The following is a 57,054-nucleotide window of genomic DNA, read 5'->3' as shown; positions in this document are numbered from 1 at the left end:
CCGGTCACGCTGCTCTCCGCGATCGCGGCCAGCGCGGTGACCACGGCCAGCGCCGCGTACTGGATGACCGAGCCGCAGCAGACCATCAGCCCGGAGAGGATCCAGGTGAGGACCCTGGAGGCCTGCTTGCCGCGGAGGTTGAAGAAGCCCACCGCGACCAGCCCGGCCGCCACGATGCCGTAGAAGACCAGGACGCCGACACCGTAGCCGAGGATCTCGCCGCGGCTGGTCTCCTGGTAGGAGTCCGTATAGACGTCGGCCGCCCGGCTGATCGAGATGAACGTGATGATCGCGCTGACGATCTGGATGACGGCGACGCCGAAGAGCAGGTACGTCGAGATCGTCACGACGGTCGGCCGGCCCGGTGGCGGGGGCTGCACCGGGTACGCGGCCGGATATGTGGGAACGGTCACTTCGCCCTCCTTGAGATCGTCTAACGCTATCGGCTGCGCACCATCCCGCTCGACCGGCCACCACGCTCCGCAGTCCCGTGGCAGCATGGGGCGACTCGCTCGTTCGAGGGGCGACACACCCGGAGGCCGGCACTTAGAATTCCATGGCGTGGCGTCCCTCTGGCAGCAGAGACCTCCAGCGACGCCCCCTGCCCGCACGAGTCGCCCGCCCCGCTCACTGATCGCCGGGGCCGAGGCAGACCGCAGCCGGGCGACCTTCCGATTGCGCCGGCCGCGTGACCACACCGCGGCCGCCCCAGACCTGACAAGGACCGGTGAGTCCCATGCCCCACGCCGACACCCTGACCGTCGTTCACCATGACGACAGCCGGACGCGGTTCAAAGACGTCCGCTATCAACTCCATCGGGACGGGATCAGGATCTGGTCCGCGGACGGCGAGCACGCCATCACGGACGTTCTGATGACCCACGCATACCGACATCGGGAAACCGGCGTCTGAGCATTCGAAAAGGCCCCGGGATCTCTCCCGGGGCCTTTCGCCGTTCCCGACCCGGTCAGCCGCGCTGGACCGTCAGCCCGTCCTTCGCCGCGGCGAGGTCGACCACCACGGTGTCGCCGTCCTGCACCTCACCGGCGAGCAACGCCTTGGCGAGCAGGTCGCCGATGGTGGCCTGGACCAGCCGGCGCAGCGGCCGGGCACCGTAGATCGGGTCGTACCCGTGCTCGCCGAGCCAGTCGATCGCCGGGCGGGTCACCCGCAGGAGCAGGCGGCGCTCGGCGAGCCGGTCGCGCAGCCGGGCCAGCTGGATGTCGACGATCGCGGTGAGGTCCTCCTTCGTCAGCGCGTGGAAGACCACGATGTCGTCCAACCGGTTCAGGAACTCCGGCTTGAAGTGCGCGCGGACCGCGGCGAGCACCTCGTCGTGGCGCTCCTCCTCGGTCATCGTGAAGTCGCCCGAGGTGGAGCCGAGGTTCGAGGTGAGCACCAGGATGGCGTTGCGGAAGTCGACCGTACGGCCCTGGCCGTCGGTGAGCCGCCCGTCGTCGAGCACCTGGAGCAGCAGGTCGAAGACGTCCGGGTGCGCCTTCTCCACCTCGTCCAGCAGCACCACGCTGTACGGCCGGCGACGCACCGCCTCGGTGAGCTGGCCGCCCTCCTCGTACCCGACGTAGCCGGGCGGGGCGCCGACCAGGCGGGCCACCGAGTGCTTCTCGCCGTACTCGCTCATGTCGATGCGGATCATCGCCCGCTCGTCGTCGAAGAGGAACCCCGCGAGGGCCTTGGCCAGCTCGGTCTTGCCGACGCCGGTCGGGCCGAGGAAGAGGAAGCTGCCGGTGGGGCGGTCCGGGTCGGCGATACCGGCCCGGGCCCGGCGGACCGCACCGGAGACCGCGGCCACCGCCTCGCTCTGGCCGATCACCTTGGCCTGGAGCGTCTCCTCCATCCGGAGCAGCTTGGCGGTCTCGCCCTCCATCATCCGGCCGGCCGGGATGCCGGTCCACGAGGAGACGACCTCGGCGATGTCGTCGGCGCCGACCTCCTCCTTGACCATCGGAGGCTCGGCCTTCTCGTCCTCGGGCTCCTCGGCAGCGCCGGCCAGCTCCCGCTCCAGCGCCGGGATCTCCTGATACTGCAGGCGGGAGGCCTTCTCCCATTCCGCGTCCCGCTGCGCCCGCTCCAGGTCGGCCTTCACCTCGTCGAGCCGCTTCTTCAGCTCGCCGACCCGGTTCAGACCGCCGCGCTCCCGCTCCCAGCGCGCGTTCAGCGCGGTGAGCTGCTCCTCGCGGTCGGCGAGGTCGCGGTCGAGGCGGGCCAGGCGGTCGCGGGAGGCCGGGTCGGTCTCCTTCTCCAGGGCCAGCTTCTCCACCCGCATCCGGTCCACCTGCCGCTGCAGCTGGTCCAGCTCGACCGGGCGGGAGTCGATCTCCATGCGCAGCCGGGACGCGGCCTCGTCGATCAGGTCGATCGCCTTGTCCGGCAGGAAGCGGTCGCTGATGTAGCGGTCGGAGAGCGAGGCCGCGGCGACCAGCGCGCCGTCGGTGATCTGCACCCGGTGATGCGCTTCGTACCGCCCCTTGAGCCCGCGGAGGATGCCGATGGTGTCCTCGACGGTCGGCTCACCGACCACGACCGGCTGGAACCGGCGCTCCAGGGCCGGGTCCTTCTCGATGTGCTCGCGGTACTCGTCCAGCGTGGTGGCGCCGACCATCCGCAGCTCACCGCGGGCCAGCATCGGCTTGAGCATGTTGCCGGCGTCCATCGAGCCCTCGCCCTTGCCGGCACCGACCACCGTGTGCAGCTCGTCGAGGAACGTCACCACCTGGCCGTTGGAGCCGCGGATCTCCTCCAGCACGCTCTTGAGCCGCTCCTCGAACTGACCGCGGTACTGCGCGCCGGCCACCATCGCACCGAGGTCGAGCGAGACCAGCTTCTTGTCCCGCAGCGTCTCGGGCACGTCGCCGGCCACGATCCGCTGGGCCAGGCCCTCGACGATCGCGGTCTTGCCGACGCCGGGCTCACCGATCAGCACCGGGTTGTTCTTGGTACGCCGGGAGAGCACCTGCACCACGCGGCGAATCTCGGCGTCCCGCCCGATCACCGGGTCGATCTTGCCGTCCCGGGCCAGCGCGGTGAGGTCGACGCTGTACTTCTCCAGCGACTTGTAGGTCTGCTCCGGGTTCGCGTTGGTGACCCGGCGCTCACCGCCCCGGACCTGCGGGAACGCGGCGACCAGCGCCTCCTCGGTCGCGCCGGCGTCCTTGAGCGCCTGACTCACCGCGCCGCCGACCCGGGCCAGGCCGGCCAGCAGGTGCTCGGTGGAGACGTACTCGTCGCCGAGCGGCTGGGCGATCAGCTCGGCCTCACCGATCGCGTTGACGAATTCACGGGTCAGGCTCGGCTCGGCGGTGCTGGCGCCGCGCGCGGAGGGCAGTTGCTCGACGGCCCGGGCCGCGGCCCGGCGGATGTCCGCGGGATTGGCGCCGACCGCGCGCAGCAGGGCGGGCGCCACGGAATCACCCGTGTCCAGCAGTGACAACAGCATGTGCCACGGTTCGACGGTGGCGTGTCCGCGGCGGGCGGCGTCGGCGACCGCACCGGTGATCACGTCGCGACTCTTGGTGGTCAAACGTTCGGCGTTCATGAGCTCCCCTGGATCGGATTCCCACCCGAGCTAACCCAACAGACTTGAGCGTATTCCACTCAACTTTAACTCGCCCGCCAAAGAGGTGCGTGACGGTGGCCACGCGGGAAGCGCTCTCCCCCGCGAACAGCCGTAACGTGAGTCCTGTGACGCGCCACCTGTCGCGACGGTTGCTCCCGCTCGGCTTCGTCGTTCTCGCCTCCGGGGTCGCGACCGCGGTGGTCGGCCCCTTCCTCGGCATGTTCCTCAGCACCGCGGTGCACGCGAGCCCGGTCCAGGTCTCCGCGTTCCTGATCATCGCGTCGCTCTCCGGCGTGCTCACCTCGCTCGCCATCGGCCGTCTCTCCGACCGCCTCCCGATCCGCCGCACCCTGCTCATCGCGGCCACGGTCGCCGGCGCCGCCGGCTGCGGGCTCACCTCGGTGATCCGCAACTACTGGGTTCTGCTCGTTCTCACCATGACGCTCACGGCCTTCGCCGGGTCGCTCTATCCGCAGAGTTTCGCGTACGCCCGCCAGGTGCTGACCAACGAGGACGCCGGTCGTGCCGCGATGGGCACCAGCACGCTGCGCACCGTGTTCTCGATCGCCTGGGTCGGCGGCCCGCCGCTGGCCGCGATGCTGCTCGACGTCGGCGACTTCCGCTACGTCTACGGCACCGCCGCGGTGATGTATGCGCTCGCCGCCCTGCTGGCGACCCGCCTCCCGGCAGTCCCGGCGCCCACACCGGTGACCCGGGCGGCGGCCGACGCGGCCCCGATCCCGCGGGCGCTCTTCCCGATCATCGTCGGCTTCTGCTGCCTGCAGACCACGATGGTGCTCGGCGTCCAGGCGATGTCCCTCTACGTCAGCACCGACCTGGGCGGCACGGTCGGCGACGCGGGCCTGGTGCTCGGCCTCTGCGCGGCGCTGGAGATCCCGCTGATGCTCGGCTTCGGCCTGCTCTCCACCCGGGTGCCGATCCGGCGGCTGATCCTGGCCGGGGTCGCGTGCGGCGCGGTCTACCAGGCGCTGGCCGCGGTCTCCGGCACGACGTGGATGCTGGCCGCGGCCCAGGTGCTCAACGCGATCTTCATCGCGGCCAACTCCGGGCTCGGGATCTCGTACGTCCAGGACATGATGCCGGACCAGCCGGGACGTGCCACCACGCTCTTCACCAACACGTTCCCGATCGGGCAGATCCTGGCCGCACCGCTCTTCGGCTTCGCCCAGCAGTACGACTACCGCCTCGCGTACGTGATGAACCTGGTCCTCGCCGTCGTCGGCCTGACCCTGCTCACGGTCTTCCGCCCGCAGCTCACGACCGGTGTCCAGGCCGAGCCGTTGCCCCAAAAGAGGTCGACTGCGGGCTAACGTTGAGATCGTGCGTGTACGGGTGGAACAGACTCCGCTGCCGGGTATAGGTGTCCGGCACGACCTCATCACCTCCTCGGGTCGTACGGTCGGAGTGGTCTCGCACCGCAACGGCCGCCGGGACCTGGTGCTCTACGACGTCGACGACCCGGACTCCTGTCTGGCCTCGATCCCGCTCACCGACGACGAGGCGGAGGCGCTCGCCGACGTCCTGGGCGCGTCGCTGATGCTGGGCCAGCTCGCCGGGCTCCGCCAGCAGGCCGCCGGTCTCCTCACCGAGCAGATCGCACTGCCCGCCGGCTCCCCGTTCGTGGGCCGCAAGCTGGGCGACACCCGGGCACGGACCAGGACCAGCGCCTCGATCGTGGCGGTACTCCGCGACCGGGAGGTGATCCCGTCACCCGGCCCGTCGTTCGTCTTCGAGGCGAACGACGTGGTGGTCGCGGTCGGCACACGCGACGGCCTGGACGGCGTCACCGCCATCCTGGCCGGGGACACCGACGGTTAGCCGGCCCGTGCAGCACACGACGGTCCTCCTCATCGAGATCGGCGCGCTGCTCTTCGGGCTGGGCATGCTGGGACGGGCGGGCCGCCGTTTCGGGCTCTCCCCGATCCCGCTCTACCTCCTCGCCGGCCTGGCCTTCGGTCAGGGAGGACTGATCCCGCTCTCGGCGAGCGAGGAGTTCATCGGGATCGGCGCCCAGATCGGGGTGATCCTGCTCCTGGTCATGCTGGGCCTGGAGTACTCCGCCGACGAGCTGGTCGGCAACCTGCGCTCGGCGGCACCGGCCGGGCTGATCGACATGCTGCTGAACGCGGTGCCCGGCGCGATCTTCGCGCTGCTGCTCGGCTGGGGCTTCAAGGCCGCGCTGGTGCTGGCCGGGATCACCTGGGTCTCCTCGTCCGGGGTGATCGCCAAGGTCCTCGGCGATCTGGGCCGGGTGGGCAACCGGGAGACCCCGGTGATCCTCTCGGTGCTGGTGATCGAGGACCTGGCGATGGCCTTCTACCTGCCGATCGCCACCGCGGTGCTGGCCGGGCTCGGGCTGGTCAGCGGACTCAGCACGCTCGCCGTCGCGGTGGTCACCGTGGTCGCGGTGCTGGTCGTGGCGATCCGGTACGGCGGCGAGATCAGCCGGTTCATCTCGGTGAAGGACCCGGAGGCCCTGCTGCTCAGCGTCTTCGGGCTGACCCTCTTCGTGTCCGGGGTGGCCGCAGAGCTCAAGGTCTCCGAGGCGGTCGGCGCGTTCCTGGTCGGCATCGCGCTCTCCGGCCCGGTCGCGCACCACGCCACCGAGATGCTCTCCCCGCTGCGTGACCTCTTCGCCGCGGTCTTCTTCGTCTTCTTCGGGCTCTCCACCAACCCGTCCGCCATGCCACCGGTGATCCTGCCCGCGCTAGGGCTGGCCGTGCTGACCATGCTGACCAAGGTGGCGACCGGCTATCTCGCGGCCAAGCGCGCCGGGATCGCGCTGCCCGGCCGGTTGCGCTCCGGATTGGCGCTGACACCGCGTGGCGAGTTCTCCGTCGTGATCGCCGGCCTCGCGGTGGCCTCCGGCGTCGATCCCCGGCTGGCACCGCTCGCCACGGCGTACGTATTGATCACGGTGATCACCGGTCCGATGCTCGCCCGGATGCCGGATTACGCCTGGTTCAAATCCCTGGTCAGGCGCCGGATGGCGGCCCAGCGGGCGAGCACACGCCCGCTGCCCAGCGCCGATTGACGATCGGGGCCGTTCACACCCTGCCCAAAGTTACTATCCAGTATCTGAATGTGAGCACTTGACACTTCCGTTAACCCGATGATCGCGCTACCGTTGCGCGGCGACGACTCTGTGTATTGGGACGTTCGACACATGCGACCGCGGGAGTGACCCCGGTCGCACTCGAACGGGTGAATAAGGCGGCGGCGTTGAGCGTGCGAGAAGCGGCATTCCTCGGATTCGACAAGCCGGTCGACCCCCGGCCGGACGAGATGCGGGCATGGGCGTACCACCCGGAGTCGGTTCCCCTGCACACCATGCCACGTGACTGGGATCTGCTGATCTCCGGAGACGTGCTGGGACCGACCCTGTTCGAACTGGCCATGGACCGGCAGTGCCCGGCCCGCCGGTTCGCACAGCACTGCATGTACATCTATGCGGCGGACGGCCTGCGGCAGAACGCGAGCAACCAGCGCAAGCGGCGGCTCAAGAAGTTCGTGGAGCGGGCCGAGGAGATCGGCGACGAGCCGATGCAGATGTGGGCGCACAACTGCCGGGTCCTGATGACCCGGCCCGAGTTGTTCGACCACCACGAGTGGATGGAGGGCGGGCTGGTCCGCCACCCGCGCCGGCTGGGCCTCTTCAACCGAAGGTGATCAGCCGGTCAGCAGACGTTTGAGGTGACGGCGGCCCCTGTCCTCAGGGGCCGCCGTTCACTTGTCCGGGGATCGGCGGGGGCGCCAGACCACCAGGGCGGTGGATTGCGTCTCGCGATGCACCATCTCGCGTCCCGCGTACGGGTTCATCGTCTCCAACTGGGCGACACGCGTGTACGCGTCCGCCAGCTGCTGCTCCAGCTCGGCGACCCGGTGCTGCAGGTCCCCGACCAGCTGCTCCAGGCCGATGATGCGCTTGATGCCGGCCAGGTTGACGCCGTCCTCCTGGCTCAGCCGCTGCACCTCGCGGAGCAGCGCGACGTCCCGCTCGCTGTACCGCCGGCCGCCGCCACCGGTCCGGCCGGGTTGCACCAGGCCGAGCCGGTCGTACTGCCGGAGGGTCTGCGGATGCATCCCGGCGAGCCTCGCGGCCACCGAGATGATCAGGACCTTGGCGTCGGAGGATTGTTCGGCGGAGATGCTGATCTCTTCATACATGTGCCACCTCCCGTACTGGCCCTAGGCGCCCTTGCGGAGACGCTCTTCGAGCCGGTCTCGCCCCGGGGGCGGGGTGAGCTTGGCGAACTTCTCCAGCGCGTCCCGGGCCTCCCCGGTGACGCCGGACGGGATCTGAACCTCGACGGTGACGATCAGATCGCCGGACTGCCCCTCCTTGCGGACCACGCCCTTGCCCCGGGCCCGCAGCTTGCGGCCGCTCGGTGTGCCCGGCGGCACCCGCAGCGTGACCGGCGCGTCCAGGGTCGGCACCCGCAGGTCGGCACCGAGGACGGCCTCCGCGACGCTGATCGGCACGGTCAGCGTCAGGTCGTCGCCGCTGCGCCCGAAGAGCTCGTCGGGACGTACCTTGACCTGCACGTACAGGTCCCCGGCCGGACCATTGCGGTCACCCGGTTCGCCCCGGCCACTGAGCCGGATCCGCTGCCCGTCGGCCACACCGGCGGGGAAGCGGACGTTGATGGTCCGGGTCTTGGTGACCCCGCCGGTGCCACGGCACTCCGGGCACTTCTCCTCCACGATGCTGCCGGAGCCCTGGCAGTCCCGGCACGGCTCGGAGAAGCTGAACGAACCCTGGTTGCTGGAGATCAGCCCGGTGCCCTGACACTTGGTGCAGGATCGCGGCGTGGTGCCCGGCTTCGCACCACTGCCCCGGCAGGTGTCGCAGGCGCCGGGCGTACGCAGCGTCAACGGCAGCGTCGTACCCCGCACGGCCTGCGCGAAGTCCAGCGTCACCTCGGTCTCGACGTCCCGGCCGCGCTGCGGGCCACGCCGGCCGGCCGGACCGGCCGGACCGCCCGCGCCACCGGAGAAGATCGAGCTGAAGATGTCGGAGAACCCGGTGCCACCGAACCGGCGGTCCGCCGCGGGACCGCCGCCGGCCCCGCCACCGGCCGCGCCGCTGAACCCGCCGAACAGGTCGGACGGGTCGAACTGGCCGCCACCGGGACCGCCGGGACGCGCACCACGGCGAAACGCGCCCGACCCGAAGAGCGAGCGCATCTCGTCGTACTCTTTGCGCTTCTTGTCGTCGGAGAGGACGTCGTACGCCTCGGAAGCGGCTTTGAACTTCTCTTCCGCTTCCTTGTTGTCCGGATTCCGGTCCGGGTGCAGGTCGCGGGCGAGCTTCCGGTACGCCTTCTTGATCTCGTCGGTTGAGGCGGACTTGTTCACGCCGAGAACGGCATAGAAGTCCTTCTCGAGCCAGTCCTTCGAACTCATCGGGTCCACCTCCTCGACGTGCGGGTGAAGCCCCGCCCACCGACGAACCGGCGGACGGGGCAGAGCCGGAGGCTCACTCCGGATCGGCGACGGCGACCATTGCCGGGCGGAGCAGCCGCTCGCCCAGGGTGTAGCCGCGGCGCATCACCTCGACACAGGTCGGCTCCGTGACGTCGGCGGACGTCTGGTGTGCGACCGCCTCGTGACGATTCGGGTCGAACGGGTCACCCTTCTCGCCGAACGCGACCAGGCCGAGCTTGCCGGTCACCGCGGTGAGCTGCTCCGCCACCGAGGCGAACGGCCCGACCAGGTCGCCGTGCTCGCGGGCCCGGTCGATGTCGTCCAGCACCGGCAGCAGTGCGGTGAGCACCGCACCGGTGGTCTGCTCGGCCGCCACGCCCTTGTCACGGTCGACCCGCTTGCGGTAGTTCGAGTACTCCGCCGTGACGCGCTGCAGGTCGTGCGTGCGCTCGTCGAGCTCGCTCCGCAGCGCCTCGACCTCGGCACCGAGACCGGGCTTGCCGGTCTCCGGGGTAACCTTCTCGGCCACCGGGGCCTCGTCCTCCTCCTCGGGCGCGCGATGCGCGCCGACCGGCTTCTGCTTCTCCGGCTGCTGCTCGGCGGGGGTCTCCTCGGTGGGGTCGATCTCGCCCTGGATGACTTCCCGCTCGGTCACCGGACCGTCGTTCTCGTCGTCCTTGGCACTCACTTCTTGTCGTCCTCCACGATCTCGGCGTCGACCACGTCGTCGCCGCCGGCGGTGCCGGTCGTGCCGGCCGCGCCACCCGGGGTGCCCGGACCGGCCGCGCCGGGACCGGCCTGCGGGGCCTCACTCTGCGAGTAGAGCAGCGAGCCGGCCTCCTGGGAGACCTGCGACAGCCGCTCGTGCGCCGACTTGATCTTCTCGATGTCGGTGCCGCCGAGCGCACCGCGGAGCTCGCCGAGCGCCTCGTTGATCTTGGTCTTGTTCTCCTCGGGGAGCTTGTCGCCGCTCTCCGCCAGGAACTTCTCGGTCTGCCACTGCAGCTGCTCGGCCAGGTTGCGGGCCTCGGCGTCGTCGCGGCGCTTCTTGTCGTCGTCCGCGTGGTCCTGAGCGTCGCGCATCATGCGCTCGATGTCTTCCTTCGGCAGCGCGGAGCCGCCGGTGATCGTCATCTTCTGCTCCTTGCCCGTGCCCAGGTCCTTGGCGGACACGTGCACGATGCCGTTCGCGTCGATGTCGAAGGAGACCTCGATCTGCGGCACGCCGCGCGGGGCGGGCGCGATGCCGGAGAGCTCGAAGGTGCCGAGCTTCTTGTTGTACGCCGCCATCTCGCGCTCGCCCTGGTACACCTGGATCAGCACGGAGGGCTGGTTGTCGTCCGCCGTGGTGTAGACCTCGGAGCGGTGCGCCGGGATGGTGGTGTTGCGCTCCACCAGCTTGTGCATGATGCCGCCCTTGGTCTCGATGCCCAGGGACAGCGGGGTCACGTCGAGGAGCAGGACGTCCTTGACCTCACCCTTGAGCACACCGGCCTGCAGCGCGGCGCCGACGGCGACGACCTCGTCCGGGTTGACGCCCTTGTTCGGCTCGCGGCCGATCAGGCTCTGCACCAGCTCGGTCACGGCCGGCATACGCGTCGAGCCGCCGACCAGAATGACGTGGTCGATGTCGGAGAGCTTGACGTCGGCGTCCTTGATCGCGGACTCGAACGGGCCCTTGCAGCGGTCCAGCAGGTCCTGCGTCATCCGCTGGAACTCCGCCCGGGAGAGCGAGGTGTCCAGGTGCAGCGGCCCGTTCGCACCGGCCGTGATGTAGGGCAGGTTGATGCTGGTGGTGGACGCGGCGGAGAGCTCGATCTTCGCCTTCTCGGCCGCCTCGCGCAGACGCTGCAGGGCCATCTTGTCCTGGGACAGGTCGATGCCGTGCTCGCCGCGGAAGGTCTTCACCAGGTGGTCGATGACCCGCTGGTCCCAGTCGTCGCCGCCCAGGTGGTTGTCGCCGGAGGTCGACTTGACCTCGATGACACCGTCACCCAGCTCCAGCAGCGAGACGTCGAAGGTGCCGCCACCGAGGTCGAAGACGAGAACCGTCTGCTCCTTGGAGCCCTTGTCCAGGCCGTACGCCAGGGCGGCGGCGGTGGGCTCGTTGACGATCCGCAGGACGTTCAGGCCCGCGATCTCGCCGGCCTCCTTGGTCGCCTGACGCTGCGCGTCGTTGAAGTACGCCGGGACGGTGATCACCGCATCGGTGATCGTCTCGCCCAGGTACGCCTCGGAGTCGCGCTTGAGCTTCATCAGCACCCGCGCGGAGATCTCCTGCGGGGTGTACTGCTTGCCGTCGATGTCGATCGACCAGTTGGTACCGATCTCACGCTTGACCGAGCGGATGGTCCGGTCCGGGTTGGTCACCGCCTGACGCTTGGCGACCTCGCCGACCAGCACCTCCCCGTTACGGGCGAAGGCCACGATCGACGGCGTCGTCCGGGAGCCCTCCGCGTTGGCGATGACGGTGGGCTCGCCTCCTTCCAGAACGCTGACGCAGGAGTTCGTGGTGCCGAGGTCGATGCCGACCGCACGTGCCATGGTGTTCCTCGCTTCTTACCGGGTTGAGCTTCATACAGGGTTGAGTGGAACAGACTCAATGATGCCACGGGCCCGCGACTCGTCAAATCGAAGTTGAGCCGGAGGGGCGCAAGTAGGGGGAGCGACACTCTCTCCGTAATCACCTAGATACCTGTCCGGTCACGGCATACCGGTACCCGTTGCCCGCCCTGCATAGATCGTGCACGCTTTATCCGTGACGACGCACGGAGACGCGGTCGGTCCGTCGGCCCTATCCGCCGTCCCCGCCGAATCTGATGAGAAAGACCAGGTCAGCATGGACGCGGGCCCGGCGCGGACAGACCCGTTCGATGGTACGGGGAGTGGCCGCGCCAGTTCGGCGAACCCGGGAAACGCTCTCGTCCCGTATAGGGCACCCGTCCCTCCTGACCGGCTTTCATCCGCTCTGACCCGATTACGGACGGCACTCGGCGCGGTTTCGTATCCGTTACAGGTGCCCTCCGCCGACGAGGCCCGGCGTGTCGCGGGCGCACTGCAGTCGCAGCTGGACGATTACCTGGTGCCGCGGCTCTCCCGGCTCGACGCGCCGATGCTGGTGGTCGTCGGCGGTTCCACCGGCTCCGGCAAGTCGACCCTGGTCAACAGCCTGGTCCGGGACACCGTGACGACCGCCGGGGTGCTCCGGCCGACCACCCGGTCCCCGGTGCTGGTCACCAACCCCGACGACGTCGCCTGGTTCGAGTCCGGTCACCTGCTGCCCGGGCTGATCCGTACGGTCAAGCTCAGCAACGACCCGAACCTCCTCCAGGTGGTCGCCACACCCGGCATCGGGACCGGGGTGGCCCTGCTCGACGCGCCGGACATCGACTCGGTGGTCGAGGAGAACCGCAAGCTCGCGGCCCAGCTGCTGGCCGCCGCCGACCTGTGGCTCTTCGTCACCACCGCGGCCCGGTACGCGGACGCGGTCCCGTGGGAGCTGCTCAAGACCGCCCGGCTACGCGGCACGGTGATCGCGCTGGTGCTGGACCGGGTGCCGGTCGACGCCGCCGCCGAGATCTCCGCGCACCTGGGCGAGATGCTGATCGCCCACGACCTCGGCGCCGCCCCGCTCTTCGTGTTGCCGGAGACCGAACTTGATCACCACGGACGGCTGCCCGACCCGGTGATCGGCCCGATGCGGCAGTGGTTCGTCCAGCTCTCCGCGGACGCCGACGCGCGCGCCGTGGTGGTCCGGCAGACCCTGAACGGCGCGCTGGCCGCGCTCCACCCGGCCGTCGCCGGGCTCGCCGAGGCCGCCGAGGACCAGACCCGGACGGCGAACGCGCTGGACGAGCGGGTGCTCTCGGCCTACCGGACGGCCAAGCAGACGGTTCGCGACGGGCTCCAGGACGGTCGCCTGCTCCGCGGCGAGGTGCTGGCCCGCTGGCAGGAGTTCGTCGGCACCGGCGACTTCCTGCGTACGCTCGAGAGCCGCGTCGGGCAGCTGCGCGACCGGCTCGTCGCCGCGGTGACCGGCCGGCCCGGACCCGGGCGCAATCTTCAGGTCGCCCTGGAATCCCAGCTGGTCACGCTCCTGCGCGGGGTGGCGTCGGACGCCGCCGAGCAGGCGTACGCGGCCTGGCAGGCGCACCCGGCCGGCGTCGGCCTGCTCGACGCCGATCTGCAGCACGTGGCGCTCGGCCTGGCCGACCGCGCCGACCGGCTGGTCCGCGACTGGCAGCACTGGGTGCTCGACCTGGTCCGGCGGGAGGCCGCGGACAAGCGGGGCGTGGCACGCGGTGCGGCGTACGCGGTGAACGGCGCCGGGCTGGCCGTGATGATCGCCGTCTTCACCTCCACCGCCTTCCTCCCCACCGGGCTGGAGGTCGCGGTCGGTGCGGGCACCACGGTCGCCGCGCAGAAGGTGCTCGAGGCGGTCTTCGGCGACCAGGCGATCCGCACACTCGCCGCCCGGGCCCGCAACGAGCTGGTCGCCCGGATCGACGAACTGCTGGACGCCGAGACGGCCCGGTACACCGAGCTGACCGCGGCCGTGCGCCGAGAGGCCGAGCCGGGCACACTGTTGCGCCAGACCGCCGCAGAGGTGGAGAGCGCCAGGGAGGAACTCGCGTTGACCGGATCGGGGCAATGAGTCTGGTGGAGAAGGTGGACGACGGCGTCGACGCCGAGGACCTGACGCGTCGCCTCGAGGCGCTGTCCCGGTTCCTGCGGCTGGTCGACCCGTACCTCCCGGACGGGGAACTGGTCACCGCGCACACGCTGGTCGAGCGGGCCGGCAGCCGGCTCTCGCTCTCCCTCGACCACACCGTGGTCGCGCTCGCCGGCAGTACCGGCAGCGGCAAGTCCAGCCTGTTCAACGCGCTGGCCCGGTTCAAGCTCTCCCCGGTGGGCGTACGCCGTCCGACCACCGGCACCGCGCACGCCGTGGTCTGGGGCCCCCTGGAACCGGCGAACCGGCTACTCGACTGGGTCGGCGTACTCCCCCGGCAGCGATTCGTCCGGGAGAGCGCGCTGGACGGCGACGACGAGGCGTCCCTGCGCGGCCTGGTCCTGCTCGACCTGCCCGACTTCGACTCGGTGGAGCGTGCACACCAGCTCGAGGTGGACCGGCTGCTCGGCCTGGTCGACCAGATCGTCTGGGTGGTCGACCCGCAGAAGTACGGCGACCGGATCCTGCACCGGGCGTACCTCTCCCAGTTCGCCACGCACGCCGGCGTCACCATCGTGGTGCTGAACCAGGCCGACCGGCTCACCCCCGGCGACACCGAGCTGGTCCTCGCCGACCTGACCCGGCTGCTGGAGGAGGACGGACTGACCGGCGCGCCGGTGCTGGCCAGCTCGGCCAAGCAGCCCGGCATGCTCGGCGACCTGCGCGGGGCGCTGGAGGGTACGGTCGCCGAACGGCAGGCCGCCCTGCGCCGCCTCTCCGCCGACCTGGACGCCGTCGGCCAGGAGCTGGGCTCGATGATCGGCCCGCCGGCCGCCGAGGACGAAGTGGACCGGGCCACCGTGCGCCAGCTGACCGAGACGCTCGCCGCCTCGGCCGGGGTGCCCGCGGTGGCCGACGCGGCCGCGGCGTCGTACCGGCACCGCGCGTCCGCGACGACCAGCTGGCCGCCCACCCGGATCCTCCGCAAGCTGCGGACCGACCCGCTGCGCCGGCTGCACCTGGCCGAGACGGCGCCCCCGGACGCGGTCTCCACCGACGTCGTGCCGCACACCTCGGTGCCGGAGGCGGACGCCGCGCAGAAGTCAGCGGTCGGCCTCTGCGTCCGGGCCGTCGCGGCCCGCGCCGCCGCGCCGCTGCCGGAGGCGTGGGGGCCCGCGCTGACCGCCGCCGCCCGTTCGAAGTCCGACGACCTGCCGGACGCGCTGGACCGGGCGATCGCCAAGGCCGAGCTCGGCGCCGGGCACACACCGGTGTGGTGGCGCGCTGTCGGATTCCTGCAGTGGCTCTTCCTCGCCACCGCCGGCATCGGCTTCCTCTGGCTCGTCGCCGGGTACGCCCTCCGCGCCCTCGGCCTCCCCGAACTCGACAACCCGAAGATCGGCATGGTGCCCCTGCCGACCGTGCTGATGCTCGGCGGGCTCCTCGCCGGCCTGCTGCTTTGGCTGCTCCTGAAGCCGATCGTGGACGCCGGGGCCCGCCGCGCCCGGCGCCGTGCCGAGCAGGGGCTGCGCGCCTCGATCACCGAGGTCGGCCGGGGATACGTGGTGGCTCCGGTACGGGAAGTGCTGAACGCGTACGCCCAGGCGCGGGAGGCGCTCGCCGTCGTCCGCTCGGAGTGATTCCGGTGGCTGCCGCGAGCGGTAGGCTCGCGGCATGCCGGGACCCCAGACCAAATACGAAGCGGTGCTCCACGCGGCCCGCGACGTCATCAAGCTGGGCTGCGCCCTCGACGCCGAGATGCTCGGCACCGCGCTGCTCGGCAGCGTCTACGCGGTCGCACCCGGCGATCGCGCGGCCGCGGTCCGCGAGTTCGTCGGACAATTCCTGACCGAAACCGATCAGCGCGTCGAGCCGGCCACCACGACCATCCGGGACGTCTTCGCAACGCTCGTCCCGGATGCCCCCGGCGCCGCCGGAGTCGGCCACGACGCGTTAGCCCCGTCCTGGGTCACCCAGCTGGGCAGGGTCCGGCCCACCGGCTGTTTCGCGTACGGCGACGTCTACGGCGACCAGACGTCCTACCTGGTCACGTACGCATACGAGGAGCAGTCCGACGGCGGCCCCGAGCACGCCGTGGTCGCGTTGGTCGACCACAACGTCGGCATCGTCAAGGACGTCTTCGTCGCCGCCTCGGCCGAGCGGATCCTCAGCCAGGTCCGCGGCATGTGCGCCAACGACGAGCTGACCTGGTTCCGCGACGAGGACCCGGGCCGCCTGCGCGACGAGGTCGACCGCCACCTGCAGATCACCGACGATCTCGGCGACCTGCCCGCCGACGGCTCCCTCGCCACCGACCGCGCCCTCGCCACCGCCCGGCTGGCGCTGCTCCCCCGGCCCAGCACCCCACCGCTGACCGAGCCCGCCGGCCCCAGCGAGACCAGCCTGACCCGCGACTTCCTGGCCTCACCCGAGGCGATCGGCAACGGCCTGGCCGACCCGGACACCGACACCGCGTCCCTGCAGTTCTGCATCAGCCTGCTCCTCGACCACGCCGAGACGCTCCCCGGCGGCGATCCGCTGCGCTGGAGCCCCACGGTGGCCGGCTTCTTCCTGCTCGACTGGGTCCACCGCCGCGCGGTCCTGGACATGGACGACGCCGCGATGCTCCCCCGGGTGGTCCGCGCCTGGTCCGCGTACGCGACCCGCCGCCGCGGCCTCCCCGAGGCCGCCATCACCGAGACCGACGAGGTGATCGAGGACTTGATCCCGGAGTTCGCCCGCCTCTACACCACCGGCGAACGCCGCAGCCCCGCCACGGCCGCCGTCGCCCAGCTGATCGCCGAGGGCGTCGACCCGAACGACACCGACGCCATCGACGCGTGGATCGAGGCCCACCGCGACACCCCCGACACCGACTGACCCTCTTCCCCGCCGCCCCTGCGGTCCGCCTCGCCCCACCCCAGTCGGCCCACGAGCCCGAACACCGGTCGTGGGGCCGCACGCATGAAGCCGGCCCGTGGGGCGCCCCACGACCCAAAACCTGCCGACGGGGCCGCACGCGCACACGAAACCGGTCGGCGGGACGGTGCGCGGACACGGTGGTGGCTGAGTGGGGCGCTGAAAGTCTCGTTCAGCAACCGTGTAGTTCTGCAGCCCTCTGGAGGGCTTCAGGAGCACACGCACGCTGATCAAATACTCCTACCGCCCCAAAATCGCGTCACCGTGCACAGCGGCCGCCCCGCACCCGACCAACGTGCGCGGCGGCCGCCCTCAAAGCGACCGACGTGCGCGGCGGGCGCCCCAACCCGGGCGACGTGTGCGGTCCCCGGCGCAGGTGAGTGATCGTGGCGGGGAGGACTGAGTCGTCAGCGGTGGTTGACGTGGTGGTCGTCGGAAGGGTCGGCGTGGTGGCGGCCTACCCGGGAGCGGCGTTGTTCGGCCGCGTAGTCGTCGTGGTTGGTGTGCTCGGCGCGGTGGATTCCCCGGTACGGGCGATTGGTCACCCGGTCGTCGTCGGTGCGGAGCTCGTTGAGCAGGCGGCGGGCGTTGCGCCCATCGGTGTAGCTCTGCTCGAGAACACGGTTCGGGCGGATGTTGTACGGACGATCGGTCACCGGTGACCTCCGGCTGAGTCAGGACCGGACGTGTCACCGGTCTCGGATGGGGCTTCGTCGTCGTGGCACTCGTCCCAGGACGAGTCACCGTCCGGAGAGGAGTCGTCTTCCCAGGACGCGTCCTCGTCCCACGAGGAGTCCGAGTCGTCATCGGTCGTCCAGTCCCCGTTGGACCCTTCGTCGGCCTCATCCGATTCGCTGTCCGAGGACGACGAGGAAGGGGACGACAGAGAAGGGGACGACAGAGAAGGGGACGACAAGGAAGGCGACGGCAGAGAAGGGGACGACGGGGAAGGGGACGGCATGGGAGAGGACGGCGGGGAAGAGGACGGCGGGGAAGAGGCGGGCGCGGGGAACGGCGCGGAATCGAAATAGTCGTCATCTGAAGAATTCGGGGCCCGGCGACCGGCGGGAACGTCCTCGAATCCGAGCCCGTCCTCCGGCACCTCCGGCAACCCCGGCACGGTCGGCAACCCCGCCGGCGGTCGCGCCACCCCCCGATCCTCACGCGGCGTCACCGGCACGACCGGCAACCCCGGCACCTTCGGCAACGCCCGCACGACATCCCCGCCCGCCGAAGACCCGGACGAAGTGCCCGCCGAAGACCCTGGTGAAGACCCGAAAGACGAGGACGACGTCGCCGATGAGGAGTCGGTGGGACGTGGCACGGACGGCAGGAAGGAGGGAGACCACCCCAACGGCGAAGACGGCGACACGCCCGGCGCCCGGCCCGGGGATTCGCCCCGAGGCGGCTCGCCTCCCGCGGACGACGGTGCTGTCACCCCGTACGGGAAAGAGGGTCGAATCGGACCGGTAGCCGGCGGCGGAAGAAATGGCGCATCCATCGCACCGGGTCGTTCCCTGCCGTTGATCTCGCTGGTCCCGGCGGTGATCACGGCGAGAGTGGGTACCGAGGCGAGCCCGACCAGAACGGCGACCATCGCGATGTAGCGACGGGTCGGGCCGGAGAAGCCGTAGTCCTCCCGATACACCCCGTTGCGGCGCTTGCGCAGCACCTTCGGGGGCGGCGGCGGGAAGCCGTCGTCATCGGGCGGGTACGACACTCGGGGCTCCTCCGCAGCAAGAGATCAACCTGGATCCGTCTCGGTCAAAGGGACAAACGAGGCATCCCGCATTCGGCAGCGGCGACCGGAAGTCCTTCGCGTACCGCCACCTCAGAAAAACCACCAAATCGGACAAATACCCATAGCAATGCGTAACAAGAAAATCTTTATTCGTGATCCACGCAGCCTGTAACCGCAAGCACCCTCTCTGTCAGGATGGGGGCGACGGCACCGCCGCCGTCGTCTTCCGCTGACCAAGCGGGGCGAGGGCGGGCCGTCCCGGCAGGGACAGAGTCCAGCAGGGGCACAGTCCAGCCGGAACGTCGCGCGGCACGCCTCACCCGGCCCAAGCGCGGCATCCCAGTGGTCCCGCCGCGTGGCCGGGCGACACCCGCCGCGGGCGCAGAGAGATACAGGGAGACATCGGATGGCGAACGGCGAACGCGAAGCCGGGAGAGACATCCCCGCCGGCGGCTTCGTCCAACTGCTCACCCCCGAGGGCGAGCATCTCGAGAGCGTCACCACCCCGGACGGCACGACGTACTCGGTCGACTTCACCGACGCGGAGTACCGCGAGCTCTACCGCGACCTGGTGACGGTGCGCCGGCTCGACGCCGAGGCGACCGCTCTGCAACGGCAGGGCGAACTCGGCCTCTGGGCCAGCCTGCTGGGTCAGGAAGCGGCACAGGTCGGCTCCGGACGGGCGCTCCGCCCCCAGGACATGGCCTTCCCCACCTACCGGGAGCACGGCGTCCTCTACTGCCGCGGCATCGACCCGATCATGCCGTTCGGCCTGTTCCGGGGCGTCGATCAGGGCGGCTGGAACGCCAACGAGCACAAGTTCAACGGCTACACGATCGTGATCGGATCGCAGACCCTGCACGCGACCGGGTACGCGATGGGCGTCACGATGGACGGCCGGACGGGCACGCCGGACGGCGAGGCCGTGATCGCGTACTTCGGCGACGGCGCCACCAGCCAGGGCGAGGTCAACGAGTCCTTCGTCTGGTCCGGCGTCTTCAACGCGCCGATCGTGTTCTTCTGCCAGAACAACCAGTATGCGATCTCCGAGCCGCTGGAACGGCAGACCCGCATCCCCCTCTTCAACCGCGCGGCCGGCTTCGGCTTCCCCGGCGTACGCATCGACGGCAACGACGTGCTGGCCAGCTACGCGGTGACCCGCGCGGCGCTGGACAACGCACGCAACGGCCAGGGCCCGACCCTGATCGAGGCGTACACGTACCGGATGGGCGCGCACACCAGCTCGGACGACCCGACGCGGTACCGGATCGCCAGCGAGGTCGAGTCGTGGAAGGCGAAGGACCCGATCGCCCGGGTCCGCGCGTTCCTGGCCAAGCAGCAGGTGGCCGGCGAGGATTTCTTCGCCGAGGTCGACGAGACGGCCCGCGTCCTCGCCCTGGAGCTGCGCGAACGGGTCCTCGCCATGCCCGAGCCCGAGCCCACCGCGATGTTCGACTACGTCTATCCCAACGGCTCCCCAGATCTCGACGCGCAACGCGCCGCCTTCGCGGAGTACCACGCGTCGTTCGAGGGGAGTGGGCACTGATGGCCGAGAAGATCACCCTGGGCAAGGCACTCAACCACGGTCTGCGGCGTGCGCTGGAGAGCAACCCCAAGGTCGTGATCATGGGAGAGGACGTCGGCAAGCTCGGCGGCGTCTTCCGGATCACCGACGGCCTGCAGAAGGACTTCGGCGACCAGCGGGTGATCGACACCCCGCTCGCCGAGGCCGGCATCGTCGGCACCGCGGTCGGTCTGGCCATCCGCGGATACCGGCCGGTCTGCGAGATCCAGTTCGACGGGTTCGTCTTCCCGGCGTACAACCAGATCGTCTCCCAGGTGGCGAAGATGTTCTACCGGTCCCGGGGCAACGTCCGCGTGCCGATCGTGATCCGGATCCCGTACGGCGGGGGCATCGGCGCGGTCGAGCACCACTCCGAGTCGCCCGAGGCGTACTTCTCGCACACCCCCGGCCTCAAGGTCGTCACCTGCAGCAATCCGGCCGACGCGTACTGGATGATCCAGCAGGCGATCGCCTCGGACGACCCGATCGTCTTCTTCGAACCGAAGCGCCGGTACTGGGAGAAGGGCGAGGTCGACCTGGACGGCGACCTGGACGCGGCTTTCCCGCTGCACGCGGCGCGAATCGCCCGGCCGGGCACGGACGCGACGCTCCTGGCGTACGGGCCGATGGTCCGGGTCGCACTGGACGCCGCGAAGGCCGCCGCCGAGGACGGCCGGGACCTGGAGGTGATCGACCTCCGAACGATCTCCCCGGTCGACTACCCGGTGCTCTTCGAGTCGGTCCGCCGGACCGGTCGCGCGGTCGTCGTCCACGAGGCGCCCGGCAATCTGGGTGTCGGCTCCGAGCTCGCCGCGCGGATCACCGAGGAGTGCTTCTACTCCCTGGAGGCCCCGGTCCTGCGGGTCACCGGTTACGACACGCCGTACCCCGCGGCCCGTTCCGAGGAGGAGTACCTCCCCGATCTGGACCGCGTGCTGGACGCCGTCGACCGCTCGTTCGGCTGGTGACGCGGATGTCCCGGATCAAGGAGTTCAACCTGCCCGACCTGGGCGAGGGCCTGACCGAGGGCGAGATCCTGGCCTGGCTGGTCAAGGTCGGCGACACCATCGAGCTGAACCAGCCGATCGTCGAGGTGGAGACCGCGAAGGCGGCCGTCGAGATCCCGGCGAAGTGGGCCGGCGTGGTCACCCGGATCTTCCACGAGGCCGGCGTCACGGTCGAGGTGGGCGCCCCGATCATCTCGATCGACACCCAGCCCGGCGCCGCGGAAGAGCCCGCAGCCGAGGAGCCCGCAGCCGAGGCCAAGGCTCCCACCGGCCGTACTCCGGTGCTCGTCGGCTACGGACCGAAAGACGAATCCAACACAAGAAGAAGACCCCGCTCCGGTACGGCCACCCATCCCACAACCGCACCATCGCCCACCCCGCCTGCGGCGGCTACCGCCTCGCCTGTTCCCGCTCCCGCCCCGGCACCGGTCACCCCGGCACCGGTCACCCCGGCGCGGACCGGGCCGGTGCTGGCGAAGCCGCCGGTCCGGAAACTCGCCCGCGATCTCGGCGTCGATCTGGCCACGGTGCCCGGGAGCGGCCCGCAGGGCTCGGTGACGCGGGACGACGTACACGAAGCAGCAGCGCATGCCGCGAAGCCGGAGGCCGCGGCAGACGCCGGTGCCGCACCCACCCCGGCGGCGCTCTTCGGTCCGGACCGCGAGCAGCGGATCCCGATCAAGGGCGTCCGGAAGCTCACCGCGGAGAACATGGTCCGGTCGGCGTTCACCGCGCCGCACGTGACCGAGTTCCTCACGGTCGACGTGACCCGCTCGATGAAGGCGCTGGAGAAACTGAAGGCCCGCCCGGAGTTCGCCGAGCTCCGGGTCTCCCCGCTGCTCCTGGTGGCGAAGGCGGTGCTCCTCGCGGTCAAGCGGCACCCGATGGTCAACTCGTCCTGGTCCGGGGAGACCGGCGAGATCGTGATCAAGGAGTACGTGAACCTCGGGATCGCCGCGGCGACCGATCGTGGGCTGATCGTCCCGAACGTCAAGGACGCCGGCCGTCTCACACTTCGGGAGCTTGCCGAATCTCTCAACGCCCTGACCCGGACGGCCCGATCGGGACGGACGTCACCCGCCGACATGGCCGGCGGCACCCTGTCGATCACCAACGTCGGTGTCTTCGGCATCGACACCGGCACGCCGATCCTGCCTCCCGGCGAATCGGCGATCCTGGCGTTCGGCGCGATCCGTCCCACCCCCTGGGTTCACAAGGGCAAGATCAAGATTCGCCAGGTCACCACCCTCGGGCTCTCCTTCGATCACCGGATCATCGATGGCGAGCTGGGCTCGAAGTTCCTCCGGGACATCGGCGCCTTCCTGACGGACCCGTCGACCACGCTGCTCAGCTGGAGCTAGGTTTCCGTAAGGGAAGAACGCTTAGATGCCTTCGATCATTAGGTGATGACGGGGATCACCCTTTGAATCGTTGGAATCGATCGCCGCTCGGGCGGATACTGGAGGCACACCTGAGACGTGCGCCGACGGTGTCCGCCACGAGCGGGCGACCGGGCGGCGGCACGCCGGAAAAGCGATGACCGGCTCACGCCGGGGAAACGAGCAGTGCCATGCGTTTGATCGACCGCCTCCGCCACCACCGCATGATCAGCCGGCAGAACCGCGCCATCGACCGCGCCCTGCAGGCCGCGCCCACTCAGGCCATGCGCGACGAGATCATCTTCCTCGCGCAGCGGCGATAGACGTCACACCACGCGACACGACGAACAGCCCGTCCGGATCACCCGGGCGGGCTGTTTCGCGCTCGGCTTCCGTGCCAGGACGTTCATCCGGCGTCCCTCAGTGGCGTACACCGGGATACCCCCGGCTGCGGACGCCCGGTACCGTTGGGCCCGGTCCACGAACCGGCACGGCCGGTCGGCTCGGAGGACCGGGGCTCCGCGACGGCGCAGTGCCGCCTCGCCCCAGCACGGCCTGGCCGGGAAGCTGGCACGACCCTTGGCGGATGGTCGCCGACGGAGTCGCGTCCGTGCAAAGCTGGCACGGCCGCATCGATGAGGAGGCGCGTATGACGTCCGAGGGGCAGCACGCCGGTCAGCCGGCCGAGGCCACGTCGGGCGGACCAACGTCGGGCGGTTTCCCGCCCGACTCCGACGCTCAGCGAGTCTCGGGCCGCGCATCGGCCCCACCGCCGACGGAGGGTTTCCCCACGTCGTACGGGCCACCCCCGGCCTCCGCGCCAGACGGTGGCTCGCCGTTCGTCGTTCCCGCCGTCTCCACCTTCGGTTCCGGCTCCACCCAGACCGGCACGTCGTACGGTTCCGCCCGGGTCCCCGCACCCGGCGCCGAGGAGCCCGCCGCGTCGCCGTACGGAACCGTGTCCCCCGGGACCGCGTCGCCGTACGGTCAGCCCGCCACGCAGTACGGCTCGGCCTCGGTCGCCGGCTCCGCGTCGCCGTTCCGTCCGGCCTCGCCGTTCGACGCCGTCGAGCAGTCCGGCACGACGCCGCCCCCCTCGGCCTGGGCTCCGGCCCCCGCCGCCGGGTCGGCCTCGTCCGCGTCCGCCTCGTCGGCCGCATCGCCGGCCGCATCGCCGGCAGCTGAGACGCCCGACTCCTTCGGCACCGCCGGTTCGGCAGCGGGTTCCTCGTTCGGCACCGCAGGCGCGGCAGCGGGTTCGTCGTTCGGCTCGGCCACGCCGTCGTCCGGGACGTCGTACGGTTCGGCGCCCTCGTCCGGTACCTCGTACGGATCGACGGCCTCGTCCGGAACGTCCTACGGAACGCCGAGCGTTTCGTTCACCCAGCCCGACTCCGCGTCCGGGGATGCCGGTCCCTCGTCGCCGTTCGGCCCGAGTGGCTTCACGCCGCCCGGCCGCGCGTCGGCCGCCGTGCCCGGCGCACCGGCCACGCCGTCGTCGGCTCTCGACGCGCCGCACCCGTACGCGTCGGCCGCCGCCCCGGCGCCCGCCGCCCCGGAGGCGCCGAGCCCGTTCGCGCCGTCCGCCGCTCCGGCCCCGGAGTCAGCGGCCCCGTTCGCGTCCCCGGCGCCGTCCGCCGACCCCGGCCAGTTCCCGATGTCCGGCGGCAGCCTGCCCACCCGGACCCCGGGTGCCTCCGCCGCCGGTCAGGAGCTCACCGGTGGCCGGTCCAGCTTCTCCGCCTTCGGCGACCAGCGCCCCCGGGTGCCCGGCGCCACCCTCGGCGACCTGCCGGACGCCCCGGAGCAGTCGAGTGGCGCCCACGAGCGCCCCGGCTTCCCGATCGGCCCGGCCGAGAACAGCTGGCTCGGCAACTCGGCCCGTCCGGCCGCGTCCGCCGCGGTCCCGCCGGCCGCACCCGAGGCCCCGCAGTCGACCACGTTCCCGACCCGGCGTGGGGAGAGCGGCGGGTTCCCGCTGCGTACGCCCACCGGCGCCACACCCACCGGGGACGGCGACACCGGCACCGGCTCGGCGCCCAGCCTCGACCTGCCGATCCGCGCGTCGAGCGGCTACACCGCGCCCGCGCCCGGCCCGGTCCCCGAGCCCGAGCTGCCGCCGGTGACGGCGAGCGGCTTCCCGCAGCGGGTGCCCGGCGCCGCACTGAACTCGGGCGGCTCGATCCAGTCGCCCACGGCATCGGCCTCGGCCGGCGTCTCCGCGCCCCCGTCCGTCGCGTCCGCCGGCGTCGCGGTGCCGTCGCCCGCGCCGACCTCCGGTTCGGCTCCGGGTTCGTCGTTCGGCAGCACCGGTCCGGCCTCGGGTTCGCCGTTCGGCAGCACCGGCTCGGCCTCGGGTTCGCCGTTCGGCAACGCCGGTTCGGCCACGCCGATCTCGGCGCCCGCTCCGGCGCCCACCTCGGGTTCGGCCCCGGCGCCCGGCTCGGTCCCGGCTCCGCGCGGCTCGGCCCGTCCGGTCACCGGCAGCGCCTCGGTCCCGGGTGTCCGGGTCAGCAGCCCGCAGGACGGCGAGCTGCCCCCGCCCGCCGCCGCACCGCAGGCCCGGGTGTACGGCCGCCCCGCCCCCGTCGAGGAGAGCTCCCCGGAGCCCGCCGACGAGGCACCGGCCGCTCCGGAGACCTCCGGCGGCAACCCGTTCCCGGGCTCCGCCGAGCACTCGGGCGGCAACCCGTTCCCGGGCTCCACGGAGCACTCGGGCGGTAACCCGTTCCCGGGCTCCGCGGAGCACTCGGGGGGTAACCCGTTCCCGCAGCGCACGCCGGGTGCCAACCAGTTCCCCGGCCTCGGCGAGGAGAACAACGACCGCGGTTTCGGCTTCCCTCCGCCGCAGCGCAGCGAGGAGAACCCGTTCGCTCGGAACGAGGAGAACCCGTTCCCGGGCCGGAACGACGACAACCCGTTCGCCCCGCGCAACGACGAGGGCGAGACGCCCGGCGCCGCGCCGCAGTCACCGGCCCGGGCCACCGCCCGCGCCTCGGCGAGCGCCCGGGTCAGCCCGCCGGAACCGGGCACGCCGCCCGGTTCGCCGGCCGCACCGTTCCCCGGTTCGGCCGCCGCCGCGCCCTTCCCGGGTGCCGCGGCCGCGGTCCCGTTCCCGGGTTCGCCCTCCGCCGAGTCCCCGTTCGCCCCGGCGTCCCCGGACTCGCCGTACGGATCGGCGTCCCCGTCGGACTCACCGTTCGGGTCGCCCGCGCCGTCCGATTCGCCGTTCGGGTCGCCCGCGCCGTCCGATTCGCCGTTCGGGTCGCCCGCGCCGTCCGACTCGCCGTTCGGGTCGCCCGCGCCGTCCGACTCGCCGTTCGGGTCGCCCGCGCCGTCCGACTCGCCCTTCGGGTCGGCGTCGCCGTCCGACTCGCCCTTCGCGGCCGCCCCGCCGGCCGCGAGCGAGCCGCCGTTCCCGCCACCGACCTCCTCGTTCGGCGGTTCGGCGCCCACGTCGCCGTTCAGCGGCGCGGCGCCCACCTCGCCGTTCGGCGGGTCGGCTCCCGGCGAGACGCCCTTCCCGCCGCCCACCTCGACGTACGGCGGCGCGGCCCAGGTCGAGTCGCCGTTCCCCGGCGCGCCCGCCTCGGGCTCGCCGTTCGGTGAGGGCAACGGTGGCTTCCCGCCGCCGACCGGTGACTCCTTCGGCGGCAACGGCTTCCCGCCCCCGGCCGGCGGCAACGGCGGGTTCCCGCCGCCCCTCGGTGAGTCGTTCGGTGGCAACGGCAACGGCAACGGCAACGGGCCCGCGTGGGGCGACTTCACCAGCCCCGCGCAGTCCGCTCAGGGTGGTGCCGCGCCGGGCCTCTACGACGAGCTCACCACGGACGTCTCCGGCCGGGGCAACCCGTCGTACGTACCGGCCCCGGCCCTGCCGCCGATGCCGGGCATGGACGCGACCGCGATGCAGCAGGGCTACCCGGGTGTGCACTCCACGGTCACCCCGCCCACCCCTGAGGACACCACGAGCTGGCCGAGCCCGGAGGACCAGAAGGCGTTCGACGAGTTCAAGGCCGCCGAGAAGGCCGCCGCACCGGCGAAACCGCACGTCCGGACCCTCCCGGTCGCGCTCATCGTGGTCCTCGGTTGCGCCGCGTTCCTCGCGATCATCTTCGGTCTGGTCTACCTGATCGCCGGTGGCAGCGGCAGCTTCGACGCGGCCCAGGGCGACTGCGTGAAGCGCTCCGGCGACAAGGCGGTCGAGGCCACCTGCTCGGACGCCGGGTCGTACCAGGTGACCCAGGTGGTCGACACGAAGGACCAGTGCAGCGACGCCTCCCAGCCGTACATCGTGAACGGCGACAAGGTGCTCTGCCTGAAGCCCAACAGCTAGGTTTTCGCCCACAACGGCCCGGTCCCGCACGTCGGGGGCCGGGCCGTTGAGGCACCATGGGCGCATGAATTCTCGCGTTCGTGCGCCCGAACTCAAGGGACGCGGCTGGCTCAACACCGGCGGTAAGGACCTCACCCTGGCCGATCTCCGGGGCAAGATCCTGATCCTGGACTTCTGGACCTTCTGCTGCATCAACTGCCTGCACGTCCTGGACGAGCTGCGGCCGCTGGAGGAGAAGTACGGCGACGCGATCGTGGTGATCGGCGTGCACTCCCCGAAGTTCGAGCACGAGCGCGACCCGAAGGCCCTGGCCGCCGCCGTCGAGCGGTACGGCGTGCACCACCCGGTCGTCGACGACGGCGACATGCACCTCTGGCAGCAGTACGCCGCGAAGGCCTGGCCCACCCTGGCCGTGGTCGACCCGACCGGCTACCTGGTCGCCTCGATGGCCGGTGAGGGTCACGCCGAGGGCCTGGCCCGCCTGATCGACGAGCTGGTCGCCAAGCACGAGGCGGACGGCACCCTGCACCGCGGCGACGGGCCGTATGTTCCTCCGCCCGCCCCGGACGGGCTGCTCCGCTTCCCCGGCAAGGCGATCGAGCTGCCCGGCGGCAACCTGCTGGTCTCCGACTCGGCCCGGCACTCGGTGGTCGAGCTGACCGCCGACGGCGAGACCCCGGTCCGGCGCTTCGGCGGCGACCGGAAGCGGCCGTTCGACGAGCCGCAGGGCCTGGTGCTGCTGCCGCCCGCGGTCGCCGAGGTGGCCGGCTACGACGTGGTCGTCGCCGACACGGTCAACCACCAGCTCCGCGCGATCACCCTGGCCACCGGCGAGATCTCCCTGGTCGCGGGCTCGGGGCGGCCGTGGCGCTCCACGGTGGACGACCACGCCCACGACGCGCTCGCCGCCGACCTCTCCTCCCCGTGGGACCTGGCCTGGTTCGACGACCGGGTGATCGTCGCGATGGCCGGCATCCACCAGCTCTGGTGGTTCGACCCGATCAAGCGGACCGTGGGTGTCTACGCCGGCACCACGGTCGAGTCGCTGCGGGACGGCCCGATCCCGGACGTCTGGATGGCCCAGCCGTCCGGGCTTGCCGTGGACCGTACGCGAAATCGCCTGTGGATCGCCGACAGCGAGACCTCCGCCCTGCGCTTTGTCGAGGACGGCGTCATGCACACTGCGGCCGGCCAGGGTCTCTTCGACTTCGGCCACGTGGACGGCCCGGCGGCCTCGGCCCTGTTCCAGCACCCGCTCGGGGTGGCCTCGCTGGCCGACGGCTCGGTGCTGGTCGCGGACACCTACAACGGGGCGGTCCGCCGCTTCGACCCGGCGGCGAACGAGGTCTCCACGGTGGACTCCGGTCTCGCTGAGCCGAGCGACATCCTGGTCACCGAGGGCGGGGACGTGATCGTCGTCGAGTCGGCCGCACACCGGCTGACCCGGCTCGCCCCCGGCGTGGTGAAGACCGTCGCCGGGGAGCGGCACCGGACCGAACGGCCGCCGTCCCCCCTGGCGCCCGGCGAGGTCACCCTCGATGTGATCTTCACGCCCGCGCCCGGCCAGAAGCTGGACAGCCAGTTCGGCTCGCCGCTGCGGCTGACCGTCTCGGCGTCCCCGGCCGAGCTGCTGGTGGAGGGCGAGGGCACCACCACCGAGCTCTCCCGGCGCCTGGTGCTCAACCCGGACGTACCGAAGGGCGTGCTGCAGGTCGTCGCCCAGGCGGCCACCTGCGACGTCGATGCCGAGTTCGGTGCCTGCCACCTGACCCGGCAGGACTGGGGCGTCCCGATCGTGATCGACCCGGACGCCCCGGACCGCCTGCCGCTGATCCTCAGGGGGCTTGACGCGAGCTGAAGGCACCGACCTCCAGCAGGGCGAACTCCAGCCCCTCCCGGACCCGCCGGGCCAGCTCGACCGCGCCGGGCGTGTCACCGTGCACGCAGACCGACCGGACCCGGCACGGGATGACCGATCCGTCGTCGGCGACCACCTCGGCCGCGACGGCCATCCGCACCGCACGGTCCACCACCTCGCCGGGCGCGTCCACCAGCGCGCCCGGCGAGGTCCGCGGGATCAGCCGGCCGTCCCGCTGGTAGCCCCGGTCGGCGAAACCCTCGCCCACCACCGTGAGCCCGCCCGCCTCCGCCCGGGTGGCCAGCACGGATCCGGGCTGGCAGAGCACCGGCAGGCTCGGGTCGTACGCGAGAACCGCCGCGACCACCGCCGAGGCCTGCCCCTCGTCCACCGCCGCGGTGTTGTAGAGCGCGCCATGCGGCTTCACGTACCGGACCCGGTCGCCCGCCGTCCGGCAGAACGCCTCCAGCGCGCCGATCTGGTACAGGATGTCGTCGCGGAGTTCGTCGAGGTCGTAGTCGATCCGGCGGCGCCCGAACCCGGCGAGGTCGCGGTATCCGACCTGGGCCCCGATCGCGACGCCCTTCTCCACCGCCTTCCGGCACACCCGGTGCATGGTGGACGGATCGCCGGCGTGGAAGCCGCAGGCCACGTTCGCCGACGACACCACGTCGAGCAGAGCATCGTCGTCGCCGAGCCGCCAGGAGCCGAAGCCCTCGCCCAGGTCGGCGTTGAGGTCAATCGAGGTCACGGAAACGTACCGTAGTACCCATCTCTGCCAGCGCCGACGCGGTCAGGTCGCGGATTACGCCGGTCACCGGATGGCTGCCGGTTATGGGGTGATCTGCCGCAAAAGATCACCCGTTATGGTCTGCCGTACCCAGCATCACTACCCATTAGTAACCTACGGTGCCGTAACCTAGATCCCGTGACGACCTCTGCCCCGTTCCGGATGAAGCCGACCGACCTCGGCAAGCCGCGACTACGCGGCCGGTTGCATCAGTACGCCTTCTTCGTCGCCGCGGTCTGCGGCATCGTGCTCTGCTCGATCGCGCTGAGCCGCCCCGGATGGGGGCCGTTCTTCAGCTGCCTGATCTACAGCATCACGGTGTGCGGGCTCTTCGGCACCAGCGCGCTCTACCATCGCCGGGTCTGGAGCGAACGCGGCTATCAGATCATGCGCCGCGCCGACCACTCGATGATCTTCATCTTCATCGCCGGCACCTACACGCCCTTCTGCGTGCTGCTGCTCGACGCGAAACACGCCACGCTGATGCTCAGCCTGGTCTGGGGCGGCGCGCTCGGCGGCGTCGCCCTCAAGATGATCTGGCCGCACCTGCCCCGATGGGCGGGCGCTCCGCTCTACGTGGCGCTGGGCTGGGTCGCCGTGGCGATCATCCCGGACGTGATCCACGTCGGGGGCGTGACCTGCCTGGTGCTGCTGCTCGTCGGTGGCGCGATCTACACGATCGGGGCGGTCTTCTACGCGCTGCGCCGCCCCAACCCGTGGCCGACCGTCTTCGGTCACCACGAGTTCTTCCACGCCTGCACGCTGGTCGCCGCGATCTGCCACCACATCGCGATCTACTTCGCGCTCTACGCCTGATTCCACACGAGGAAAACGGCCCGGAGCTCTTCCCTCCGGGCCGTTTCGCTTCCCGCATGTCAGGTGTCAGAGATGGCCGTACGTCAGGAGTACGCGGGCGGCGGGGGCGGCGGGACGTCGTCGCGCCGGACCTCGCGGTACTCGCTGGTGTAACCCGAACTGGCGACCGGCGCGCCGGCGGTGGTGCCGGTCTGCCGGGTGACCACCGTGCGCCGGCGGCTGTTCCAGAACCAGAGTGTGATGATCAGCCCGACCAGCCCGGCGGCCATCAGAATCCAGCCGATCACGCTGATGTCGAGGCCGCTGATGTCGGCGTTCACGGCGAACGCCAGAATCGCGCCTAGTGCGAGCAGGAAGATGCTTCCGCCGATGCCCATCGGACCCTCCTTCGGGTGGGTGTCCACGCGGCCGGGCGGACACCGCTCGACCATGCTGAATGCGTCGACCGAGGCCATACCCGTACGTGCGGAATTCCAATCAGGCAAGCTGGTGCAATGACCTTGCGGACGCTCATCCTGCTACGCCACGCCAAGGCGGAGACTCCCGGCGAATTGGCAGACTTCGACCGAAGCCTCACTGAGCGGGGCGAATCAGATGCGGACGCCGCCGGCGCGTGGCTGGTGGACGAGCGCCTGCACCCCGACCTGGTGCTCTGCTCGCCGGCCCGGCGTACCCGGCAGACCTGGCAGGCGGCCTCGGTGGCGCTGGCACAGGGCGCGTCGATCGGCGCCCCGGAGGTCCACTATGAGGATCAGCTCTACTACGGCGGGCGGACCGAGGTCTTCGACCTGCTCCGCGCGGTTCCGGACACGGCCCGTACGGTCCTGCTGGTCGGCCACAACCCGACGGTGTCCGAAGTGTCCGCTCTGCTGATCCCGGACGAGCAGTGGGACGGCGCGACCGTCGAGATGAAGACGTCGGGCCTCGCCGTACACACCAGCGAGGCCCCGTGGTCGTCCGCCGAGCCCGGGGCGATGCGCCTGACGCGCCGGCACACCGCCCGGGGCTGACGGCTACTTACGCTTCCAGGTCCGGGTCGTCGTGTACTTGACGTTGCCGAGCTTGTCGTACGCCCGGACCTGGACCTTCATCGTCTTCTTCTGCTTCTTCGTGTTGACGCTGAGCACGTAGGCCGACGTGGTGTCGGTGGCGACAACCTTGCCGTTGACCAGTAGCTGGACCTTGGCGATCCCGCTGGCGTCGGAGGCCTTCACCTTGACCTTGACGGTGCCCTTGACCTTCGCCTTGTTCTTCGGCGCCGAGGTGATGCTCACGGTCGGCGCCTTGTTGTCGACCGTGATGTTCCGCGGAACGAGCTGGCGGTACTGACCCCACTTGTCGGTGACTCGCCACTGCAGCGACATCGCGCCACTGAAGGTTCCGGTCTTCACGGTGAGCGAGTACGGCGCCGTCGAGTCGGAACCGATGTACTTGCCGTTCGCCCAGAGCTCGGCCTTGACCGGGCTCATGTCGCTGACCCCGGTGACCGTGCTGGTGAAGGTCCCCCGCACCTTGGCGTTGAAGTCCGGGATGACCCCGGTGACCGCCGGTGCCTGGTCGTCGTTCCGGAAACTCCGGTAGATCGAGGTGGAGTGGCCGGCCTTGTCCTTCAGACTGACCTCGAAAGATCCCTTGCCCGAGGCCCGGTAGTAGTTCACCGGGCCCTTCCAGACCTTCGCGGTGTCATCCCACGTCAACGGATAACCGGTGTAGGGCGATCGGCCGTACGCCGTCACCGAGACGAGATCGGTGTCCGGCGAGGAGACCCGTACCTCGACCGTGAAGCCGAAGACGATCTCGTTCGCCACCGGGGAGACGACTGTCCCGCTCGGTGCCGTGGTGTCCGCCTCGATCACCGTGACGCTCTCGTCGGTGTTGCCCGCGTAGTCGTAGACGCGAGTGGTCACCGGCACGGTGCCGTTGTAGCCGACCGGCAGCCCCAACGTCACCGACCAGGGCGCACGCCGGTCCACGGCGATCACCGTGTCGTCGACCAGGTACTCGACCCGGTCGACGCCGCGGTCGTCCGAGACGGTGGGCGTCACCGTCTGGCCGTACGCGTACTCGGTGTACAGACCGCCCTCGGTGAGGCCACCGGCGGTGAGCACCGGCTTCACCTCGTCGACGGCGCCCAGCAGGCCGAGCACCCGGGCCCCGTTGACCAGCGGCGCGTAGTAGGACGGCTGGGTCGACTCCACGTCGGCGCCGTCCGTGATCGCGGTGCTCAACTCGGCCGCGGTCGCCGACGGCTTGATCGCGAGGCCCAGCGCCGCGATGCCGGAGACCAGGGCGGTCGAACCGGAGGTCCCGTCGACCTGGACGTTCGCGTTGTCCTTGCCGAGCGCCACCATGCTGCTGTACGCCGTGACGTCGACCCAGTGATCCGTGCTGCTGTTCTGGCCCGACCCGGCCTGGTTGGTCGAGTTGCCGACGGCGAGCACGTTCGGGAACGCCGCCGGGTACCGGTGAGCCGTCGTGGTCGTGTTACCGGCCGAGGCGACGACCAGGGCGCCCTTCTCGGTGGCGTGCTCCACGGCGTCCTGGAGCAGCCGGCTCTCCGACGTGGTGCTGAACGAGGCGTTGATGACCCGCGCCCCGTGGTCGGCCGCCCAGACGATGCCGGCCGCGACGTCCGCGGTGGTCCCCTCCGCGTAGAGGTTCTGGCGGTCGGTGAGCACCCGGACCGGCATGATCCGGCTCTTCTCGCTGACCCCGCCCGGGCCGGTGGTGTTCTCGCCGTCGCCGGCGATCACGTTGGCGATCGCGGTGCCGTGCCCGTTGAGGTCGGTGGCGTCGGCGTCCCCGTCGACGAAGTCGTACCCGTCGGTCAGCCGGTCCGCGGGCAGGTCGACGTTGGCGGTGACGCCGGTGTCGACCACGGCCACCACGACGTCGCTGCTCCCGGTGGTCCAGCCCTGGGCCGCCGGGATCTCCGCCGAGGTGAAGGCGGCGCTGGTGTTCGAGCTGTCCGCCCGGACCAGCGCGCCCGCCTCGGCGTACCGGACGTCGGCGGTGCTCTTCAGCGTGCTCAGGATGCTGTCGGCCCGGTCGGCCGGCACGTCGAGGGCGATCGCGTTCAGCCCCTCGACCTGCTCATACGTCACGCCGTCACCGAGTTGGCCGATCACGGCGGCCGGATCGGCGCCGACGGCGAGACCGACGTCCAGGCGTACCGGATCGGAGGCGGCAGCCGCAGGCGAGGCCGCGAGACCGACGAGGAGGGTTGCTATCAGACAGGATGATATGACGCGCATTCGTTTCCCCCGCGTGCGCCGTGGTCCATATAGGAAGTGGACTCAAGCATACGGGGGAGTATCGACGTTCATGGACCCCGTTCTCAGCGATCAGGAACAACGAAGGCCGGCGGACATCGTTGTCCGCCGGCCGCCGTCTTTTTCAGGAGAGTGGGAAAAGCCTGTTACGAGCCTCAGCGGCTCAGAACGCGTCCTCGTCCAGGTCCATCAGGTCGAGGTTGGTGTTCTCGATGATCCGGCGGTCGGCGCCGATCCGGGGCAGCACCTCGCGGACGAAGAAGCGGGACGCCGCGACCTTGCCGGTGTAGAAGCTCTTGTCCGCGTCGGAGAGGCCCTCGTTGCCCAGGGCGGCCAGCGCGACCTCGGCCTGCCGCAGGAGCAGCCAGGCGAGGACCACGTCGCCGAGGGCGAGCAGGATCCGGCGGGAGGTGAGACCGATCTTGTACAGCTCGCGGCTCTCGCCGTTCTGCACCGCGCCCAGCCAGTTCATCGTGGTACCGAGGATCTGCTGCAGCTCGCCGAGCGCCTTGCCGAGGCCGAGGCGCTCCTCCTTGAGCTGACCGTTGCCGGCCTCGCTCTCCACGAAGCCCTGGATCTCGGCGGCCACCGTGCCGAGCGCCCGCCCGTTGTCCTTGACGATCTTCCGGAAGATCAGGTCGAGGCTCTGGATCGCGGTGGTGCCCTCGTACAGGGTGTCGATCTTCGCGTCCCGGACGTACTGCTCCAGCGGGTAGTCCTGGAGGAAGCCGGAACCGCCGAAGGTCTGCAGCGACTCGTGGCCGAGCAGCTCGTACGCCCGCTCCGAGCCGACGCCCTTGACCAGCGGGAGCAGGAAGTCGTTGACGCCGGCCGCCTTCTTGGCCGCCTTCGCGTCACCCGCCGCCTCAGCGATCGCGACCTTGTCCTGCCAGGTCGCGGTGTAGATCACCAGGGCACGCAGGGCCTCGGCGTACGACTTCTGCAGCATCAGCGACCGGCGTACGTCCGGGTGGTGGGTGATGGTCACCCGCGGCGCGGCCTTGTCGGTGTTCTGTACCAGGTCGGCGCCCTGTACGCGGTTCTTCGCGTACTCCAGCGCGTTTAGGTAGCCGGTGGAGAGGGTGGCGATCGCCTTGGTGCCGACCATCATCCGGGCGTACTCGATGATCATGAACATCTGGCGGATGCCCTGGTGCACGTCGCCGAGCAGCCAGCCCTTGGCCGGGGTGCCGTGCTCGCCGAAGGTCATCTCGCAGGTGTTCGAGACCTTGAGGCCCATCTTGTGCTCGACGTTGGTGGCGTAGGCGCCGTTCCGCTCGCCGAGCTCGCCGGTCGCCGGGTCGAAGTGGTACTTCGGCACGATGAAGAGCGAGAGGCCCTTGGTGCCCGGTCCGCCGGCGCCCTCGACACCCACCGGGCGGGCGAGGACGTAGTGGATGATGTTGTCGGTGAGGTCGTGCTCACCCGAGGTGATGAAGCGCTTCACGCCCTCGATGTGCCACGAGCCGTCCGGCTGCGGGATCGCCCGGGCGCGGCCGGCGCCGACGTCCGAACCGGCGTCCGGCTCGGTCAGCACCATGGTCGAGCCCCACTGCTTCTCGACGAAGAGCTTGGCCCACTCCTTCTGCTCCTCGGTGCCCTCGGTCCACACCACGTGGGCGAAGGACGGGCCGGAGGAGTACATCCAGACCGGGGCGTTGGCGCCCAGGATCTGCTCGGCGATCGCCCAGTAGAGCGGCCGGGGGGCGTAGGTGCCACCGAGGCCGGACGGCAGGTCGAGCCGCCAGAACTCGGACGCCATGAACGTCTCGTACGACTTCTTGAACGACTCCGGCAGCGGGGCCGTGTTCGTCGCCGGGTCGAACACGGGCGGATTGCGGTCGGCCTCGGTGTAGCTGGCCGCGACGTCCTCGCGTGCCAGCCGGTTCACCTCGGCGAGCACGTCCCGTGCGGTGTCCGCGTCGATCTCGTCAAACGGCGCCTGGCCGAACGACTTCTCCGCTCCGAAGACCTCGAACAGGTTGAACTGGAGGTCCCGAAGGTTGCTCTTGTAGTGAGTCATTGGTGTTGGCCCCGCTCTCCGGACGCGAGTTACCCGTCAGTAACTAGCACTGTATTACTGATCGGTAGGTAGCGACAACCCGGGCAGGGTTCTTTGGCCGACCCACCCGCCTGGGGGAGGTGTCCGCCGGTTCAGGGGACCTGGGCCTCCGATCAGTAGTCACCAGGATGGCCGTTCGGCCATTTGCCGTCTTCGACCCCGGAACCACGTATCGCATACCAAAGAACTTCGTTGCTTCGGATAGACGGTGAAGAACGTTTCACCGCAAGCATCGAGGGGGCGCTGATGTTCGCCACGATCAAGAACCTGATTCCCGAGCCGCGCCAGGCCAACCAGCCTCGTGGCTACGTCGGCCGGCACCGGCAGCCCGAGCCGGTCCCACCGGTACCTGCCCCGGCCCCCACCGTCCCGGCCGAGCCGGACGAGAACGCCGCCTGACCTCTCCGGTCAGCTTCCGGCGGCGCCGACCTCCCAACTCGGTACGGGCAACGTGGCCCCGCCGTCGGGACCGGCGTACTCCAGCAGCACCAGCGCGATGTCGTCCTCGAGCCGCCCGCGGACCCAGTCCACCAGCGCGGTCTCCAGGGACGCCAGCCCGTCGCCGACCGTGCCGTGGCCCAGCAGGCGCCACGCGCGGTCGGCGGTCGGGAAGAACTCACCCTCCCGGCGCGCCTCACCGAGGCCGTCGGTGAACAGCAGCAGACGGTCGCCCGGCTCCAGCCGCTCCACCCGGGCCTTCACCTCGGGCATGAACCCGAGCGGGGGCGCGGGGGCCGGCGGCTCCAGCGGGATCACGTTTCCCCGGCGCAACAGCAGCGGCGCCGGATGTCCACAGTTGACGATGGTCAGCGTGCCGCCGCGCTCCTCGACCAGGGCCGCGGTCACGAAGTCCTCGTCGCCGACGCTGCGGGCCACCGCCCGGTCCAGGTCCGCCACGATCGTCTTGAGGTCGGCCCGCTCGTACGCCACGTGCCGGTACGACCCCAGCACGATGCTCGCCAGGCGAACCGCGTCCAGACCCTTGCCCCGGACGTCACCGATGATGATCCGGACCCCGTACGGCGTGCTCAGCGCCTCGTACAGGTCGCCGCCGATGTCGGCCGCCGCGGTCGCCGAGATGTACCGCCCGGCCACCGCGAGCGAACCCACCTGGGGCCCGAGCGGGCGCAGCACCGCCTGCTGGGCGACCGAGGCCAGGCGCAGCAGCTCGGCGATCCGGTCGGCCTGCCGCTGACGGAGGGTGGCGCCACCCGCCGCGATGCCGGTCGCCAGCATGATGCCGAGCAGGTTGACCAGTCCGGTGATCCCCGGCTCACCGGTGGTACCGGCCGAGTCGGCGGCGCCCACGAAGGCCGCACCGGCCAGGGTGGCCACCACACCGGCCCCGAGCACGAACTGCCACATCGCGAAGACGGCGGCCACGAACGGCACGGCCGCGAGGAGTCCGACGTAGTGTGCGTGCGGCCCGTCCGTCAGTTCCACGGCGGACACGACCGCGAGCAGCGCGACGGCCGCGCCGAGACCGGCGCGGTTCCCTGGACTCATCGGGCGGCGGCCCGGCGCGAAGGTAGGCATGGTTCCGCGGAACAGCATGCCCGATCGACGTGACGTCCGGCATCAACTTGACCCCTTGTCTGACCAGGTTCTGACCACCCGGCAGTTCCGGCGTCATTCGGTCGGTCCAGAAAGGGCGGCGCGCCGGTGACACGATGTCCTGGTGAACGACGATCTCCGTGACCGGCTGCGCGCCGAGTTCCGCTGGACCGACCCCGGCCCACCCAGCGAATATCTGGTGAGCGACCGCTCCGGCTGGTGGCGCGATCCGCGGATTCTCGACGGTGTCGGCCCGGCCCTCGCGGACTTCTTCCGCGCCGAGCGCCCCACCGTGGTCATCTCGCCGGAGGTCACCGGATTCCTGCTGGGGCCGCTGGTGGCACGGGCCCTCGGGGTCGGCTTCGTGGAGGCGTACCGGGCCGGCGCCCGTCGCCCGATCGCCGAGCCGATGATCTGGGCCGAGGTGCCCGCCGACCATCGAGGCGACGTTCAACATCTCGGGGTACGCAGCCGCCTGCTCACTCCGAGCGACCGGGTCCTGATCGTGGACGACTGGGCCTCGACCGGCGCCCAGGCACGCGGCCTGCGCTCGCTGGTCGGTGACCGCTACGTCGGCACCGCCGTGATCGTCGACGAGTGCCCGCCCGCCGTCACCGCCGAGCTGCGCATCCGCGGCCTGCTGACCGGCGACGATCTGGCCCCGTAACGCCGTGTGGACACCGGGCGCCCGGCCCGGTGTCCACACTGTTTCGTATCGGTTTCGGATCAGTATCGACGCTGGTATCCCGCCAGCTCGCCGCGGCTGATCACCCAGCCGGTCGCCGCGTACGTCGCCAGCCCCTGCACCACGTACGGGTCCTGTGACATGACTTCCTGCGCCTCGGCCTCGGTGTCCACGTCCAGCAGCACGATGCCGCCGGCCGGCGGGTCCTGCCGCCCGGCCGTCACCGACAGTCCGCGCTCCTCCAGCCCCGCGAGGAACGCGACATGCTGCTCCCGCACGAGGTCAACCTCGGCCAACGGCTTCTGGTACGTCGAGATCATCAGATACACGCCGCCATCGTATGACCCACCCGACCGGCTCGGCGGCGCGACGGCCCGGCCCGCCCGCCGCCTGCTCGCGTTCTCGCCTGCTCGCCGGCTCTCCGAAAGCCCGTCGCCGGCTGACCGAGTGCCGCCGGCTCCTCGGCCGTCCGGCTGGTGTCGATTTGCCCCGGACGAAAGCTACTTTTCAGACATGCATCTTCAGGTCACCGCGGTTCCCGACCCCACGCTGATCGCGGCCGCCACCCGACGGCGGCTACGCGGGCCGATCCTCGTCACCCGCGCTGCCGGCTGGACGCTGCTCGGTGTGGCGTTGCTCACCGAGCTGGTCACCGGGCGTCTCCCCATGGGGCTCGTGGTGACCGGCGCACTGGTGGCCGTGCTGGCCCCGATGATGCTCCTCAACCACACCGCGCGGCGCTCCCTGCGCAACGGGCGGCTCACCACGTACGAGATCAGCGACGGCGGCGTCGCGCAGTCGAGCGAGAGCGGGCGTCACTCGTACGCGTGGACCGCCTTTGATCGGGTTGAGACCCTGCGCGGGCAATTGCTGTTCGGGTTGCGCACCGGCCGCTGGATCCGGATACCGACCCGGGGCCTCAGCCCGGTCGAGATCACCGAGATCCTGGACACCGCGACGGCTCGGGGCCTCCAGGTCCGCCGCTGACCCCAGCGCACCCCGCGAAGGCCCTCAGACAAGCCTCAGCGCCACCAGGAACGCCCCGACGAGCCCCGACCGCGCACCCGACCTCCCCACACCGTCACGCGGCGGCCCTGCCGAGCATCGCGTGTCCGGGTCTGATCAAGCCAGGACGTCAGCGGGTCGACCACGTGCGGAAGTTCAGCGCCGAGCGGCTGGCCGTCGGGCCACGCTGGCCCTGGTACCGCGAGCCGTAGACCGCCGATCCGTACGGGTGGTCGGCCGGGCTGGAGAGCCGGAAGATGCAGAGCTGACCGATCTTCATCCCCGGCCAGAGCTTGATCGGCAGATTCGCCACATTCGAGAGTTCCAGCGTCACGTGCCCGGAGAAGCCCGGGTCGATGAAGCCGGCCGTCGAGTGGGTGAGCAGACCCAGGCGCCCCAGACTGCTCTTACCCTCGAGCCGCGCCGCGAGCTGCTGACCGATCGAGATCACCTCAAGCGTCGACGCGAGCACGAACTCACCCGGGTGCAACACGAACGGCTGACCGTCCTCGACCTCCACCTCGGCGGTCAGGTCGTCCTGCTGCTCGGCCGGGTCGATGTGGGTGTAGAGGTGGTTGTTGAACACTCGGAAGAACCGGTCCAACCGCACATCGATGCTGGACGGCTGCATGAGCGCAGGCTCGAACGGCTCCAACGAGAGATCGCCCGACTTGATCTCGGAGACCAGGTCACGGTCGGAGAGCAGCATCGCAACACCATACCGAGCCTGCATCAATCGACGGCACCGGCGTGTTCAGTGGCCCCCTCGAACACATGTTCGATAAGATACCCGCATGGCTTCCTGGTCCGATTTCTCCGCCGCCGAGCCGTCGCTCGCCGCCGGCATCCGAGCGCTCCTCCAGCAGTACGGTCCCGGCATGGGCTACCTCGCGACGGTCCGCCCCGACGGCGGCCCCCGGCTGCACCCGGTCTCCCCGGTCTTCGCCGCCGCCGGCCTCTACTGCTTCCTCGTCGACTCACCCAAACGGCGCGACCTCGACCGCGACGACCGCTACGCCCTCCACTCGTACCCTCCCGAGGAGAACGACGACGAGGCCTACTTGACCGGCCGCGCCCACCGCGTCCGCGACCCGCTCACCATCGCCCACCTCGCCGGCGCCCTGCACGCCTCCACCGAGGTCGACTGGCAGCTGTACGAGCTGACCGTCGAGCGCGCCACCCTGCGCCGCCACGGCCCCACCGGCGCCCTGCCGCTCGCCGTCAGCCCCCTGCTCGCACCCCAGTCCGAGACGTGGCGCGAGCCTCGCCAGTCAGCCCGTTCCCTGGCGATAGCAAGCTGACTGCGGGGCGGTCGCGCCACAGAGCCGGATAATCAGGTACAGTGGGGCCGCTTGCGGGTGTAGTTCAATGGCAGAACATCAGCTTCCCAAGCTGACAGCGCGGGTTCGATTCCCGTCACCCGCTCAGAGGCGGAGGTCCGTGTTCGCGGGAAGCGCGAACCGGGCCTCTTCGCATTTTTCCTGGGGGCCGAGCCCCCAGACCCCGCGTTGCGGTGGTTGCGCTCACCCCCTGCGGTGGCTGCGCTCGCCCCCTACGGTGGTTACGCTCACCCCCTGCGATGGTTGCGCTCGCTCGCCCTGTCCCTGCGGCGAGTACGCCCGCTTACTCCGGCCCGTGCGGTGGCTGCGCCCGCACACTCCGGCCCTGCGGCGAGTACGCGCATACCCCGTTCCGTGTGGTGGCTGCGCTTGGCTCACTCCGGCCCGTGTGGTGGCTGTGCCTGCGTCAGCTCAAGTCCGTGTTCTGAAGTCGCGACGCCCGCGGGGGTGTGGACCGGGTTCGTCTACGGCAGGGCGCGGACGAGTGGTGTTTTTTCGGGGCGGTGGGTCGAAGATGGGGTGGGAGTTGCAATACGGACAATAAGCGCATGCCTTATACCCGGCGGAGCGCTGGAGTTGTCGGAGTCCTGTTGGCGATCATGCTTTTGGGCTGCGTTCTGGTGTTGAAGACGCCCGGGAAGGCGTTGCCGGCGTATCACCTGACGGCGTTGCCGTCGCCCGGGGTGCTGGGGAATGTGGCGGCGTTCTCGGCGCCGATCCGGCCGGGGAAGGCGAAAGTGAAGGTCGCTCGTGCGGCCGTGGTCGTGCGGTACGACTTCGACGAAGGGGTCGGGCGACCGATTCTGGACGGGACCGGACGGCACGAGCTGCGGCCGCTGGGGCAGAACGGCGGGCAGCTGCGGCTGGTCCCGGAGGGCGCCGGGCTGGCCGTCGCGTACCCGGACCGGTGCATTATGGCCCTGGACGAGAAGTGCCCGCGGGCGATCCTCGAAGGGCAGCGGGACGACAGCCTGAACCCGGGCCGACGGCCGCTGCGGTACGGGGCCTCGATCCGGATGACGCACGCCGATCTCGCCGACGGGGCCAACGTGTTCCAAAAGGGATACTCGGTGGGCGGGGTCAGCCAGTTCAAGCTGCAGGTCGACCACCGGGAAGGGCACCCGAGCTGTGTCATCGCCGGGAACGAGGCGCGGATCTATCGGGCCGAGCCGCAGGTCGACGTGGCGGACGGGCAGTGGCACGGCCTGGAGTGCCGGCGGACGACCAACCGGCTCGCGGTGTTGATCGACGGGGAGGTCCGGGCCTCGGTGCCGGTGCCTCCGACGCTCTCCATCGCCAACGCGGAGCCGCTCCGGGTCGGCGGCAAGGGGCCCAGCCGGGGCAATGACCAGTACGCCGGCGAGATCGACGACGTCTTCCTGGAGATCGGCGCCTGAGCCGGGATCAGCGGATGCGGGCGGGATCAGCGGGTGCGGGCGGGATCAGCGGGTGCGGGCGGGATCAGCGGGTGCGGGTGGGATCAGCGGGTGCGGGCGGGCTGAGTCCCGGACGGGCGCGCGGGCTCGCCGACGACCGCGTGCAGGACGTCGTCGAGGGTGATCACGCCGAGCGGGCGGCGGCCGTCGCTGACCAGGACGATGTGCAGGCGATCGCGGCGCATGGTGAGCAGCAGGTCGGCGAGGCTGCGCTCCGGGGCGACCACGGCGAGCGGCCTGATCACCTCGGCGGGGATCGGCAGGCGCCGCTGCGGTCCGGCGTACCCCAGAACGTCCTTGACGTGCACGAAGCCCAGCACCCGGCGAGTGTCGCGCTGGACCACCGGGAAGCGTGACCGGGCGCTGCGGGTGGCCACCGCCTCCAGGGTGGCCGGGGAGACGTCGGCGGCCACCGTCGTCACCCGCGACCAGGGCAGCAGCGTGTCGGCGGCGGTCCGGCTGCTCAGGTCGAGCGCGGCGTGGATCCGGGCGTACTGCTCGGAGCCGAGCAGGCCCTCGCTGCGCGCCTGGGTGACCATCCCGGCCAGTTCCTCGGCGGTGAAGACGGTCTTCACCGCGTCGGTGGCCTCGATCTTCCAGAGCTTGAGGACCGTACGCGAGGCCCAGCGCATCGCGATCAGCAGCGGCTTGGTCAGCGTGCAGAAGGCCAGCATGAACGGCCCGAGGATCAGCGCGGAGCGCTCCGGGCCGGCCAGCGTGATGTTCTTCGGGACCATCTCGCCGACCACCGTGTGCAGGAAGACCACGACCATCAGGGCCAGCACGAACGCGACCGGATGGATCATGTTCGTCGGCAGGCCGATCGAGTGGAACGGGTCCTCGAGCAGCTGAGCCAGGGCCGGCTCGGCGATCGCACCGAGGGCCAGCGAGCAGATCGTGATGCCGAGTTGGGCGCCGGCGATCATCAGCGGGATCTGGCTCATCGCGGAGAGCGCCCAGCGGGCCGCCTGCGACGTCGCGGCGAGCGGTTCCAGGGCCGTACGCCGGGACGCGATCAGCGCGAACTCGCCGCCGACGAAGAGCCCGTTGCCGAGCAGCAGCACCACGGTGACTATGAGCTCAGTCATCGGCCGGCTCCGGCGGCGCGACGACCCGCACCTGCTCGATCCGGTGCCGGTCGACCTCCATCACGGTGAACTCCCACCCGTGCTCCTCCAACGACTCGCCGACCACCGGGATATGACCGAGACGGGCGAGCAGAAAACCGGCGAGTGTCTCGTACGGCCCCTCGGGCAGCACGAACCCGGTCTGCTCGGTCACCTCGTCCTCGCGGAGCAACCCGTCCACCAGGAACGTCTTCTCCCCGCCCGGCGCGGTCAGCTCGCTGGTGCCGGTCTCGTCGAGGTCGGTGTCGTACTCGTCGGCGATCTCGCCGACCAACTCCTCGATCAGGTCCTCGACGGTGACCACGCCGTCGGTGCCGCCGTACTCGTCCACCACGATCGCCAGGTCGGCGTCGGCGGCCCGGAGAGCGGCCAGCACCCTGTCGAGGCTCAGGCTCTCCGGTACCAGGACCGGCTCCCGGGCCAGGGCGGAGACCTTGGTGGCCGCGCGGCGCTCGGGTGGCACCCCGAGGGCGTCGTTCACCCCGGCCACCCCGGTCACCACGTCCAGGGTGTCCTCGTACACCGGAAAGCGGGTGTGCCCGGTCTCCCGGGCGATGGTGATCAGATCGGCGACGCTGGCACTGGTCTTGATCCCGACCACGTCGACCCGGGGCGTCATCGCCTTGGCGGCGCGCTTCTCACCGAATCGGATGGTCCGGCGCATCAGGGTCGCGGTCTCGGCCGGCAGCGCGCCGGCTCGGGCGCTGATCGCGGCGAGCAGGCCGAGCTCCTCCGGGGAACGGGCGCTGGCCAGCTCCTCCTGCGGCTCGATGCCGAGACGGCGGACCAGCCAGTTCGCCGTGCCGTTGAGCGCGGCGATCAGCCACTTGAACAGGGTCGAGAAGCCGCGCAGCGGCGCGGCGGTGATCAGCGCGATGCCCATCGGCCGGGCCAGCGCCGCGTTCTTCGGCACCAGCTCACCGAAGAGCATCGAGACCAGGGTCGCGATCACCAGGGCCAGCACGTCGGTCACGGTCTCGGTGGCGGAACCGGCGAGCGGCTCGATCGCCGGTGTGATCAGCTCGGAGAGCGCCGGCTCGGCCAGACGGCCGGTGAGCAGCGCGGTCAGTGTGATGCCCAGCTGCGCGCCGGAGAGCTGGAAGGAGAGTCCGTGCAGCGCGTTGCGGACCGTCCGGGCCCGGCGGTCGCCGGCCTGGGCGCGCTGGTCGATCTCCGCCCGGTCGACGGTGACCAGCCCGAACTCGGCGGCCACAAAAAACGCGTTGCCCACCGTGAGCAGCGCGAAGGCCGCCAACGGGAGCACCGCGGTCAGGAGCAGGCCGTCCATGATCGCTTCACCTCGGGACTCATTCTGCCGGACCGGGACCGTTCGGTACTAACCCTGTGGATGACAGGGGGACCTACCGTCGAGTCATGAGCCTCCTTGACGAGTTCGCACTCCTCGGGCACGACGACGAGGGTCGCAAGATCATCGACGGCACCCGGCTCGACTACGGGCTCGGTGGAGCGTTGTTGCTGGAACTGGCCCTGTCCGGCCGCATCGACGTGGTCGGGAAGAAGGTGGTCGTCATCGATCCGGCGCCCACCGGCGACGCCCTGGTCGACGACGCGCTGGCGCGGATCCGGAGCGACTCTCACGATCGCAAACCCGGACATTGGCTCGGAAAATTTGCCAAAGGTACCCGCGAAAGTGTTCTGAGTCACCTGGTCGCCGCCGAGGTCCTGCGGGTCGAGCGCGGCACCGTGCTCGCGGTCTTCCCCCGGACGAGGTACCCCGCCGCCGACGGCACGGAACCGGCGCTGGAGGCCGACGCCCGCCGGCGGATGCGCGCCGCGATCCTGGACGGTGGCGCGGTCGACCCGCGGACCGCGGCACTCTGCTCGCTGGTCGCGGCGACCGAGATGGATCGCAAGATCTTCGCCGACCTGGACCGGCGCCTGGTGAAGGCCCGGCTCAAGGAGATCAGCGAGGGCTCCTGGGCGGCGGTCGCCGTACGGAAGGCGCTCCAGGAGATCCAGTCGGCGATCATCGCGGGCGCGGTCGCCGCGTCCACGGCGGCGGTGATCAGCTCGTAGGCGACACGGAGACGGCCGGCCGCGTGACGCGACCGGCCGTTCACCGGAGGATCAGGCTTCCTGCTTGAGCGAGCGCAGCAGGACGGTCGCCACGTCCACGACCTCGACCTCCTCCTGCTTGCCCTTCCCGGTCACCCCGTCGCCGATCATCGTGTAGCAGAACGGGCAGCCGACCGCGATCGTCTTCGCGCCGGTGGCCAGGGCCTCCTCGGTCCGCTCCACGTTGATCCGCTTGCCGATCCGCTCCTCCATCCACATCCGGGCGCCACCGGCGCCGCAGCAGAAGGAGCGCTCGGAGTTCCGCGGCATCTCGACGAAATTGGCCGTCTGCCCGAGCACCTCACGGGGCGCGTCGAAGACCCGGTTGTGCCGGCCGAGGTAGCACGGGTCGTGGTAGGTCACGTCACCGTCGATCGGCTGGACCGGCGTCAGCTTGCCCTCCTTGACGAGGTGCGCCAGCAGCTGGGTGTGGTGGACCACCTCGACCTCGAGGCCGAGCTGCTCGTACTCGTTGCCGAGGGTGTTGAAGCAGTGCGGGCAGGTCGCCACGATCCGCTTGACCTTCTTGTCGCCGAACGCCTCGGTGAGCGTCTCGACGTTCTGCTGGGCGAGCATCTGGAAGATGAACTCGTTGCCGATCCGCCGGGCCGGGTCGCCGGTGCAGGTCTCGCCCTCGCCGAGGATCGCGTACTTGACCCCGGCCTCGTGCAGCAGCGTGGCGACCGCGCGGGTGGTCTTCTTGGCCCGGTCCTCGAACGCGCCGGCGCAGCCGACCCAGAACAGGTAGTCGAAGTCCTCGGTCTCGCCGACCCGGGGCACCTCGAAGTCCAGGCCCTTGGTCCAGTCCTCCCGGGTGTTCTGCGGCGCGCCCCACGGGTTGCCCTTGTTCTCCAGGTTGCGCAGCATGACGCCGGCCTCGGAGGGGAACGAGGACTCGATCAGCACCTGGTAACGGCGCATGTCGACGATGTGGTCGATGTGCTCGATGTCGACCGGGCACTGCTCGACGCAGGCGCCGCAGGTGGTGCAGGACCAGAGCACGTCCGGGTCGATCACGCCGTTCTCGTCGACGCCACCGATCAGCGGGCGGTCGCCCTCGGCCAGCGCGAGGACGTCCATGTGCGCCAGCTGCGCCTCGGTCGCCTTCTCCTCACCGGTCAGGTCCTTGCCACCACCGGCGAGAAGATAGGGAGCCTTCGCGTACGCGTGATCGCGAAGCGAGAGCACCAGCAGCTTCGGCGACAGCGGCTTGGCGGTGTTCCACGCCGGGCACTGGGACTGGCAACGGCCACACTCGGTGCACGTGGAGAAGTCGAGCAGCCCCTTCCAGGTGAACTGCTCCACCTGGGCGACGCCGAACAGGTCCTTCTCCGGGTCGGCCTCCTCGAAGTCGAGGGGTTTGCCCTCGCTCATCATCGGCTTCAGCGCGCCCAGACCACTGCCCGCGGGCTTCTCCGGGCTGCGCTTGAAGAAGATGTTGAAGAACGCCAGGAACCGGTGCCACGCCACACCCATCGTCGGGTTCAGCGAGATCGTGATCAGCCAGCCCATCGAGATGAGCAGCTTGATCAGCGCCACCCAGGTCGGCCCGTCGTGCCACTCCGGCATGACCGAGCCGATCGCGTGCGACAGCGGGGCCGCCCACACCGGGTAGGGGAACGTGCCGTTGGCGACCTTCAGGCCACGGATCAGGAACCCGCAGACCAGCACGCCCACGATGATCGACTCGACGAAGTACGCCTGCCACATCGTCGAGCCCAGGAACCGGGAGCGTTTGACCGCACCGGGCTTCTGCCGCTGCCGTACGAAGATCAGGTAGCCGATGCCGATCGTGCCGAGGATCCCGAACCACTCGGTGACCAGCCCGAAGATCGACCAGGGGCCGATGATCGGCAGCTCACCGTGCGGCGTGACCACCTCGAAGTACGCCTCGAGCACCAGCGACGACAGGATGATGAAGGAGAACATCACGAACCAGTGGGCCGCGCCGATCGCGCTCCACTTGAGCATCCGCGTGTGCCCGACCGACTCCTTCAGCAGGGTCTTGGTCCGGGTCCCCTTGTCGGTGAACCGCTCCGGGGCCGGTTGCCCCTGACGGATCACCGCGGTGATCGTGAGGACGGCTCGCACCGCCAGGGCGACGGCCACCACCGTGACCGCCCCCGCTAAGACGGTAGAGATGATCTGCGCGATGCCCATATCAGCGTGTGCCTCCTCGGTCGGCTATGCGCCAGCCTATGTTACCCACGAGTAATAGACGGGCGCGCGCCGCAGGTCAAGGAGTGCGCCCCTGCGCCCGTCCAGAACCGGCGCTCACCGAAAGCGCACCCCACGCCAGGCGGGGGTGCGCTCGGTTTGGAAGAATTTCACGTATCCGCATTAAGCGGACACGGGCTCAACGCCAGCGGGACAGCAGACCCAGCGACGCGACCATGCAGCCGAACCCGACCGCGAGGTTCCAGTACCGCCAGCTCTCCACCGGGTACGCCTGCGACGAGAGGTAGTAGACGACCAGCCAGCCGATACCGAGCACGATCAGGGTCACCGCGGTGGCCGGCAGCCAGACGGGACTCGGCTTCTTGGACGCCGCTGTCACCGCGGGGCGGATGTCCGACGGCGGGGTGTAGACCTTCTTCTTGCGAACCTGTGACTTCGGCACGGATCTCTCCTGAGGGCAACAAGTGGTGAACAACCCACCGCTGAGCGGCTCCGGAAGTCCCGAATGCTGCCCGTGGCGAATACTGTTCGCCAGCTAGCGTAGTCAAGGCTGCGCACAGAGAGGCACCCGCCGGGGCGAGAAAATAAACCGGCGCCGGTTCGTGAGGGAGGCTGAGTGGTCTTTCTACGTGGACGCGAGGGGCGGAACGCCGCTCGCGACTCCTCCTGGAAACCCATGCTACGACGCCTGGCCGGCGGTCTCCGGCCGCGCCGGAGCGGACGGAGATCCGTCTGGTCCGCCGGCGTGCCGTTGATCGCGCTCGCGGCCGGGCTGCTCTTCACGACATCGGCGACGACTGCCGACGGTACGGCACTCCGGGACGACCGCAGGCCGCAATTGACACAGCTGATCGCCGACAAGCGGACCCGGCTGGCGGACAGCGAGAAGCGTGCCGCCGAGCTGCGCGCCGAGGTCGACCAGGAGGCGGCCCGGTACGCCGAGGTCGGCTCGCCGGTCGAGAGCGCCCGGGAGAAGGCCGACGCGGCCCAGCAGGCCGCCGGCTTCACGGCCCTGCACGGCCCCGGTCTCACCGTGACGCTCAACGACTCGCCGCGTCGGGGATCCGACTTCGGCGACAACGCACCGGACAATGACGATCTTGTGGTGCATCAGGGCGACGTACAGGCCGTGGTGAACGCTCTCTGGGCTGGTGGAGCCGAAGGTATGACGATCATGGATGTCCGTGTGATCTCGACAAGCGCGGTACGCTGTGTCGGCAATACGCTCCTCCTTCACGGCCAGGTCTTCTCGCCTCCATTCAAGATCACCGCAATCGGCGAACCCACAGCGATGAGTCGTGCGTTGGAGTCCGCAGAAGGAGTCAGGCAGTTCCGCGAGGCCGTCGCCGACTTCGGGCTCGGCTACACGGAAAAGGTGGAGAAGGACGTGACAGTGCGGGCGTACGACGGGTCGACCGACCTCCGATCCGCGCAGGCAGCCGAGTGATGGTGCCGCCCGCGGAGTACCCAGGGGGAACGTCAGGATCGGGGCGGCATCGCGCCCCCGACGCCGACGCCCAGACGGCTTACATCCCCCGGATCACCGACGCGTCGCCGGACGGCGTGCCCGGTGGTCCCCTCGCGCCCCCGGTCGGGCTCGGCGAGAGCGTCGGCGTGGGCGCGCCGCCCACCCGCTACCCGACGCGGACCCGGTCCAGCCGGAGCGCCGCGCCGCAGCCGGAGCCGATCACGCCGGACCCGGGTGCAGCCGACCGGTCCGGTTCTGATCACCCGGCCTCGTCCGGGCAGGGCACCGCCGAGTGGGCCACGGTGCCGGCCGAGCCCGCGGCGGACACCGCGATACTCCAGACGGACGCGGCCACTGCGCAGCGGATTCAGGACGCGACGAAGGAATCGGGCGCCGGGCGTACCGAAATCGGGGTCGATGCGGTGAGCGCGGCCGCAGCCGCGGCACGGAGATGGAACGGCACTCCGCCCGCGTCCGCACCCACCACTGCCGGCCCGGCGGCCGGCTCCGCGACCGGTGGGAATTTCACGTTCTTCGGTGGCGACGCCGCGAAGGCGGCCGAGACCGCCCAGGCCGACCCGACACCCCAGCCCACGACACCCCAGCCCACGGCGTCCCAGCCCCAGCCCGCGGCGCAACAACCCCCGGTGCAGCAGCCGCAGGCGACGGCACAGCAGCCCTGGGATCCGAGCGCGACCAGCAAGATCGAGGTACCAGGCGGCGCGAACGCGGTGACCGGCGGCGCGAACGCGGCGCCCACCGCGGCCTGGCCGACGACGCAGGCCGAGAACCGGCAGGGCCCGAAGTCGGAGGAGGCCGCGGCCCTCGCCGCCTGGGCCGCCAAGCAGGCCTCGAAGCAGCCCGCCCCGCCCACGCCACCCGCCCCACCGGCGGCTTCGCCCGCTATCGCCCAGCCGACGGCCGCGATGCCGCAGGCGACTCCGGCCGCTGCCGCACCCACCGCGGCGTGGCCCGCCACGCAGCAGGGCGCCCGCCAGCCCGCCTGGAACGCCCCAGAGGCGACGAACCAGCCGTCCCGGCACTCGACCTGGCCCGTGACCGATTCAGAACGCACAGGCCCGATCAGCCCCGCCACGTCGGCACCCACCGCGCTGACCCCGGCCGTAACCCCGTCGGCCGCGTCGGCACCGACCACGCTGACCCCGGCCGTGACGCCGTCGGCCGCGTCGGCGCCGACCACGCTGACCCCCACCATCACGCCGCCGGCCGCCCCGCCGGTGGTCAAGCGGGACTCCAGCGAGACCCAGATCATCCGCACCATCGACGCGCCCACCGGCCTGCTCCCGGCGATCCCGGCCGGCGGAGCGCTCCCCGGCAAGCTGACCGCCCTGCCACCCGGCAGCGCGGCTCAGGCGGCCCGGGACTCGGCCGGCCCGGAGGCGGTCCTCGGCGCGGCGACGGTCGACCCGGCGAACCCCACGGTCCGCTCCGGCAACCCGGACGAGGCGGAGGCCGCGATGGCCGCAGAGCCGCAGCCCAAGCGCGGCGAGAAGGTCGTCAAGCTGCGCCCGGAGCAGACCGGCGAGGGCTACAAGAGCGTCTACTCCGAGCTCACCCGCCCGACCACCGGCTCCCGGATCCGCACCGGCATCCGCGGCGCCGGTGAACTGATGATCACGTTCGGTCTGATCGTGCTGCTCTTCGCCGGGTACGAGGTCTTCGGCAACTCGGCCAAGGTGCAGTCCGAGCAGGACCACCTCGCCCAGGAGCTGGACCAGGCCTGGTCCGACCCGACGGTGTCGCCGAGCGCCAGCACGATCAAGGCGCCCGCCGCCCCCGGCGAGAGCCTGGTCGGCCGCCTCTACATCCCGAAGCTGGACAAGGAGTGGGTGGTCGTCGACGGCGTCACACCGGACGACATCCGGTACGCCCCCGGCCACTACCCGGAGACCGCCCAGCCCGGCCAGATCGGCAACTTCTCGGTCGCCGGCCACCGGATCAAGAAGATCTTCTGGCGGATCGACGAGCTCACCGACGGTGACGTGATCGGCGTGGAGACCCGGGACAGCTGGTACGTCTACAAGGTCTACGGCCAGCAGATCGTGAAGCCGAACCAGGTCGAGGTGGTCGCCCCGGTGCCGAACAAGCCGAACGAGACCCCGACCAAGGCCCTGCTGACACTCACCACCTGCAACCCGAAGTTCAACAACTACCAGCGCCTGATCGTGCACGCCGAGCTGGTGGAGACGGTGGCCCGGGATTCGACGCTGCCCGACGCCGGGATGCCCGCCGAGATGAAGACGAAGGCCGGCTGATGTACGCCTGGATCTGGCGCAAGCTCCCCGGAAACCTCTGGGCCAAGCTCAGCACCTCGGTCGTCACGCTCACCGCGATCGTCGCCCTGCTCTGGTACGTGGTCTTCCCCTGGGCCACCCCGCTGCTGCCGTTCGACGACGTCCAGGTCACCAGCGGTGACGGGACCTCGCAGGAGGAGGGCGGCCTGGTCAACCCGAGCAGCGACCCCAGCGAGAACGACTCGGCCGTGGACCCGGACGCCTCGGCACCGGACGCGATCCCGTACAACACCGCCTCCAACGATTCCAACCCCGGGCTAGCAGGTGACTGACGTGCGCATCCTCGTGATCGACAACTACGACTCCTTCGTCTTCAACCTGGTGCAGTACCTGGGCCAGCTCGGCGCCGAGTGCGAGGTACGCCGCAACGACGAGATCACCGTGGCCGACGTCGCCGGGTTCGGCGCGGCGGGCATCCTGCTCTCCCCGGGCCCGGGCGAGCCGACCCGCGCCGGGATCATGCTCGACGTGATCAAGGAGTACGCCGGGAAGATCCCGCTCTTCGGGGTCTGCCTCGGCCACCAGGCGATCGGCGCGGCGTTCGGCGCCACCGTCACGCGCGCCCCCGAGCTGCTGCACGGCAAGACCTCGCTCGTCTTCCACCAGGGCGCGGGCGTGCTGGCCGGCCTCCCCGAGCCGTTCACCGCCACCCGGTACCACTCGCTGGCCGTGCTGGCCGAGACGCTCCCGGACGAGATCGAGGTGACCGGGCGTACCGAGTCCGGCGTGGTGATGGCGATGCGTCACCGCACCCTGCCGATCGAGGGCGTCCAGTTCCACCCGGAGTCGGTGCTCACCGAGGGCGGCCACACCATGCTGGCCAACTGGCTCGCCTCCTGTGGCCTGGAGTCGGCCCTGGAGAAGGCACCCGCGCTGGCCGCCGAGGTCGAGCTCCGCCGCCGCTCCGCCTTCGCCACCGCCTGACCGGGTTTTTAGATACCAACGAAGAAGCCGGCAGCGAGAACGCTGCCGGCTTCTTCGTGTACGCCCTATGGCCCGGTCAGTCCAGCGGGTCGTCGGTGCCGTCGGTCGGGTCCACCGAGGCCGACTCGCTCGGCTCCGCGGTCGCGGTCGACACCACGAAGATGGTGACCGTGCTGCCCTTCTCGACCTTGTCCTTAGCGCCCGGGTCCTGCGAGGCCACCTCGCCGGGGTCGGCGCCCGAGGCGACGATCTCGACGTTCGCGTTCAGGCCGGCGTTCTCCAGCAGCGCGACCGCGGCGTCCTGCGATTTGCCCACCACGTTCGGCACCGAGACCAGCGCGTTGTTGGAGATCTTGACGACCACCGTGGAGCCCGGGTCGACCTCGTCCCCGGCGTCCGCCACGCTGATCACCTGGCCCTTGGGCGAGGCGCTGTCGACCTCCTTGAACGACGGCACCAGGCCGGCGCTCTCCAGGGCCGCCTTCGCCGCCTCCTGCGTGCCGCCGACCAGACCGGTCGGCACCTTCACCTTGTCCGGCGCGTTGCAGAGCGTGTAGCTGACCTGGGTGTCGATCGCGATCGTCTCGCCCGCGCTCGGCGACTGCTCGAACACCTCGCCGTTGCAGTCGGTGCCGGTGCTCGGCTCGGTGGAGGTCCGGTTGGTCAGCTTCAGCCCGTCCAGTTTCGCCTGGGCCTGCGCATTGGTGAGGCCCTTGAGGTCGGGCATCTGGACCTGTTCGACCGTGGTGGTGTCGTTGTTGTCGCCGGAGCCGTTGTCCTTGTTCGCCAGGGCGACGCCGAGCACGATCACCACCAGCACGCCGAGACCGGCGAGCGCGGCCCAGACCCAGGACTGCTTGTTGTCCTGACTGCGCGGCTGCACCGAGGCCGGGACCGGCCGCTGCATGGTGGTGGCGCCCTGCGGCTGCCACTGCCGGGGACCACCGCCCATCGCGACGGTCTCCTGGTTCATCACCGGGGTCGCCATCACCGGACGGCCGGAGACGGCGCGCAGCGCGTCCGCGCGCATCTCCTGGGCGCTCTGGTACCGGTTCAGCGGGTTCTTGGCGAGCGCCTTCAGCACGATCGCGTCGAGGTCCGGCGGGATCTCCCGGACGATCGAGCTCGGCGCCCGCGGATCCTCCCGGACGTGCTGGTACGCCACGCTGACCGGGCTGTCGCCGACGAACGGCGGGTGCCCGACGAGGAGCTCGAAGAGGACGCAGCCGGCCGCGTACACATCGGAACGGGCGTCGACCGACTCGCCGCGGGCCTGCTCGGGGGAGAGGTACTGCGCGGTGCCGATCACGGCACTGGTCTGGGTCATCGTGGTGGCACCGCTGGCCAGCGCCCGGGCGATGCCGAAGTCCATCACCTTGACCTGGCCGTTCTGCGTGATCATCACGTTGCCGGGCTTGATGTCCCGGTGGATGATCCCGTGCCGGTGGCTGAACTCCAGCGCGGCGCAGATGTCGGCGATGGTCTCCAGCGCCCGGCGCGGCTGCAGCCGCTGCTCCTGGGCCAGGACCTCCTTGAGGGTCCGCCCGTTGACGAACTCCATCACGATGAACGGGAGCTTCTCGCCGGTGGCGGAGATCTCCTCGCCGGTGTCGTAGACCGCGACGATCGCCGGGTGGTTCAGAGCCGCCGAGTTCTGCGCCTCGCGGCGGAAGCGCTCCTGGAACGTGGCATCGCGGGCCAGGTCGGTACGCAGCATCTTGATGGCCACGTCCCGTCCGAGGCGGAGGTCGCGTCCCCGGTGCACCTCCGCCATACCGCCGTAGCCGAGCAGCTCACCGACCTGATACCTGCCGCCGAGCAGTCGGGCCTGCGCCGTCATAGCGTCTGTCGTCCTTCGTTCGGTCGGATCAGGTCGAGCTGGGGATCGGCCTTGGTTAGACGGTACGACGCCGCCGACAACCGGTCAGCAGCCACGCCCGTGCGGAGGATAGCCGCCGAGCTGCGGTGATTACCCAGCGCTTGCTCTGCGGCGGAGTTGTTGTTGCCATGTCGATACAGGAACGAGATGACCCCGGCACACAGGAGGACCAGCAGTGCGAGCACCACGGCCAGCACGATGAGCACCTGACGGCCGAACGTGTTCTCCGGTCTGCCCTGCGCCATCGGGTGCGGATATCCACCCATCGGCGGACCCGGATGCGGCGACTGCGGCCGGTACGGCGGGGGCGAGGGCGGCGAGACCGGTGGGGCCGGTGACGCCTGGGGTGCCTGCGGGACCGACGCCGCGCCGCGGGCACCCGAGGTCGGCCGGGGCACCGCGGCCCGGGCCGGCTGGGCCACGGGCTGCTGGATCGGGTGCTGCACCGGGTGCGGCTGGGTGGTCAGCGAGGAGGCGGCCTGCCGGGCGACCGCCGCCATCGCCGCGGCGCTGGGCCAGCGGGCGGCAGGGTCCTTGGCGAGCGCCCGCTCCACAATGGCGCGTACCGCGGGCGGGATGTCGCCGGGCAGCGGCCGGGGGGTCTCCCGGACGTGCTTCATGGCGATCTCGATCGGGGTGGCCCCGTCGAACGGCCGGTGGCCGGAGAGGCACTGGTAGGCGACCACGCCGAGGGCGTACACGTCGGACGCCGGGGTGGCCGTGTCGCCGGCGGCCTGCTCGGGCGAGATGTACGACGCCGTGCCGAGCACCGCGCCGGCCACGGTGAGCTGACCGACCAGCGCCGAGCGGGCGATGCCGAAATCGGTCAGGACCAGCGTCCCGTTCGGGCGGACCAGCAGGTTTCCCGGCTTCACGTCCCGGTGCACGATCCCGTTCGCGTGCGCCGCCTGCAGCGCGTCGGCGGCCTGGGCGACCAGCGCCATGGTCCGCGCCGGGGTGAGCCGGCCGACCCGGCTCAGGGTGCGGGAGAGCGCGTCGCCCTCGACATACTCCATCACCAGGAAGGCGAGCTGCTGGTCGCTGCCGTAGTCGTAGACGTCCACGACGCCCGGGTGGTTGATGGTCGCCATCGTGCGTGCCTCGCCGCGGAAACGCTCGGCGAAGCCCGGCTCGTCCAGCAGCGCGGGCAGCAGGATCTTGACCGCGACGGTCCGGCCCAGCACGTCGTCCGTGCCGCGCCAGACGTCACCCATGCCGCCGCCGGCGATCCGCTCCTCCAAGCGGTAGCGCCCACCGAGCGTGACCCCCGGGCGGATCATGTCAGTTCCCTCCCCCGGCCGCGGCCTTCATGATCAGGCCGGCGATCCGGGCAGCTTCGGCACTGGCGTGCCCACCGGACACGTTCTCCAGAACGACGCAGACCGCCGAGACGGCCTCGCCCTTGTCGTTGAAGGCGAACCCGATGAACCAGCCGTGCGGGTCGGCGTTCTCCACGTTCTGGGCAGTACCGGTCTTGCCGCCGACCGTGTATCCGTCGATCTGCGCGTTCGTGCCGGTGCCGTTCTCGACGACGCTGACCATCATGTCCTTCAGCTTGGACGCGACGGTTCCGCTGATCGGGGTGCGCAGCGTCTTGGGCTGGGCCGTGTAGACCGTGCCGCGATCCTGGTTCAGAAGCTTCTGTACGAGGTACGGCCGCATCTCCTCACCGCCGTTGGCCACCGCGGCCGCGATCAGCGCGCCCTGTACCGGCGTCATCCGGACGTCCCGCTGGCCGATCGAGGACTGGGCCAGCGCCGCCTTGTCGGTGCTGCCGTCCTCGTTCGCGATCTCACCGGTGTGGCTGGCCGCCACCGCGAGGCCGTCGCCGCTCTCCAGATCGCCGACCTTGAGCGTGTCGTCCTCGAAGCCGAACGCCTTCGCCGCCGCCTTGACCTTGTCGGCCCCGAGCTTCACGCCGAGCTTGGCGTACCCGGTGTTGCAGCTCTCGGTCAGCGCCTCCTTGAGGGTGACCTCGCTGCCCGGGCAGACCTCGTCCTCGGCGTTGTGGATCGTCGCGCCGCCCTCGGTGTAGACGCTGCCCGCCGGGATCTCGGTGTCCTCGTCGTACCCGTTCTGCAGGGCCGCCGCCGAGACGACCACCTTGAAGGTCGAGCCGGGCGGCAGGGTCTGCGAGGTCGCCCGGTTCAGCAGCGGGTTGTTCTCCTTCTTGAGGAGCACGTTGTACGTCTTCGACGCCGCCGTCTTGTCGTGTGTGACGAGCTCGTTCGGGTCGTAGCTGGGGAACGAGGCCAGCGCCTGGATCGCGCCGGTCTGCGGGTCGATCGCCACCGCCGCGCCCCGGGTCGCACCGCGCTCGTTGTTCTTGAGCTGCTTGTACGCGACCTCTTGCGCCTTGGTGTTCAGCGTCAGCACCACGTTGCCGCCGCCGCTGTTGTCCCCGGTGAACATGTCGCTGAGCCGGTCCGCGAAGAGCTTGTCGCTCTCGCCGGAGAGGAAGTCGTTCTCGCTCTCCTCGATGCCGACGCTGCCCATGCTGACCGGCTTGTACCCGATGACCGGGGCGTACGCCTCGCCCTTCGGGTAGACGCGGAGGTACTTCAGGTCGTCCTCGGTCGCCTGGTTCTGGGCGAGCGCGGTGCCATCGGCCTCGATGACGCCACGGGGACGGTCGTACTCCGCCTCCTGCACCCGCGGATTTCGGTAGCTGGTGCGGTAGTCGTCGGCCTTGTACGCCTGAACCCAGTTGAGGTTCGCGAAGATCAGGCCGAAGAGGACCATGATGACCACGCCGGAACGGCGGAGTGGGGCGTTCACGGCTTGATCACCTCCGTCATGGCGCCGTGGAGCTGGGTGGGTGCCTTCTTCGGTCCGGGCCGTTCCGGGCCGGCGGGGCCGCCCGCAGGTCCGCGGGCCGCGTTCGAGATCCGCAACAGCATGCCGATCAGTAGCCAGTTCGCCATCAGGGAGGAACCACCGCCGGAGAGGAACGGCGTGGTCTGGCCGGTCAGCGGGATCAGCCCGGTGATGCCACCGAGGATCACGAAGACCTGCAGGCCGAGCGTGAACGCCAGGCCACCGGCGACCAGCTTGCCGAACGAGTCACGCACCGCGATCGCCGCGCGCAGGCCGCGCTCGACGATCAGCAGGTAGCAGACGAGCAGCGCGGAGAGACCGAAGAGACCGATCTCCTCACCGAGCCCGGCGAAGATGAAGTCGGTGCGCACCTCGGGGATGTGCCCCGGCGCGCCACCGCCCGGCCCGGACCCGAAGAGTCCGCCGCTGCCGAGGCCGAGCAGGCCCTGGACCAGCTGGTAGCTGCCGCCGACCCGGTCGTAGTTGGCGTCCGAGAACGGGTCCAGCCAGACCTCGGCCCGGTCGTAGAAGTTCGCGAACGGGCCGCCGACCGAGGCGCCCAGCAGGTAGGCCAGGTAGACGCCGCCGAAGAAGAGCACCAGGCCGATGATCAGCCAGCTGGACCGCTCGGTGGCCACGTAGAGCGTGACCACGAAGAGGCCGAAGTACATCAGCGCGGTACCGAGGTCCTTCTCGAAGACCAGGACCAGGAGGCTGAGCAGCCAGACCGTGACGACCGGACCGAGGTCGCGGCCGCGCGGGAAGTCGATGCCCAGGAACCGCTTGCTGGCCAGCGAGAGCACCTCGC

Annotated in this window: 48 protein-coding genes, 1 tRNA gene and 1 pseudogene (2 of these 50 running past the window's edge); 27 read left to right on the top strand and 23 right to left on the bottom strand. The window is 70.6% G+C overall.

Translation table 11 applies throughout. The annotated features are described in order from the left end of the window. Together AB0M08_RS02220 and clpB are read right to left on the bottom strand one after the other, a co-directional pair. On the bottom strand, positions 1-413 hold the start of the coding sequence (locus tag AB0M08_RS02220; protein WP_364486943.1) for a hypothetical protein. The gene continues 637 nt to the left of window position 1, outside the view; 413 of the gene's 1,050 nt are visible here — the first part of the coding sequence; it begins with the start codon at positions 411-413; the stop codon falls past the left edge of the window. A gap of 555 nt (positions 414-968) precedes the next feature. Beyond that, on the bottom strand, positions 969-3,557 hold the full coding sequence (gene clpB, locus AB0M08_RS02215; RefSeq protein WP_364486940.1) for an ATP-dependent chaperone ClpB: 2,589 nt from the start codon (positions 3,555-3,557) through the stop codon (positions 969-971). A gap of 146 nt (positions 3,558-3,703) precedes the next feature. Between clpB and AB0M08_RS02210 the strand changes: the two genes are divergently transcribed. From AB0M08_RS02210 to AB0M08_RS02195, 4 genes are all read left to right on the top strand, one after another. After that, positions 3,704-4,909 carry a sugar efflux transporter gene (locus AB0M08_RS02210; RefSeq protein WP_364486937.1) on the top strand — a complete coding sequence of 402 codons (1,206 nt, stop codon included), beginning with the start codon at positions 3,704-3,706 and terminating at the stop codon, positions 4,907-4,909. A gap of 10 nt (positions 4,910-4,919) precedes the next feature. After that, positions 4,920-5,417 (top strand): cation:proton antiporter regulatory subunit, encoded by a 498-nt coding sequence (locus AB0M08_RS02205; RefSeq protein ID WP_364486934.1) that lies wholly within the window; start codon positions 4,920-4,922, stop codon positions 5,415-5,417. 7 nt (positions 5,418-5,424) lie between these two features. After that, positions 5,425-6,633: a cation:proton antiporter gene (locus AB0M08_RS02200; RefSeq protein ID WP_364486931.1), complete on the top strand. Its 1,209-nt coding sequence runs from the start codon at positions 5,425-5,427 to the stop codon at positions 6,631-6,633. A gap of 188 nt (positions 6,634-6,821) precedes the next feature. After that, positions 6,822-7,268, top strand: a complete 447-nt coding sequence (locus AB0M08_RS02195) for a hypothetical protein (RefSeq protein WP_364486928.1) — start codon at positions 6,822-6,824, stop codon at positions 7,266-7,268. A gap of 57 nt (positions 7,269-7,325) precedes the next feature. Here the strand turns inward: AB0M08_RS02195 and AB0M08_RS02190 are convergent, their stop codons facing one another. From AB0M08_RS02190 to dnaK, 4 genes are all read right to left on the bottom strand, one after another. Further along, the gene (locus tag AB0M08_RS02190) at positions 7,326-7,766 is read right to left on the bottom strand and encodes a MerR family transcriptional regulator (RefSeq protein ID WP_364486925.1); all 441 of its coding nucleotides are present in this window, start codon (positions 7,764-7,766) and stop codon (positions 7,326-7,328) included. Between the two features lie 21 nt (positions 7,767-7,787). Next, the gene (gene dnaJ, locus AB0M08_RS02185; RefSeq protein ID WP_364486922.1) at positions 7,788-9,005 is read right to left on the bottom strand and encodes a molecular chaperone DnaJ; all 1,218 of its coding nucleotides are present in this window, start codon (positions 9,003-9,005) and stop codon (positions 7,788-7,790) included. Positions 9,006-9,078: 73 nt separating this feature from the next. Next, positions 9,079-9,714 (bottom strand): nucleotide exchange factor GrpE, encoded by a 636-nt coding sequence (grpE, locus tag AB0M08_RS02180; RefSeq protein ID WP_364486919.1) that lies wholly within the window; start codon positions 9,712-9,714, stop codon positions 9,079-9,081. After that, positions 9,711-11,570, bottom strand: coding sequence for a molecular chaperone DnaK (dnaK, locus tag AB0M08_RS02175; protein WP_364486916.1), 1,860 nt, complete (start codon positions 11,568-11,570; stop codon positions 9,711-9,713). The genes grpE and dnaK overlap by 4 nt, the downstream gene beginning before the upstream one ends. A gap of 295 nt (positions 11,571-11,865) precedes the next feature. Between dnaK and AB0M08_RS02170 the strand changes: the two genes are divergently transcribed. From AB0M08_RS02170 to AB0M08_RS02160, 3 genes are read left to right on the top strand one after another with little or no spacing between them, the layout of a single operon-like run. Then, the gene (locus AB0M08_RS02170; protein ID WP_364487150.1) at positions 11,866-13,680 is read left to right on the top strand and encodes a GTPase; all 1,815 of its coding nucleotides are present in this window, start codon (positions 11,866-11,868) and stop codon (positions 13,678-13,680) included. Beyond that, on the top strand, positions 13,677-15,338 hold the full coding sequence (locus tag AB0M08_RS02165) for a GTPase (protein ID WP_364486913.1): 1,662 nt from the start codon (positions 13,677-13,679) through the stop codon (positions 15,336-15,338). The genes AB0M08_RS02170 and AB0M08_RS02165 overlap by 4 nt, the downstream gene beginning before the upstream one ends. A gap of 34 nt (positions 15,339-15,372) precedes the next feature. Beyond that, on the top strand, positions 15,373-16,578 hold the full coding sequence (locus AB0M08_RS02160; RefSeq protein ID WP_364486910.1) for a hypothetical protein: 1,206 nt from the start codon (positions 15,373-15,375) through the stop codon (positions 16,576-16,578). Positions 16,579-17,024: 446 nt separating this feature from the next. Here AB0M08_RS02160 and AB0M08_RS02155 read toward each other — a convergent pair whose 3' ends face one another. Then, positions 17,025-17,273 (bottom strand): hypothetical protein, encoded by a 249-nt coding sequence (locus AB0M08_RS02155; protein ID WP_364486907.1) that lies wholly within the window; start codon positions 17,271-17,273, stop codon positions 17,025-17,027. Positions 17,274-17,303: 30 nt separating this feature from the next. Between AB0M08_RS02155 and AB0M08_RS02150 the strand changes: the two genes are divergently transcribed. The 7 genes from AB0M08_RS02150 (at position 17,304) to AB0M08_RS02120 (ending at position 28,502) form a co-directional block, all read left to right on the top strand. Continuing rightward, a complete protein-coding gene (locus AB0M08_RS02150; protein WP_364486904.1) occupies positions 17,304-17,648 on the top strand; it encodes a hypothetical protein in 345 nt (114 codons plus the stop codon). A gap of 1,116 nt (positions 17,649-18,764) precedes the next feature. Then, a complete protein-coding gene (pdhA, locus tag AB0M08_RS02145) occupies positions 18,765-19,904 on the top strand; it encodes a pyruvate dehydrogenase (acetyl-transferring) E1 component subunit alpha (protein ID WP_364486901.1) in 1,140 nt (379 codons plus the stop codon). Beyond that, positions 19,901-20,890: an alpha-ketoacid dehydrogenase subunit beta gene (locus tag AB0M08_RS02140; protein WP_364487147.1), complete on the top strand. Its 990-nt coding sequence runs from the start codon at positions 19,901-19,903 to the stop codon at positions 20,888-20,890. The genes pdhA and AB0M08_RS02140 overlap by 4 nt, the downstream gene beginning before the upstream one ends. 5 nt (positions 20,891-20,895) lie before the next feature. Next, entirely contained in the window at positions 20,896-22,290 is a 1,395-nt protein-coding gene (locus AB0M08_RS02135; protein WP_364486898.1) for a dihydrolipoamide acetyltransferase family protein, read from the top strand. Positions 22,291-22,499: 209 nt separating this feature from the next. Next, a complete protein-coding gene (locus tag AB0M08_RS02130; RefSeq protein ID WP_364486895.1) occupies positions 22,500-22,631 on the top strand; it encodes a hypothetical protein in 132 nt (43 codons plus the stop codon). A 326-nt stretch (positions 22,632-22,957) separates the two neighbouring features. Further along, on the top strand, positions 22,958-26,644 hold the full coding sequence (locus tag AB0M08_RS02125; protein WP_364486892.1) for a hypothetical protein: 3,687 nt from the start codon (positions 22,958-22,960) through the stop codon (positions 26,642-26,644). Between the two features lie 64 nt (positions 26,645-26,708). Next, complete coding sequence (locus AB0M08_RS02120) at positions 26,709-28,502, top strand: NHL domain-containing thioredoxin family protein (protein WP_364486889.1); 1,794 nt, start codon at positions 26,709-26,711, stop codon at positions 28,500-28,502. On the opposite strand, the gene AB0M08_RS02115 is transcribed toward AB0M08_RS02120, so the two are convergent. Together AB0M08_RS02115 and AB0M08_RS02110 are read right to left on the bottom strand one after the other, a co-directional pair. Continuing rightward, positions 28,480-29,244 (bottom strand): 5-oxoprolinase subunit PxpA, encoded by a 765-nt coding sequence (locus AB0M08_RS02115; protein WP_364487144.1) that lies wholly within the window; start codon positions 29,242-29,244, stop codon positions 28,480-28,482. The genes AB0M08_RS02120 and AB0M08_RS02115 overlap by 23 nt on opposite strands. Continuing rightward, positions 29,240-29,356 (bottom strand): annotated as a pseudogene (locus AB0M08_RS02110) (allophanate hydrolase subunit 2 family protein); the annotation flags it as partial. The gene AB0M08_RS02115 and the pseudogene AB0M08_RS02110, both read right to left, overlap by 5 nt. A 74-nt stretch (positions 29,357-29,430) precedes the next feature. On the opposite strand from AB0M08_RS02110, the gene AB0M08_RS02105 reads away from it, so the two are divergent. Further along, on the top strand, positions 29,431-30,108 hold the full coding sequence (locus AB0M08_RS02105; RefSeq protein WP_364486886.1) for a hemolysin III family protein: 678 nt from the start codon (positions 29,431-29,433) through the stop codon (positions 30,106-30,108). A gap of 83 nt (positions 30,109-30,191) precedes the next feature. Here AB0M08_RS02105 and AB0M08_RS02100 read toward each other — a convergent pair whose 3' ends face one another. Next, complete coding sequence (locus AB0M08_RS02100) at positions 30,192-30,485, bottom strand: DUF6458 family protein (protein ID WP_364486883.1); 294 nt, start codon at positions 30,483-30,485, stop codon at positions 30,192-30,194. 117 nt (positions 30,486-30,602) lie between these two features. Here AB0M08_RS02100 and AB0M08_RS02095 point away from each other — a divergent pair, with 117 nt between their 5' ends. Further along, a complete protein-coding gene (locus AB0M08_RS02095) occupies positions 30,603-31,118 on the top strand; it encodes a histidine phosphatase family protein (RefSeq protein WP_364486880.1) in 516 nt (171 codons plus the stop codon). A 3-nt stretch (positions 31,119-31,121) separates the two neighbouring features. Here AB0M08_RS02095 and AB0M08_RS02090 read toward each other — a convergent pair whose 3' ends face one another. Both AB0M08_RS02090 and AB0M08_RS02085 read right to left on the bottom strand, forming a co-directional pair. Beyond that, entirely contained in the window at positions 31,122-33,362 is a 2,241-nt protein-coding gene (locus AB0M08_RS02090) for a S8 family serine peptidase (protein ID WP_364486877.1), read from the bottom strand. 181 nt (positions 33,363-33,543) lie between these two features. Continuing rightward, positions 33,544-35,403 carry an acyl-CoA dehydrogenase gene (locus AB0M08_RS02085; protein ID WP_364486874.1) on the bottom strand — a complete coding sequence of 620 codons (1,860 nt, stop codon included), beginning with the start codon at positions 35,401-35,403 and terminating at the stop codon, positions 33,544-33,546. Positions 35,404-35,688: 285 nt separating this feature from the next. On the opposite strand from AB0M08_RS02085, the gene AB0M08_RS02080 reads away from it, so the two are divergent. After that, entirely contained in the window at positions 35,689-35,841 is a 153-nt protein-coding gene (locus AB0M08_RS02080; RefSeq protein WP_364486871.1) for a hypothetical protein, read from the top strand. A 9-nt stretch (positions 35,842-35,850) separates the two neighbouring features. Here AB0M08_RS02080 and AB0M08_RS02075 read toward each other — a convergent pair whose 3' ends face one another. Further along, entirely contained in the window at positions 35,851-36,996 is a 1,146-nt protein-coding gene (locus tag AB0M08_RS02075) for a PP2C family protein-serine/threonine phosphatase (protein WP_364486868.1), read from the bottom strand. A 124-nt stretch (positions 36,997-37,120) separates the two neighbouring features. On the opposite strand from AB0M08_RS02075, the gene AB0M08_RS02070 reads away from it, so the two are divergent. Continuing rightward, on the top strand, positions 37,121-37,663 hold the full coding sequence (locus tag AB0M08_RS02070; RefSeq protein ID WP_364486865.1) for a phosphoribosyltransferase: 543 nt from the start codon (positions 37,121-37,123) through the stop codon (positions 37,661-37,663). A 59-nt stretch (positions 37,664-37,722) separates the two neighbouring features. Here AB0M08_RS02070 and AB0M08_RS02065 read toward each other — a convergent pair whose 3' ends face one another. Next, positions 37,723-38,001, bottom strand: coding sequence for a YciI family protein (locus AB0M08_RS02065; RefSeq protein ID WP_364487141.1), 279 nt, complete (start codon positions 37,999-38,001; stop codon positions 37,723-37,725). 193 nt (positions 38,002-38,194) lie between these two features. Between AB0M08_RS02065 and AB0M08_RS02060 the strand changes: the two genes are divergently transcribed. Continuing rightward, entirely contained in the window at positions 38,195-38,668 is a 474-nt protein-coding gene (locus AB0M08_RS02060; protein WP_364486862.1) for a YcxB family protein, read from the top strand. A gap of 148 nt (positions 38,669-38,816) precedes the next feature. Here AB0M08_RS02060 and dcd read toward each other — a convergent pair whose 3' ends face one another. Next, positions 38,817-39,395 (bottom strand): dCTP deaminase, encoded by a 579-nt coding sequence (gene dcd, locus AB0M08_RS02055; protein ID WP_364486859.1) that lies wholly within the window; start codon positions 39,393-39,395, stop codon positions 38,817-38,819. Between the two features lie 85 nt (positions 39,396-39,480). On the opposite strand from dcd, the gene AB0M08_RS02050 reads away from it, so the two are divergent. The 3 genes from AB0M08_RS02050 to AB0M08_RS02040 all read left to right on the top strand — a co-directional run bounded on the left by AB0M08_RS02050 (position 39,481) and on the right by AB0M08_RS02040 (position 41,423). Next, a complete protein-coding gene (locus AB0M08_RS02050; RefSeq protein WP_364486856.1) occupies positions 39,481-39,987 on the top strand; it encodes a pyridoxamine 5'-phosphate oxidase family protein in 507 nt (168 codons plus the stop codon). 53 nt (positions 39,988-40,040) lie between these two features. Further along, positions 40,041-40,111, top strand: a tRNA-Gly gene (locus AB0M08_RS02045). Between the two features lie 535 nt (positions 40,112-40,646). Continuing rightward, positions 40,647-41,423, top strand: coding sequence for a LamG-like jellyroll fold domain-containing protein (locus AB0M08_RS02040; RefSeq protein ID WP_364486853.1), 777 nt, complete (start codon positions 40,647-40,649; stop codon positions 41,421-41,423). Between the two features lie 83 nt (positions 41,424-41,506). Here the strand turns inward: AB0M08_RS02040 and AB0M08_RS02035 are convergent, their stop codons facing one another. Together AB0M08_RS02035 and AB0M08_RS02030 are read right to left on the bottom strand one after the other, a co-directional pair. Next, on the bottom strand, positions 41,507-42,550 hold the full coding sequence (locus AB0M08_RS02035; protein WP_364486850.1) for a hemolysin family protein: 1,044 nt from the start codon (positions 42,548-42,550) through the stop codon (positions 41,507-41,509). Continuing rightward, the gene (locus tag AB0M08_RS02030) at positions 42,543-43,877 is read right to left on the bottom strand and encodes a hemolysin family protein (RefSeq protein ID WP_364486847.1); all 1,335 of its coding nucleotides are present in this window, start codon (positions 43,875-43,877) and stop codon (positions 42,543-42,545) included. The genes AB0M08_RS02035 and AB0M08_RS02030 overlap by 8 nt, the downstream gene beginning before the upstream one ends. An 86-nt stretch (positions 43,878-43,963) precedes the next feature. Here AB0M08_RS02030 and AB0M08_RS02025 point away from each other — a divergent pair, with 86 nt between their 5' ends. Next, a complete protein-coding gene (locus AB0M08_RS02025) occupies positions 43,964-44,626 on the top strand; it encodes a GPP34 family phosphoprotein (RefSeq protein ID WP_364486844.1) in 663 nt (220 codons plus the stop codon). A gap of 51 nt (positions 44,627-44,677) precedes the next feature. On the opposite strand, the gene AB0M08_RS02020 is transcribed toward AB0M08_RS02025, so the two are convergent. Then, on the bottom strand, positions 44,678-46,825 hold the full coding sequence (locus AB0M08_RS02020; RefSeq protein ID WP_364486841.1) for a (Fe-S)-binding protein: 2,148 nt from the start codon (positions 46,823-46,825) through the stop codon (positions 44,678-44,680). A gap of 196 nt (positions 46,826-47,021) precedes the next feature. Beyond that, on the bottom strand, positions 47,022-47,285 hold the full coding sequence (locus AB0M08_RS02015) for a cell division protein CrgA (protein WP_364486838.1): 264 nt from the start codon (positions 47,283-47,285) through the stop codon (positions 47,022-47,024). 234 nt (positions 47,286-47,519) lie between these two features. Here AB0M08_RS02015 and AB0M08_RS02010 point away from each other — a divergent pair, with 234 nt between their 5' ends. From AB0M08_RS02010 to AB0M08_RS01995, 4 genes are read left to right on the top strand one after another with little or no spacing between them, the layout of a single operon-like run. Further along, positions 47,520-48,290 (top strand): DUF881 domain-containing protein, encoded by a 771-nt coding sequence (locus AB0M08_RS02010; protein ID WP_364486835.1) that lies wholly within the window; start codon positions 47,520-47,522, stop codon positions 48,288-48,290. Continuing rightward, positions 48,290-50,587: a class E sortase gene (locus tag AB0M08_RS02005; RefSeq protein WP_364486832.1), complete on the top strand. Its 2,298-nt coding sequence runs from the start codon at positions 48,290-48,292 to the stop codon at positions 50,585-50,587. The genes AB0M08_RS02010 and AB0M08_RS02005 overlap by 1 nt, the downstream gene beginning before the upstream one ends. Continuing rightward, positions 50,587-50,898, top strand: a complete 312-nt coding sequence (locus AB0M08_RS02000; protein ID WP_364486829.1) for a hypothetical protein — start codon at positions 50,587-50,589, stop codon at positions 50,896-50,898. Before AB0M08_RS02005 ends, AB0M08_RS02000 begins: the two co-directional genes overlap by 1 nt. Before the next feature lies 1 nt (position 50,899). Continuing rightward, a complete protein-coding gene (locus AB0M08_RS01995) occupies positions 50,900-51,550 on the top strand; it encodes an aminodeoxychorismate/anthranilate synthase component II (RefSeq protein WP_364486825.1) in 651 nt (216 codons plus the stop codon). A 76-nt stretch (positions 51,551-51,626) separates the two neighbouring features. Here the strand turns inward: AB0M08_RS01995 and pknB are convergent, their stop codons facing one another. The 4 genes in view from pknB to AB0M08_RS01975 are tightly spaced (at most 1 nt apart) and all read right to left on the bottom strand, a layout consistent with a single transcriptional unit that may run on beyond the window. Next, the gene (gene pknB, locus AB0M08_RS01990) at positions 51,627-53,390 is read right to left on the bottom strand and encodes a Stk1 family PASTA domain-containing Ser/Thr kinase (protein WP_364486822.1); all 1,764 of its coding nucleotides are present in this window, start codon (positions 53,388-53,390) and stop codon (positions 51,627-51,629) included. Beyond that, a complete protein-coding gene (locus AB0M08_RS01985) occupies positions 53,387-54,709 on the bottom strand; it encodes a serine/threonine-protein kinase (protein ID WP_364486819.1) in 1,323 nt (440 codons plus the stop codon). Before AB0M08_RS01985 ends, pknB begins: the two co-directional genes overlap by 4 nt. Before the next feature lies 1 nt (position 54,710). Next, positions 54,711-56,207 (bottom strand): penicillin-binding protein 2, encoded by a 1,497-nt coding sequence (locus AB0M08_RS01980; RefSeq protein WP_364486816.1) that lies wholly within the window; start codon positions 56,205-56,207, stop codon positions 54,711-54,713. After that, positions 56,204-57,054: the 3' portion of an FtsW/RodA/SpoVE family cell cycle protein gene (locus tag AB0M08_RS01975; protein WP_364486813.1), read on the bottom strand. It continues 604 nt past the right edge of the window; the window shows 851 of its 1,455 coding nt (coding positions 605-1,455); its start codon lies beyond the right edge, outside the window; it ends in the stop codon at positions 56,204-56,206. Before AB0M08_RS01975 ends, AB0M08_RS01980 begins: the two co-directional genes overlap by 4 nt.

Origin of the sequence: Actinoplanes sp. NPDC051851, from assembly GCF_040681165.1 — a bacterium.
Classification (GTDB): Bacteria; Actinomycetota; Actinomycetes; order Mycobacteriales; family Micromonosporaceae; genus Actinoplanes.
Note: the sequence above shows the minus strand (reverse complement) of the source record. Positions and strands in the feature narration are given on the sequence as shown.

Excerpts from the sequence above, each read along its gene's own strand:
- clpB (WP_364486940.1), bottom strand. The coding sequence starts at position 3,557 with ATGAACGCCGAACGTTTGACCACCAAGAGTCGCGACGTGATCACCGGT.
- AB0M08_RS02190 (WP_364486925.1), bottom strand. The coding sequence starts at position 7,766 with ATGTATGAAGAGATCAGCATCTCCGCCGAACAATCCTCCGACGCCAAG.
- dnaJ (WP_364486922.1), bottom strand. The coding sequence starts at position 9,005 with ATGAGTTCGAAGGACTGGCTCGAGAAGGACTTCTATGCCGTTCTCGGC.
- dnaK (WP_364486916.1), bottom strand. The coding sequence starts at position 11,570 with ATGGCACGTGCGGTCGGCATCGACCTCGGCACCACGAACTCCTGCGTC.
- AB0M08_RS02170 (WP_364487150.1), top strand. The coding sequence starts at position 11,866 with ATGGACGCGGGCCCGGCGCGGACAGACCCGTTCGATGGTACGGGGAGT.
- AB0M08_RS02165 (WP_364486913.1), top strand. The coding sequence starts at position 13,677 with ATGAGTCTGGTGGAGAAGGTGGACGACGGCGTCGACGCCGAGGACCTG.
- AB0M08_RS02160 (WP_364486910.1), top strand. The coding sequence starts at position 15,373 with ATGCCGGGACCCCAGACCAAATACGAAGCGGTGCTCCACGCGGCCCGC.
- pdhA (WP_364486901.1), top strand. The coding sequence starts at position 18,765 with ATGGCGAACGGCGAACGCGAAGCCGGGAGAGACATCCCCGCCGGCGGC.
- AB0M08_RS02135 (WP_364486898.1), top strand. The coding sequence starts at position 20,896 with ATGTCCCGGATCAAGGAGTTCAACCTGCCCGACCTGGGCGAGGGCCTG.
- AB0M08_RS02130 (WP_364486895.1), top strand. The coding sequence starts at position 22,500 with ATGCGTTTGATCGACCGCCTCCGCCACCACCGCATGATCAGCCGGCAG.
- AB0M08_RS02125 (WP_364486892.1), top strand. The coding sequence starts at position 22,958 with ATGACGTCCGAGGGGCAGCACGCCGGTCAGCCGGCCGAGGCCACGTCG.
- AB0M08_RS02120 (WP_364486889.1), top strand. The coding sequence starts at position 26,709 with ATGAATTCTCGCGTTCGTGCGCCCGAACTCAAGGGACGCGGCTGGCTC.
- AB0M08_RS02100 (WP_364486883.1), bottom strand. The coding sequence starts at position 30,485 with ATGGGCATCGGCGGAAGCATCTTCCTGCTCGCACTAGGCGCGATTCTG.
- AB0M08_RS02095 (WP_364486880.1), top strand. The coding sequence starts at position 30,603 with ATGACCTTGCGGACGCTCATCCTGCTACGCCACGCCAAGGCGGAGACT.
- AB0M08_RS02090 (WP_364486877.1), bottom strand. The coding sequence starts at position 33,362 with ATGCGCGTCATATCATCCTGTCTGATAGCAACCCTCCTCGTCGGTCTC.
- AB0M08_RS02085 (WP_364486874.1), bottom strand. The coding sequence starts at position 35,403 with ATGACTCACTACAAGAGCAACCTTCGGGACCTCCAGTTCAACCTGTTC.
- AB0M08_RS02080 (WP_364486871.1), top strand. The coding sequence starts at position 35,689 with ATGTTCGCCACGATCAAGAACCTGATTCCCGAGCCGCGCCAGGCCAAC.
- AB0M08_RS02075 (WP_364486868.1), bottom strand. The coding sequence starts at position 36,996 with ATGCTGTTCCGCGGAACCATGCCTACCTTCGCGCCGGGCCGCCGCCCG.
- AB0M08_RS02065 (WP_364487141.1), bottom strand. The coding sequence starts at position 38,001 with ATGATCTCGACGTACCAGAAGCCGTTGGCCGAGGTTGACCTCGTGCGG.
- AB0M08_RS02060 (WP_364486862.1), top strand. The coding sequence starts at position 38,195 with ATGCATCTTCAGGTCACCGCGGTTCCCGACCCCACGCTGATCGCGGCC.
- dcd (WP_364486859.1), bottom strand. The coding sequence starts at position 39,395 with ATGCTGCTCTCCGACCGTGACCTGGTCTCCGAGATCAAGTCGGGCGAT.
- AB0M08_RS02050 (WP_364486856.1), top strand. The coding sequence starts at position 39,481 with ATGGCTTCCTGGTCCGATTTCTCCGCCGCCGAGCCGTCGCTCGCCGCC.
- AB0M08_RS02035 (WP_364486850.1), bottom strand. The coding sequence starts at position 42,550 with ATGACTGAGCTCATAGTCACCGTGGTGCTGCTGCTCGGCAACGGGCTC.
- AB0M08_RS02030 (WP_364486847.1), bottom strand. The coding sequence starts at position 43,877 with ATGGACGGCCTGCTCCTGACCGCGGTGCTCCCGTTGGCGGCCTTCGCG.
- AB0M08_RS02025 (WP_364486844.1), top strand. The coding sequence starts at position 43,964 with ATGAGCCTCCTTGACGAGTTCGCACTCCTCGGGCACGACGACGAGGGT.
- AB0M08_RS02020 (WP_364486841.1), bottom strand. The coding sequence starts at position 46,825 with ATGGGCATCGCGCAGATCATCTCTACCGTCTTAGCGGGGGCGGTCACG.
- AB0M08_RS02010 (WP_364486835.1), top strand. The coding sequence starts at position 47,520 with ATGCTACGACGCCTGGCCGGCGGTCTCCGGCCGCGCCGGAGCGGACGG.
- AB0M08_RS02005 (WP_364486832.1), top strand. The coding sequence starts at position 48,290 with ATGGTGCCGCCCGCGGAGTACCCAGGGGGAACGTCAGGATCGGGGCGG.
- AB0M08_RS02000 (WP_364486829.1), top strand. The coding sequence starts at position 50,587 with ATGTACGCCTGGATCTGGCGCAAGCTCCCCGGAAACCTCTGGGCCAAG.
- pknB (WP_364486822.1), bottom strand. The coding sequence starts at position 53,390 with ATGACGGCGCAGGCCCGACTGCTCGGCGGCAGGTATCAGGTCGGTGAG.
- AB0M08_RS01985 (WP_364486819.1), bottom strand. The coding sequence starts at position 54,709 with ATGATCCGCCCGGGGGTCACGCTCGGTGGGCGCTACCGCTTGGAGGAG.